The sequence below is a fragment of the Burkholderia vietnamiensis LMG 10929 genome (genome assembly GCF_000959445.1).
In the GTDB taxonomy this organism is placed as follows: domain Bacteria; phylum Pseudomonadota; class Gammaproteobacteria; order Burkholderiales; family Burkholderiaceae; genus Burkholderia; species Burkholderia vietnamiensis.
This window is the reverse complement of the sequence record NZ_CP009632.1, coordinates 794,272-850,469: the sequence shown is the minus strand read 5'-3', so window position 1 is coordinate 850,469 and position 56,198 is coordinate 794,272. Positions and strand designations below refer to the sequence as shown.

54 protein-coding genes (1 of these 54 running past the window's edge) are annotated in these 56,198 nt (G+C 69.0%); 33 read left to right on the top strand and 21 right to left on the bottom strand.

Translation table 11 applies throughout. The annotated features are described in order from the left end of the window. The 3 genes from AK36_RS28600 to AK36_RS28590 all read left to right on the top strand — a co-directional run. Window positions 1-587: the 3' portion of a zinc-dependent alcohol dehydrogenase family protein gene (locus AK36_RS28600; RefSeq protein WP_014726021.1), read on the top strand. Its footprint begins 454 nt before the window's first position; only the last 587 of its 1,041 coding nucleotides appear in the window; the start codon falls outside the window, past its left edge; it ends in the stop codon at window positions 585-587. 203 nt (window positions 588-790) lie between these two features. Further along, window positions 791-1,153, top strand: a complete 363-nt coding sequence (locus AK36_RS28595; RefSeq protein ID WP_034193941.1) for a hypothetical protein — start codon at window positions 791-793, stop codon at window positions 1,151-1,153. 953 nt (window positions 1,154-2,106) lie between these two features. Continuing rightward, on the top strand, window positions 2,107-2,592 hold the full coding sequence (locus tag AK36_RS28590; RefSeq protein WP_052691600.1) for a hypothetical protein: 486 nt from the start codon (window positions 2,107-2,109) through the stop codon (window positions 2,590-2,592). A 326-nt stretch (window positions 2,593-2,918) separates the two neighbouring features. Here the strand turns inward: AK36_RS28590 and AK36_RS28585 are convergent, their stop codons facing one another. Next, complete coding sequence (locus AK36_RS28585) at window positions 2,919-4,364, bottom strand: MBL fold metallo-hydrolase RNA specificity domain-containing protein (RefSeq protein ID WP_045579794.1); 1,446 nt, start codon at window positions 4,362-4,364, stop codon at window positions 2,919-2,921. Window positions 4,365-4,649: 285 nt separating this feature from the next. Here AK36_RS28585 and AK36_RS28580 point away from each other — a divergent pair, with 285 nt between their 5' ends. Next, a complete protein-coding gene (locus AK36_RS28580) occupies window positions 4,650-5,090 on the top strand; it encodes a hypothetical protein (protein WP_045579793.1) in 441 nt (146 codons plus the stop codon). Window positions 5,091-5,134: 44 nt separating this feature from the next. On the opposite strand, the gene AK36_RS28575 is transcribed toward AK36_RS28580, so the two are convergent. The 9 genes from AK36_RS28575 to AK36_RS28535 form a co-directional block, all read right to left on the bottom strand. Further along, window positions 5,135-6,637 carry an efflux transporter outer membrane subunit gene (locus tag AK36_RS28575; RefSeq protein ID WP_041494384.1) on the bottom strand — a complete coding sequence of 501 codons (1,503 nt, stop codon included), beginning with the start codon at window positions 6,635-6,637 and terminating at the stop codon, window positions 5,135-5,137. Beyond that, complete coding sequence (locus AK36_RS28570; protein ID WP_011880380.1) at window positions 6,615-7,700, bottom strand: HlyD family secretion protein; 1,086 nt, start codon at window positions 7,698-7,700, stop codon at window positions 6,615-6,617. Before AK36_RS28570 ends, AK36_RS28575 begins: the two co-directional genes overlap by 23 nt. Beyond that, window positions 7,697-8,401 carry an ABC transporter ATP-binding protein gene (locus AK36_RS28565; protein ID WP_172820474.1) on the bottom strand — a complete coding sequence of 235 codons (705 nt, stop codon included), beginning with the start codon at window positions 8,399-8,401 and terminating at the stop codon, window positions 7,697-7,699. Before AK36_RS28565 ends, AK36_RS28570 begins: the two co-directional genes overlap by 4 nt. Beyond that, window positions 8,398-9,534 (bottom strand): ABC transporter permease, encoded by a 1,137-nt coding sequence (locus tag AK36_RS28560; RefSeq protein ID WP_011880378.1) that lies wholly within the window; start codon window positions 9,532-9,534, stop codon window positions 8,398-8,400. Before AK36_RS28560 ends, AK36_RS28565 begins: the two co-directional genes overlap by 4 nt. Before the next feature lie 30 nt (window positions 9,535-9,564). Next, window positions 9,565-9,750, bottom strand: coding sequence for a DUF2964 family protein (locus tag AK36_RS28555; RefSeq protein WP_045579792.1), 186 nt, complete (start codon window positions 9,748-9,750; stop codon window positions 9,565-9,567). Between the two features lie 150 nt (window positions 9,751-9,900). Further along, a complete protein-coding gene (locus tag AK36_RS28550; RefSeq protein WP_011880376.1) occupies window positions 9,901-11,025 on the bottom strand; it encodes an ABC transporter permease in 1,125 nt (374 codons plus the stop codon). A gap of 2 nt (window positions 11,026-11,027) precedes the next feature. After that, complete coding sequence (gene rbbA, locus AK36_RS28545) at window positions 11,028-13,859, bottom strand: ribosome-associated ATPase/putative transporter RbbA (RefSeq protein WP_011880375.1); 2,832 nt, start codon at window positions 13,857-13,859, stop codon at window positions 11,028-11,030. Continuing rightward, the gene (locus AK36_RS28540) at window positions 13,856-14,929 is read right to left on the bottom strand and encodes an HlyD family secretion protein (protein ID WP_011880374.1); all 1,074 of its coding nucleotides are present in this window, start codon (window positions 14,927-14,929) and stop codon (window positions 13,856-13,858) included. The genes rbbA and AK36_RS28540 overlap by 4 nt, the downstream gene beginning before the upstream one ends. Further along, window positions 14,926-16,422, bottom strand: a complete 1,497-nt coding sequence (locus AK36_RS28535; protein ID WP_045579791.1) for an efflux transporter outer membrane subunit — start codon at window positions 16,420-16,422, stop codon at window positions 14,926-14,928. The genes AK36_RS28540 and AK36_RS28535 overlap by 4 nt, the downstream gene beginning before the upstream one ends. A gap of 404 nt (window positions 16,423-16,826) precedes the next feature. On the opposite strand from AK36_RS28535, the gene AK36_RS28530 reads away from it, so the two are divergent. From AK36_RS28530 to ftsH, 3 genes are all read left to right on the top strand, one after another. Next, a complete protein-coding gene (locus tag AK36_RS28530; protein WP_045579790.1) occupies window positions 16,827-17,474 on the top strand; it encodes a BON domain-containing protein in 648 nt (215 codons plus the stop codon). 71 nt (window positions 17,475-17,545) lie between these two features. Next, window positions 17,546-18,055 carry a BCAM0308 family protein gene (locus AK36_RS28525; protein WP_011880370.1) on the top strand — a complete coding sequence of 170 codons (510 nt, stop codon included), beginning with the start codon at window positions 17,546-17,548 and terminating at the stop codon, window positions 18,053-18,055. 33 nt (window positions 18,056-18,088) lie between these two features. Further along, complete coding sequence (gene ftsH, locus AK36_RS28520; RefSeq protein ID WP_011880369.1) at window positions 18,089-19,996, top strand: ATP-dependent zinc metalloprotease FtsH; 1,908 nt, start codon at window positions 18,089-18,091, stop codon at window positions 19,994-19,996. Window positions 19,997-20,084: 88 nt separating this feature from the next. Here ftsH and AK36_RS28515 read toward each other — a convergent pair whose 3' ends face one another. Further along, complete coding sequence (locus tag AK36_RS28515) at window positions 20,085-21,881, bottom strand: adenosylcobalamin-dependent ribonucleoside-diphosphate reductase (RefSeq protein WP_045579789.1); 1,797 nt, start codon at window positions 21,879-21,881, stop codon at window positions 20,085-20,087. A gap of 195 nt (window positions 21,882-22,076) precedes the next feature. Between AK36_RS28515 and AK36_RS28510 the strand changes: the two genes are divergently transcribed. The 3 genes from AK36_RS28510 to AK36_RS28500 all read left to right on the top strand — a co-directional run bounded on the left by AK36_RS28510 (window position 22,077) and on the right by AK36_RS28500 (window position 25,137). Further along, on the top strand, window positions 22,077-23,012 hold the full coding sequence (locus AK36_RS28510) for a 1-phosphofructokinase family hexose kinase (protein WP_034193930.1): 936 nt from the start codon (window positions 22,077-22,079) through the stop codon (window positions 23,010-23,012). A gap of 78 nt (window positions 23,013-23,090) precedes the next feature. Continuing rightward, complete coding sequence (locus AK36_RS28505) at window positions 23,091-23,888, top strand: polysaccharide deacetylase family protein (RefSeq protein ID WP_014726006.1); 798 nt, start codon at window positions 23,091-23,093, stop codon at window positions 23,886-23,888. Then, the gene (locus tag AK36_RS28500) at window positions 23,881-25,137 is read left to right on the top strand and encodes a putative glycoside hydrolase (RefSeq protein ID WP_045579788.1); all 1,257 of its coding nucleotides are present in this window, start codon (window positions 23,881-23,883) and stop codon (window positions 25,135-25,137) included. Before AK36_RS28505 ends, AK36_RS28500 begins: the two co-directional genes overlap by 8 nt. A gap of 222 nt (window positions 25,138-25,359) precedes the next feature. On the opposite strand, the gene AK36_RS28495 is transcribed toward AK36_RS28500, so the two are convergent. Together AK36_RS28495 and AK36_RS33540 are read right to left on the bottom strand one after the other, a co-directional pair. Further along, window positions 25,360-25,836: a lecithin retinol acyltransferase family protein gene (locus tag AK36_RS28495; protein WP_011880364.1), complete on the bottom strand. Its 477-nt coding sequence runs from the start codon at window positions 25,834-25,836 to the stop codon at window positions 25,360-25,362. A 41-nt stretch (window positions 25,837-25,877) separates the two neighbouring features. Next, window positions 25,878-26,276: a hypothetical protein gene (locus tag AK36_RS33540; RefSeq protein ID WP_131754552.1), complete on the bottom strand. Its 399-nt coding sequence runs from the start codon at window positions 26,274-26,276 to the stop codon at window positions 25,878-25,880. 24 nt (window positions 26,277-26,300) lie between these two features. On the opposite strand from AK36_RS33540, the gene AK36_RS28485 reads away from it, so the two are divergent. Further along, window positions 26,301-26,774: a hypothetical protein gene (locus AK36_RS28485; RefSeq protein WP_011880362.1), complete on the top strand. Its 474-nt coding sequence runs from the start codon at window positions 26,301-26,303 to the stop codon at window positions 26,772-26,774. A 119-nt stretch (window positions 26,775-26,893) separates the two neighbouring features. Beyond that, window positions 26,894-29,290: a serine hydrolase gene (locus AK36_RS28480; RefSeq protein ID WP_174479798.1), complete on the top strand. Its 2,397-nt coding sequence runs from the start codon at window positions 26,894-26,896 to the stop codon at window positions 29,288-29,290. 115 nt (window positions 29,291-29,405) lie between these two features. Here AK36_RS28480 and AK36_RS28475 read toward each other — a convergent pair whose 3' ends face one another. Then, the gene (locus tag AK36_RS28475) at window positions 29,406-29,879 is read right to left on the bottom strand and encodes a hypothetical protein (protein WP_011880360.1); all 474 of its coding nucleotides are present in this window, start codon (window positions 29,877-29,879) and stop codon (window positions 29,406-29,408) included. Between the two features lie 339 nt (window positions 29,880-30,218). Here AK36_RS28475 and AK36_RS28470 point away from each other — a divergent pair, with 339 nt between their 5' ends. Genes AK36_RS28470 through AK36_RS28450 form a run of 5 tightly spaced genes read left to right on the top strand, consistent with a single transcriptional unit; the run spans window position 30,219 to window position 33,948 of the window. Further along, window positions 30,219-30,635, top strand: a complete 417-nt coding sequence (locus AK36_RS28470; RefSeq protein WP_045579787.1) for a DUF1924 domain-containing protein — start codon at window positions 30,219-30,221, stop codon at window positions 30,633-30,635. Window positions 30,636-30,647: 12 nt separating this feature from the next. Next, window positions 30,648-31,157 (top strand): diheme cytochrome c, encoded by a 510-nt coding sequence (locus tag AK36_RS28465; protein WP_052691599.1) that lies wholly within the window; start codon window positions 30,648-30,650, stop codon window positions 31,155-31,157. After that, window positions 31,123-31,860 carry a cytochrome b/b6 domain-containing protein gene (locus AK36_RS28460; protein WP_045579786.1) on the top strand — a complete coding sequence of 246 codons (738 nt, stop codon included), beginning with the start codon at window positions 31,123-31,125 and terminating at the stop codon, window positions 31,858-31,860. Before AK36_RS28465 ends, AK36_RS28460 begins: the two co-directional genes overlap by 35 nt. A gap of 28 nt (window positions 31,861-31,888) precedes the next feature. Further along, window positions 31,889-32,554, top strand: a complete 666-nt coding sequence (locus AK36_RS28455; protein WP_045579785.1) for a response regulator — start codon at window positions 31,889-31,891, stop codon at window positions 32,552-32,554. Next, entirely contained in the window at window positions 32,551-33,948 is a 1,398-nt protein-coding gene (locus tag AK36_RS28450; RefSeq protein WP_045579784.1) for an ATP-binding protein, read from the top strand. The genes AK36_RS28455 and AK36_RS28450 overlap by 4 nt, the downstream gene beginning before the upstream one ends. 135 nt (window positions 33,949-34,083) lie before the next feature. Here AK36_RS28450 and AK36_RS28445 read toward each other — a convergent pair whose 3' ends face one another. Further along, window positions 34,084-34,518 (bottom strand): hypothetical protein, encoded by a 435-nt coding sequence (locus tag AK36_RS28445; protein WP_045579783.1) that lies wholly within the window; start codon window positions 34,516-34,518, stop codon window positions 34,084-34,086. 221 nt (window positions 34,519-34,739) lie between these two features. Here AK36_RS28445 and AK36_RS28440 point away from each other — a divergent pair, with 221 nt between their 5' ends. Both AK36_RS28440 and AK36_RS28435 read left to right on the top strand, forming a co-directional pair. Then, window positions 34,740-35,087 (top strand): carboxymuconolactone decarboxylase family protein, encoded by a 348-nt coding sequence (locus AK36_RS28440; RefSeq protein ID WP_011880354.1) that lies wholly within the window; start codon window positions 34,740-34,742, stop codon window positions 35,085-35,087. A gap of 63 nt (window positions 35,088-35,150) precedes the next feature. After that, complete coding sequence (locus AK36_RS28435; protein ID WP_080484365.1) at window positions 35,151-36,104, top strand: cation diffusion facilitator family transporter; 954 nt, start codon at window positions 35,151-35,153, stop codon at window positions 36,102-36,104. A gap of 44 nt (window positions 36,105-36,148) precedes the next feature. On the opposite strand, the gene AK36_RS28430 is transcribed toward AK36_RS28435, so the two are convergent. Then, a complete protein-coding gene (locus AK36_RS28430) occupies window positions 36,149-36,766 on the bottom strand; it encodes a VTT domain-containing protein (RefSeq protein ID WP_011880352.1) in 618 nt (205 codons plus the stop codon). A 217-nt stretch (window positions 36,767-36,983) separates the two neighbouring features. On the opposite strand from AK36_RS28430, the gene AK36_RS28425 reads away from it, so the two are divergent. Beyond that, window positions 36,984-39,275, top strand: coding sequence for a heavy metal translocating P-type ATPase (locus AK36_RS28425; protein ID WP_045579782.1), 2,292 nt, complete (start codon window positions 36,984-36,986; stop codon window positions 39,273-39,275). Between the two features lie 12 nt (window positions 39,276-39,287). On the opposite strand, the gene AK36_RS28420 is transcribed toward AK36_RS28425, so the two are convergent. The 4 genes from AK36_RS28420 to AK36_RS28405 all read right to left on the bottom strand — a co-directional run bounded on the left by AK36_RS28420 (window position 39,288) and on the right by AK36_RS28405 (window position 42,238). After that, window positions 39,288-40,238: a universal stress protein gene (locus tag AK36_RS28420; protein ID WP_011880350.1), complete on the bottom strand. Its 951-nt coding sequence runs from the start codon at window positions 40,236-40,238 to the stop codon at window positions 39,288-39,290. Between the two features lie 152 nt (window positions 40,239-40,390). After that, window positions 40,391-40,975 carry a hemerythrin domain-containing protein gene (locus AK36_RS28415; protein ID WP_011880349.1) on the bottom strand — a complete coding sequence of 195 codons (585 nt, stop codon included), beginning with the start codon at window positions 40,973-40,975 and terminating at the stop codon, window positions 40,391-40,393. A 283-nt stretch (window positions 40,976-41,258) separates the two neighbouring features. Further along, complete coding sequence (locus AK36_RS28410) at window positions 41,259-41,825, bottom strand: cytochrome b (RefSeq protein ID WP_045579781.1); 567 nt, start codon at window positions 41,823-41,825, stop codon at window positions 41,259-41,261. 38 nt (window positions 41,826-41,863) lie between these two features. Further along, window positions 41,864-42,238, bottom strand: coding sequence for a cytochrome b562 (locus AK36_RS28405; protein ID WP_011880347.1), 375 nt, complete (start codon window positions 42,236-42,238; stop codon window positions 41,864-41,866). Between the two features lie 163 nt (window positions 42,239-42,401). On the opposite strand from AK36_RS28405, the gene AK36_RS28400 reads away from it, so the two are divergent. The 8 genes from AK36_RS28400 (at window position 42,402) to AK36_RS28365 (ending at window position 51,079) form a co-directional block, all read left to right on the top strand. Beyond that, the gene (locus AK36_RS28400) at window positions 42,402-43,064 is read left to right on the top strand and encodes a response regulator transcription factor (RefSeq protein ID WP_011880346.1); all 663 of its coding nucleotides are present in this window, start codon (window positions 42,402-42,404) and stop codon (window positions 43,062-43,064) included. Further along, window positions 43,064-44,416 carry an ATP-binding protein gene (locus tag AK36_RS28395; protein ID WP_045579780.1) on the top strand — a complete coding sequence of 451 codons (1,353 nt, stop codon included), beginning with the start codon at window positions 43,064-43,066 and terminating at the stop codon, window positions 44,414-44,416. The genes AK36_RS28400 and AK36_RS28395 overlap by 1 nt, the downstream gene beginning before the upstream one ends. Window positions 44,417-44,834: 418 nt before the next feature. Further along, window positions 44,835-45,641 carry a transporter substrate-binding domain-containing protein gene (locus AK36_RS28390; RefSeq protein ID WP_011880344.1) on the top strand — a complete coding sequence of 269 codons (807 nt, stop codon included), beginning with the start codon at window positions 44,835-44,837 and terminating at the stop codon, window positions 45,639-45,641. 90 nt (window positions 45,642-45,731) lie between these two features. After that, the gene (locus AK36_RS28385) at window positions 45,732-46,418 is read left to right on the top strand and encodes an amino acid ABC transporter permease (protein ID WP_014725982.1); all 687 of its coding nucleotides are present in this window, start codon (window positions 45,732-45,734) and stop codon (window positions 46,416-46,418) included. Then, a complete protein-coding gene (locus AK36_RS28380; protein WP_045579779.1) occupies window positions 46,415-47,065 on the top strand; it encodes an amino acid ABC transporter permease in 651 nt (216 codons plus the stop codon). The genes AK36_RS28385 and AK36_RS28380 overlap by 4 nt, the downstream gene beginning before the upstream one ends. Continuing rightward, the gene (locus AK36_RS28375) at window positions 47,052-47,801 is read left to right on the top strand and encodes an amino acid ABC transporter ATP-binding protein (RefSeq protein WP_045579778.1); all 750 of its coding nucleotides are present in this window, start codon (window positions 47,052-47,054) and stop codon (window positions 47,799-47,801) included. Before AK36_RS28380 ends, AK36_RS28375 begins: the two co-directional genes overlap by 14 nt. Before the next feature lie 389 nt (window positions 47,802-48,190). Next, the gene (locus tag AK36_RS28370; protein ID WP_230459713.1) at window positions 48,191-49,714 is read left to right on the top strand and encodes a methyl-accepting chemotaxis protein; all 1,524 of its coding nucleotides are present in this window, start codon (window positions 48,191-48,193) and stop codon (window positions 49,712-49,714) included. A 351-nt stretch (window positions 49,715-50,065) separates the two neighbouring features. After that, entirely contained in the window at window positions 50,066-51,079 is a 1,014-nt protein-coding gene (locus tag AK36_RS28365) for a hypothetical protein (protein ID WP_045579776.1), read from the top strand. 446 nt (window positions 51,080-51,525) lie between these two features. On the opposite strand, the gene AK36_RS28360 is transcribed toward AK36_RS28365, so the two are convergent. Continuing rightward, window positions 51,526-52,380, bottom strand: a complete 855-nt coding sequence (locus tag AK36_RS28360) for a LysR family transcriptional regulator (RefSeq protein WP_011880338.1) — start codon at window positions 52,378-52,380, stop codon at window positions 51,526-51,528. 169 nt (window positions 52,381-52,549) lie between these two features. On the opposite strand from AK36_RS28360, the gene AK36_RS28355 reads away from it, so the two are divergent. The 5 genes from AK36_RS28355 to AK36_RS28340 all read left to right on the top strand — a co-directional run bounded on the left by AK36_RS28355 (window position 52,550) and on the right by AK36_RS28340 (window position 56,041). Then, the gene (locus AK36_RS28355; protein WP_011880337.1) at window positions 52,550-52,864 is read left to right on the top strand and encodes an EthD family reductase; all 315 of its coding nucleotides are present in this window, start codon (window positions 52,550-52,552) and stop codon (window positions 52,862-52,864) included. Between the two features lie 57 nt (window positions 52,865-52,921). Continuing rightward, on the top strand, window positions 52,922-53,620 hold the full coding sequence (locus tag AK36_RS28350) for an alpha/beta fold hydrolase (protein WP_196481224.1): 699 nt from the start codon (window positions 52,922-52,924) through the stop codon (window positions 53,618-53,620). A 12-nt stretch (window positions 53,621-53,632) separates the two neighbouring features. After that, window positions 53,633-53,935 (top strand): alpha/beta hydrolase family protein, encoded by a 303-nt coding sequence (locus AK36_RS34120; RefSeq protein ID WP_196480568.1) that lies wholly within the window; start codon window positions 53,633-53,635, stop codon window positions 53,933-53,935. After that, window positions 53,932-54,825, top strand: a complete 894-nt coding sequence (locus tag AK36_RS28345) for an NAD(P)-dependent oxidoreductase (protein ID WP_230938916.1) — start codon at window positions 53,932-53,934, stop codon at window positions 54,823-54,825. Before AK36_RS34120 ends, AK36_RS28345 begins: the two co-directional genes overlap by 4 nt. A gap of 304 nt (window positions 54,826-55,129) precedes the next feature. After that, window positions 55,130-56,041, top strand: coding sequence for a LysR family transcriptional regulator (locus tag AK36_RS28340; protein ID WP_011880333.1), 912 nt, complete (start codon window positions 55,130-55,132; stop codon window positions 56,039-56,041). The last annotated feature ends 157 nt before the right edge of the window (window positions 56,042-56,198 follow it).

Sequence of the window (56,198 nt, the reverse complement as noted above, 5' to 3'; positions counted from 1 at the left end):
CGACCGGCTTCGAGTGCGGCGTGCTGAACGGCAAGGTGCAGCCGGGCTGCTCGGTGGCGATCGTGGGCGCCGGGCCGATCGGGCTTGCCGCGCTGCTGACGGCGCAGTTCTATTCGCCGGGGCAGATCATCATGATCGACCCGGACAGCAACCGGCTCGACATCGCGCGGCGCTTCGGTGCGACCGACTGCGTCGACGGCCGCAGCGGCGACGCGGCGGCGGACGTGATGAAGCTGACCGACGGCATCGGCGTGGATTGCGCGATCGAGGCGGTCGGCATTCCGGCGACGTTCGAGCTGTGCACGTCGATCGTGGCGCCGGGCGGCGTCGTGGCGAACGTGGGCGTGCATGGCGTCAAGGCCGATCTGCATCTGGAGAAGCTGTGGGATCGCAACATCGCGATCACGACGCGGCTCGTTGATACGGTCAGCACGCCGATGCTGCTGAAAACGGTGCGGGCGGGGCGTCTCGATCCGGCGCAACTCATTACGCACCGGTTCGCGCTCGATGATGTCGAGGACGCTTACGACACGTTCGGGCGCGCGGCGCAAACGCATGCGTTGAAGGTGATTATTGAGGTTAGTTGAGGGTGGGGCTGGGTGCGATACGAGCCGGTGCTTGCGCCGGGTCGTAGGGCGGTATGCCGAAAGCGCTTGGACCGGACTAAACGGGCAGTGGCGGGTTGGCTGACTCAGTTCGGGCACTACCGGTCGTCCGATGTTTCCGCCAAGATCGTCTAGAACCGGCGTGACGGACGAAACTATGAAGTCGTTAAACAAGCTCCTGCAACATGTCACACGAATACCTTGTCATTTTCCAGTACCACGAGCCCGAACCGCGACAGCTATTCGACCGCGGAGTGATCGAAGACTACGAGTCGACGACTGGAGTCTTCATCAAAGCGGCGGCGGCAGAAGAAGCTTTGATTTGGTGCAGGGCAATCGCCCAGGAGCTTCTATGCCGCTGCAATGACGATAGGTCGTTGGATTGGACGCGCTTTGGATATTCGTGCTGGGTCGAGCCCAACCCGGGAATGTCGTCTTGGGGCCGTTGCTTGGGCTTTTTCCAGCACGTTCAGGTCGGTGAAATGCCGAACTTCGACGCAATGGGTACCGCCGCGTATATCGACTGGCAGGGCAACCAAGGCGATTAGATTGTCTAAAGTGGCGGCGGTCTAGCGCTGCCCCAATGACCGGTTTCGAGAAATCCGAAGGACCGCTCCGGGTCGACGCGGGCCGTCCGCCGGACCGGGCACGGTGCGACGGCGTCGTCGGTCACAGGTCGGCCAGGAACGGCCCTTCGACACAGGCTCCGCGATCGGTGACAATCTTGGCACGTCATACCTATTCCGCACACGAACATGAACCTACTTGGGCATCGCCGACTGCATCGACCAGCAACCTCGTCGGGAGGCGCCACCTGCACAGAGCGAACCTCTGCGGACTTTCTGATAGACGGACAGTCTTTGCTGGAAATGCTGGTTAAAAGTGCCGGTGGACATGCCGACTTCATGGGTTGTTTCGTGAGTGGTTACGCGAAGGAATGCGAACGCATGTCCGCTATGCTGCTCGACGTTCCGCCGGAGAGCGGAAAGCGCGTACTACTCTACATCTGCCCTGAGTGTGGCGACGTCGCGTGCGGTGCATATTCGACCCTTGTACGGCGTGAACGCGAATCCTACGTTTGGGAGAGCTTCGCCTACCAGACAAGTGAATCTGACTTGCAGATAGTTGAGGCGTTTGGACCGTTTTCTTTCGACGCATATAGGTATAAAGGCTCTGTACTCGCTGCGTCGGCGATTGACGGAACCGAGTAGCTCTGCGGCAACAGGCGGCCAGAATCGGCCGTTCGACAACGAAATCTGAATCGTCGACAATGCAAGCCCAAACCACAGCCACGCCCCCTCAAATCAAACCGATGGCACTGGCTTTCTAAACCAGGCATGGCGTTGGAACGATGAGCATCAGAAAGTGGATAGCGCATATTCGGACGGATGCAAAAAGCCGCGACGCATTCAACATGGTGACCTTGGAGGCGGCGCATCGCGCGCTGCCTCTTGGGGGCGCTGCGGCTTTGAACGCGCAGGGATTTGACGCGTAGGCGCGAATGAAGCTTAGAAAAAGTTGGCTCTTCGTTGCCATTCCTGCGGCGCTCTTTTTCCTGGTGTGGGGGCACGCGGGGCCTTGGGTCTTCCCCCGGCACTTTACGTTACGGGTAGTCGCTGGAGAAGGGCACCCTCTATCGGGAGCAGATGTCACGGTTTACCAAACGACATGGCAGACGCCGTGCATCCCGATGTTCGGATTGTCCGAGGCCTCCTGCAATCATTACCAATCGACTGTCTTCGATGGCACCCTCGATCGACATGGAGAAGCGCGTATCTGGGCGATTACGGCTGTGCCTTTCAAGGGCGAGCCTTATATCGCGTGCATTGAAGGCAAAGAGTACGAGGCTGATTTCGCGATTGCGGAGTGGCCAACCGACCCTGCCGTTTCGGTCGTAACGTTGGACTACAAGGGCATGCGACTTCTTCGCGAGCAGTGCTCGCCTTACACCAAGAAGCTGCCCACACCTGGGTGGTGGAACGACTAGGCTCGGCGGCTATAGCAGCCGCCGCCTCGCCTGTCCTTCCCTCGTCGTACGTTTTCTGTCACTGGTTCGCTCTAAACGCACACGGACTGGAAAACGCACATGACCAGCGAGGTCATCGACTGGAACTCGCGCCTGAATTCGCTCCGGCACCTGCTCATGCGCCGAGTGTCCGCTTGCGGGAGGTCTGACGGTCTCTTTAGGGTCGATCACCGCCAACGGCGACGAACAGTCGTATTGTCCGAGACTTAACCTGACGTTGACTGACCGGTCAGGTCTCGGCCTATACGCGTCATGCGTATGCGGCGCTTCACCGGCGCCACTAAGCGTCAGGACGAGCGTGCAGCAGGCTGCTGCGCGGCGTCGGCCGGTTCGGCTTCGGCTGCCTCTTGATGGAGACCATCCCCCTCATCCCCCTCATTCAAATCGACACACTGCTCATAAACCGGCACCTCACAAGTCCAGTGCAGCGTATCAGCGATGCGCCGACGCAGCGCATCCGCGGCAGCCGGCTCCCCATGCGTGACGAACGTTCGCACCGGCGCGCCCTGCATCGTGCCGAGCCATTTGAGCACGTCCTCGTAATCGCCATGAGCCGACAGCGTCGTGATCGACTCGATCTGCGCACGCACGCGCACGTATTCGCCGTGAATCTTCACCGTCGGCTCGTGCGCGGCCAGCGCCGCGCCGCGCGTGCCGGCGGCCTGATAGCCGACCAGCGCGATCGTGTTGCGCGGATCGGGCGCATAGCGGGCGAGGTGATGGAGCACGCGTCCGCCGGTCGCCATGCCGCTGCCGGCGATGATGACCATCGGCCCGTGGTGATCGGAGATCGCCTTTGACTGGTCGACGGAGCGGATCATCGTCGCCGCGTGGCCGAGCGCGTTCGCCTCTGAAACGGTCAGCCGGTGTTCGAGGATATGGTGGCGATAGATCTCCGTCACGTCGGTGGCCATCGGGCTGTCGAGGAACACCGGCACGCGCGCCATGCGGCCGGACGCCTTTAGCCGCGCGATGTAGTGCAGGATTTCCTGCGCGCGGCCGACGGTGAAGCAGGGCATCACGACCACCCCGCCGCGCCCGAAGGTCTTGTCGAACATCGCGGCGAGTTCGATCTCCGGGTCCGACGCCGGGTGCAGCCGGTCGCCGTACGTGGATTCGACCACCAGATAGTCGGCATGCGCGGGCGCCCGCGGCGGCTGCATGATCGGATCGTTGTAGCGGCCGAGGTCGCCCGAGAACGCGAGCACCTTGTGATCCCAGTGCATCACGACGCTCGCCGCGCCGAGGATGTGCCCGGCCGGCAGCAGCCGGAACGACACGCCGCCGCCGAGCGACGTGCATTCGTCGAACGCCACCGGCTTCAGTAGGTGCAGCGCGCGCTGCGCATCGTCGAGCGTATAGAGCGGCTGCGCCGGATGGTGCTTGGAATAGCCGTGGCGGTTCGCGAAGTCGGCTTCTTCCTCCTGCAGCCGCGCGCTGTCGCGCAGCATGATGTCGCACAGCTCGGCCGTGGCCGCCGTGCAGTACACGGGCCCGCGAAATCCTTCACGTGCAAGCACCGGAAGATAGCCGGTGTGATCGATGTGTGCATGCGTGAGCACGACGGCGTCGAGCGTGTCGGCCGCGAACGGCAGCGTCCGCCAGTTGCGCAGCCGCAAGTTCTTGGTGCCCTGGAACAGGCCGCAATCGACCAGGATGCGCCGGCTGCCGTGCTCGACCAGGTATTTCGAGCCGGTCACGGTTTCGGTCGCGCCGAGAAAAGTCAGTTTCATGAGATAGCCTCGCCGGGAATCGACGGATCGGTAAGGCGATTACAGCGCGAACGCGCAGGCAGCGCTTGACCGAAGTCAGCAATTGCAGGATTCCATGCCCCGCCGGCCGTACCGCCGGCGCCGCCCAATGAGGCTGCTCGCGCGGTTTGACTACGATCAATCGTCAGTCGCGTCGGCCCGCGCATGGCGGTCCGGCGCGCGGACGTGGTGTCATGATTCGATGATCCGCGCCTGCCGTGCGCGCGCTGCGCATCGGCATCGCAAGTCTCTCGGGATCGATCCATCATGACGCTGATCGCCAATCTGGACGGCGCCGCGCACCTGTACCGGTTGTGCTTCGTTCGTTCGCCATGGGCGTGGTTTACGTCCCTGCCGCTCAATCAGCAATGCGGCGAGAACTGGGCCGACGTGCCGTATCAGAACGCGGCGAAACCGCCGTACAGCGATTCGCGCGCGCAATTGCTGCGGGTCGCGTTCGACGCGCCCGGGCTGTTGCCGCCCGAAGCCGGGCGCCACGGCCACGCGTGGAGCGTCCAGCAGATCAACCGCGGCGCGGCGCCGTGGCTGCGCAGCGAGGATTTCGTCGATGCGACCACGCTCATGGTGCCGGCCGGCGCGACGCTCGCCGCATTCGTCGAAACGATCGACGCGGCCGGCGGCACCGTGTACGCGCCGCTCGGCTGGGCCGAACTGCCGCGCTGGGAACGGCCCGACATCGTCGCCTGAGCGCATCGCACCGTCGAGCAGCCGGCCCGCCCGCGCCATGTCCGTCAACCAGCTTCGCCCCAGCCGCCGCCGAGCGCGACGTAGAACGCCACCGTGTCCTGCAGGCGTTGCGCGAGCGCCTGAAGCCACGCGATGCGGGCCTGGTGATATTGCACGTCGGCGACCAGCAACGGCACGTAGCCGGTGATCCCCGCGTCGTAGCCGGCCTGCGTGAGCCGCAGCGCATCGCGCGCGGCGGCCATCGCGCGAGCCTGCGCATCGAGCGCCGCGGCGTCGTTCGCGAGCGCGCGCAGCGCGTCGGCCACCTGCGAGAACGCGGCCAGCACGACCTGCCGGTAGGACGCGTCGGCCTCGTCGTAGGCATCCTGGGCGGCGCGCCGCTGGTTCAGCAGCGTGCCGCCGTGAAACAGCGGTGCGGTGACGCCGGCGCCGACGCTCCAAGCACGGCCGGCCGGCGAGAACAGATTGGCCGCGACGCCGCTGTCGAAGCCGCCCGACGCGGACAGCGTCAGGTTCGGGTAGAGCGCGGCGGTGGCGACGCCCACCTGGGCGCTCGCCACGTGCAGTTCGGCTTCCGCCTGCTGGATGTCCGGACGGCGGCGCACCAGCGACGACGGCGCGGTATCGGGCAGGCTCGCCGGCAGTTCGATCGCGGCGAGCGACAGCTCCGGCGTCCGCCAGTCGGCCGGATATCGGCCGGCCAGCAGCGCGAGCAGATCGTCGGCTTGCGCGCGCTTCTGGTCGAGCGCCGGCAAGGTTGCCTGCAGCGTCGCCCGCTGCGACTCGAGCGTGAGCACCGCGACGTAGGCCGCCGCGCCGGCCGTCACCTGCGCGCGCGTCAGGCGAATCTGCTCGTCGACGAGACCGATCGTCTCGCGCGTGGCGGCGGCTTCGTCGCGATACGCGGCGCGCGCGATCATCGTGTTGACGACGTTGGCGCTCAGCATCAGATACGCGCCGGCCAGCGCGTGGCGCTGCGCGTCGACGCCGGCGGCCAGCGCCTCCACCTGGCGCCGTTCGCCGCCCCAAAGGTCGAGGGTGTAGCTGACGGTCGCCGACAGCGTGAACAGGTTGAAGATCGACGCCGGCAACGCCGGGCCGCGCGACGGCGTCGCGCGCTCGCGCGCCGCGCCGGCCTGCGCGTCGATCTGCGGGAAGAACACGCCCTGGCCGGCCCGCAACGCGTGCTCGCTGCGCCGCAGCGTCGCTTCGGCGAGCGCGAGCGTCGGGCTGCCGGTCAGCGCGGCGTCGACGCTCGCGTCGATGGCGTGGCTGCCGAAGCGCGTCCACCAGTCGCGCGTGAGCGGCGCGTCGGGCGACAACGCCTGCGTGCGGCCGTCGCCGGTCCACGGGCCGGACGCCGCGTGCGGATCGTCGGGCGCGACGAAGCGCTCGACGCGCGGCGCGGGCGGTGGCACGAAGTTCGGCCCGACCGTGCAGCCGCCCGCGAGCAGCGCGGCGAGCAGCCCGGCGGCCAAGCGCGCAGCGGTTCGGCGCCGCGACGTACGGCCGCCGCACGCGCGGTCATTTGCCGGCGACGTACACATCGACGATCTGCCCGGGGAACAGCCGCACGTTGCGGTTCGGCACGATACGGAAAATCAGCGGCAGCACGCGCACGTCGACGCGCTCGGTGCGCTGGTCAGACAATTCGATCTTCGGCGTCACGTACGGCTGCACGCGCACGAACTGCAGATCGGCCTCGACCGACGTGCCGCGCACGAACATGTGCGCCTTCAGCGCATGCAGGTCGGGCAGTTGCGGGATCAGGATCTCGTCGATGTAGCAGCGCACCTGCAGCCGGTCGACCGGCGCGCCGAGCACCGCGACCGGCGCGCTGGCCCGCGTGTAGGTGTCGTAGATCCCCTGCGGGCTCAGGTACGAGCCGAGCGCCGCGTTCATCGCCAGCACGATGCCGTCCGCCGGCGCGCGCAGCGTGTAGCGGGCCAGCAGCGCGGCGGCCGCATCGGCCGCGCGCCGCAGCGCGACGACCTGCGCACGCTGGTTGCGCACGTCGTAGCTCCATGCGCCGGCCTTGGTCAGACGATACTGGCGCGTCACGACGTCCAGGTTGGCGGCCGCGACGCGCACCGCGTTCGCGGCCGTATCGAGCGCGTCGCGGCTCACTGCTTTCGGATCGATGTCGTACGCGCGCCGCTGCTTGTCGTACTGATCCTGCGCGAGCTTGAGGCTCGCCTGCGCGGCCCGGGTCTGCGCACCGGCCACGTCGAGCACCTCGCGGCGCGGCTGCGCGTTCAGCTCGTCGAGCAGCGCAGCGGCCGCATCGGCCTGCGCGGCGAGCTGCGCGGCGCTCGCGCGCTGCACGGCGTCGTCGATCGTCAGCAGCACGTCGCCGGCCTTCACCGGATCGCCGTCGTGCACGTAGATGCGCGTCACCGCTCCCGACACGTCCGGATAGACGTTCACGTTCGCGCCGGCCGGCTGCTCGCTTTCGACGATGCCGTTCGCATAGACGCCCCGCGCGTACGGATTGGCGGCCGGCTTGAACACCGGCGGCTGCGGCGGCTCCTGGCGGCCGTAGAGCCACGCGGCGACGACGCTCGCCAGGAAGCCGAGCACGGCCGCGACGAACACGAGCCGGCGCTTCATCGCACGCCTCCGCGCTCGATGCCGGTCAGCTTGCCGTCTTCCATGCGCAGGATGCGATCCGCGTATTCGAAGATCCGCGCGTCGTGCGTGACGATCACGATGCAGCGCGTGTCGTTCAGCACCTCGTGCTTGACGAACTCCATGATCATGCGGCCGGTGTCGCCGTCGAGCGACGCGGTCGGCTCGTCGAGGATCAGCAGGTCGGGCTGGCTGACGATCGCGCGCGCGATCGCCACGCGCTGCTGCTCGCCGCCGGACAGCTTGACGGGCGGCAGCTGCGCGCGATTGGCGAGACCGACCACGCCCAGATAGGTGTGCGCGGCTTGGATCGCGTCGTCCCACGGCTGGCGCTTCAGGATCAACGGAATCGCGACGTTCTCGGCGGTGGTGAGCCGCGGGAACAGGTGATAGTCCTGGAACACGAAGCCGATCCGGTTGAGCCGGAACTCGGCGATCGCGTCGTTCGGCTGCGCCCACAGGTCGACGCCGTCGATCGACACCGAGCCGCCGTCCGGCCGCAGGATGCCGGAGATCACGCTGAGCAGCGTGGTCTTGCCGCTGCCGGATGGTCCGACGATCAGCAGCATCTCGCCGAAGTGCGCCTGCATCGACACGTCGCGCAGCGCCTGCGTGCGCGCTTCGCCTTCGCCGAACCATTTGTCGACGCCGCGCGCGTCGATCGCGATGCCGGCCATCGTCAGCCCCGGAAGATGTCGAAGGGCTCGATGCGCAGCACGCGCCGCACGCCGAGATAGCTCGAGATCGCCGCGATCACGACGACCATCCCGAACGCGAGCGACAGGTTGCCGTACGTGATGAGCGCCGCGTAGTCGGGGATGCGCAGCTTGGCGAGCGAGATCATCAGCACGCACAGCCCGACGCCGATGCCGTAGCCGGTCAGCGCGGTGAAGGTCGCCTGGAACAGGATCATCGCGACCAGCTCGCGGCTCTTCGCGCCGATCGCCTTCAGCGCGCCGAACTTGTCGAGGTTCTCGACGATGAACGCGTAGAAGGTCTGCCCGGAAATCGACAGGCCGATGATGAAGCTGATGATCGTCATCAGCATGATGTTGGTGCCGAGCCCGGTTTCGTACTTGTAGAAGCGCGAGATCTGCGCGATGAACTCGTCGCGCGTGTACGCGCGGTAGCCGAGCGACTTCACGACGGCCTGGATGTGCGCGATGTCCGCATCGGACTTCGGCTCGACGAGGATGTACGAGGTCGTGAAGCGCGGCGACGGGATGTAGCGGATCGCGCGTGCGTAGGTGGTGTAGAGCGTCGGCGTGCCGAACAGGCCGCTCGCGGCGACCTTCGCGATGCCGACGATCACGCCGCGATGATCGTTCAGCTCGAAATCGGTGCCGATGGTCGGGTTCTCCAGCTTCGCGAACTCCGGGTCCTGAATCGCGATGAAGCCGTTTTCCGCGTAGATGTCTTCGATGCGGCCCTGGAGCATCGTGGGCCGGCCGAGCAGGCTCGCGTCGTCGAGGCCGACCACCGTGACCGCCTGATACGCGCCCGAGCGCAGCTTCACGAGCGCGCCGCCGGAGTAGAGCGGAACCGCGTACTTGACGCCGTCGATGCTGCGCACGGCGTCGAGCACGTAGCCGGGCATGCCGATGCTGTTCGCGATCGTCTTGACGGCCGGGTCCATCACCCAGACCTTCGCGCCGATGTTGATCACCGACGCCGACGACTTGTTGAGAATGCCGGCGAACAGCGACGTCATCTCGATCATCAGCAGCACCGAGAACGTGATGCCGACGATCAGCGCGGTGAACTTCGCGCCGTCGTTGACGAGCAGCTTGAATGCGAGGCGCAGGATGCCGTTCATGGTGCCGGTGCGAAGCGCGCGGCCGTCCGGCTAGCGCTCGCTCGACGCCGGGCCCAGCTGGGCGACGAAGCCGACGATGCCCGACACCAGCGCGACGATCGCATACGGCGCGACCTGCTCGTCGATCAGCATCGCATGGACGACGCCGAGCAGCGATGCGAGCGCGATGAACACGCAGGACGTCGCCAGCGTGCTTCGATATTGCAGTCGAATCATGACGTTCTCCGGTTGAGCGGCGGCCGATGGTACGGCGGGGCCGCAGGCGATGGCGCCGCTGGTTGCGGCACATGGCGTCATGATCGCGTGCGGCGTCGCGTCGCAGTTGATCTGTGTCAACGGACCCGGGGGCGCCGCGCGCCGGACCCCTCAGGCCATCTGGCCGATCGTCTTGCGGAAGCGCGTCAGCGACAGCAGAAACAGCGCGCAGCCGATCGCGAACAGCGCCGCAAACTGCATCCACACCGCGTCGAGGCCGGCGCCGCGATAGAGGATGCGCTGCGCCAGCTCGACGAAATGGGTCGTCGGCGCGGCGAGCATGATGTCCTGCACCGCGAGCGGCATGCTCTCGCGCGGCGTGAGCCCGCCCGACAGCAGCTGCAGCGGCAGCAGCACGAGCACCAGCAGCATGCCGAACTGCGGCATGCTGCGCACCAGCGTCGCGAGAAAGATCCCCATCGACGTTGTCGCGAACAGGTGCAGCGCCATGCCGGCCACGAACAGCGGCACGGAGCCCGGAATCGGCACGTGCAGCGCGCCCTGCACGACGAAGCTCAGCGACGCGACGGCCGCCGCCGCGACCACGAGCCCCATCGACCACACCTTCGCGAGCATGATTTCCGCGGCGGTCACCGGCATCACGAGCAGATGCTCGATCGTGCCGTGCTCGCGTTCGCGGATCAGCGCGGCGCCGGTGAGGATCATCGACAGCATCGTGACGTTGTTGATCAGCTCCATCAGCGCGCCGAACCACACTTCGTCGAGGTTCGGGTTGAAGCGCATGCGCATCGCGAGATCGACCGGCGGCAGCGGCGAGCCGCGATAGCGCTGCACGAACGAGTCGATCTCGCCCGACACGATCTGCTGGACGTAGCCGCCGCCGGTGAAGGCCTGTGTCATGCGCGTCGCATCGACGTTGAGCTGGACCGTCGCATGGCGGCCGGCCAGCACGTCGCGCTGGAAGTCGGGCGGGATGTCGAGCGAGAACGTGTAGTCGCCGTTGTCGAGGCCGCGATCGGCTGCGGCCGCGCCGACGATCGGCGGCGGCGCGAACTGCGGCGGGAAGAACGCCGCTGCGATGCGCGCGGACAGCGGCGACGCATCCTCGTCGACGATCGCGATCGGCACCTTGTGCAGCGTCTCGGGGCGGGCGGTGGCGGCGACGTAGATCGACGCGCTGAACGTGTAGACGATCAGCGCGAGCAGGATCGGGTCGCGCGCGAGGCTCCAGAGTTCCTTCACTCCGAGCCGGAAGATGGCGTTCAGGCGTGACATGATCAGCGCTCCTGTTTGCGCAGCAGCATGCCGGTCATCACGAGGATGACGGGCACGGCCACGAGCATCGGCCAGAACTGCGACGACAGGTCGGACAGCCCGAGCGCCTTGTTGTACACGCCGCGGCTGATCGCGAGCATGTAGGTGGCCGGATAGATCGTGCCGATCCACTTGCCGCTGCCTTCCAGCGACGACAGCGGCGTGAGCAGCCCCGAGAACTGCACGACCGGTATCAGCGTACCGACGATCGTCATGAAGATCGCGGCGATCTGGCTGCGCGTGAAGGTCGACGCGAACAGGCCGATGCCGGTCGCCACCACGTTGAAGATCAGCACCGCGGCCGCCAGCGTCGCGAAACTGCCCTTGATCCGCACGCCGAACACGAGGTCGGCGAGCACCACCATCAGCAGGAAGTTCAGCATCGCCAGCATCACGTACGGCACCTGCTTGCCGATCAGGAATTCGGCGCGCGTGACGGGAGTCACGTACAGGTTCACGATCGACCCGAGCTCGCGTTCGCGCACCACGGCGAGCGCGGTGAGCATCGCGGGCAACATCAACAGCAGCATCGGCATGATCGCCGGAATCATCGCGGGCAAGCTCTTCACGTCGGGGTTGTAGCGATAGCGGACCGCGATGTCGACGGCCGGCGCGAGCGCCACGCCGAGGCGGCGCTTCGCCTGGTCGCGCAGCCAGTTCTCGTGCATGCCGGCCACGTAGCCGCGGATCGTCTCGGCGCGCATCGGCATCGCGCCGTCGACCCACGCGCCGATCTCGACGTGCCGTCCGCGCGCGACGTCGCGCGCGAAGTCGGGCGGAATCTCGATCGCGAGCGACAGCTCGCCGTTGCGCATGCGGCGCTCGATGTCGCGATCGTCCGCGAGCGGCGCGCGCGGCACGAAGTAGCGCGAGCCGGCGAGGTTCTGCGCGTAGTCCTGGCTCAGGATCGACTGGTCGCGGTCGAGCACCGCGAACGTCAGGTTGTCGACGTCGAGGCTGATGCCGATGCTGATCACGCACATCAGCACGAGCGAGCCGAACAGCGCGAGCGTCGCCCGCAGCGGGTCGCGGCGCAGCTCCAGCACCTCGCGCCACAGGTAGCTGCCGGCGCGCGCGGCGCTGAACCATGCGGTCCGCGCCGCGCCGCGGGCGGCCGCGGGCGTGGCCGACGGGGCAGTGGCGAGCCAGCCGGCGTCGGACGACGCATCGGCCGCTGCGGCCGCATCGCTCGGGCTGTCCTCACGCTGCGCATCGGTGAGATAGCCGATGAACGCATCCTCGAGCGATGCCGCGCCGCGCATGCGCACCAGTTCCGCCGGCGCGGCGCTCGCGAGCACGCGGCCCGCATGCATCAGCGAGATGCGGTCGCAGCGCGCGGCCTCGTTCATGAAGTGCGTCGAGATGAAGATCGTGACGCGATCGCGGCGCGCCAGCTCGATCATCAGCCGCCAGAAGTCGTCGCGCGCGACCGGGTCGACGCCCGAGGTCGGCTCGTCGAGGATCAGCAGCTCCGGCTTGTGCACCATCGCGACCGCGAGCGACAGCCGCTGCCGCATCCCGAGCGGCAGGCGCTCGGGCAGCACGTCGAGCACGCCGGCGAGCCCGAAGCGCGCGACCATCTCGTCGACCCGCGCGGGCACGTCGGCTTCCGGCACGCCGAACAGGCGCGCGTGCAGCACGAGGTTCTGCCGCACGGTCAGCTCGCCGTACAGCGAAAAGCCCTGCGACATGTAGCCGACGCGGCGGCGCGTGTCGATGTCGTTGGCGGCGACCGGCTGGCCGAACAGCGTCGCCGTGCCTTCGGACGCCGGCAGCAAGCCGGTGAGCATCTTCATCGTCGTCGACTTGCCGCAGCCGTTGGAGCCGAGAAACCCGAAGATTTCGCCGCGACGGATCTGCAGGCTCACGTGGTCCACCGCGACGAACTCGCCGAACCGCATCGTCAGCCCGTCGGCCTCGATCGCGTAGCCGGCGGTCGCGTCGGGCCGGAACGGTTCGATCTGCACCGGCTGGTGCCCCTTGCGGCGCTCGTCCGGCAGCAGCGCGATGAACGCGGCCTCCAGCGTGTCGCAGCCGGTGCGCGCGAGCAGGTCGGCGGGGCTGCCGGTGGCCAGCACGCGGCCGGCGTCCATCGCGATCAGCCAGTCGAAGCGGCGCGCCTCGTCCATGTAGGCGGTCGCGACCAGCACGCTCATGGCGGGCCGCGCGACGCGAATGCGCGCGATCAGATCCCAGAACTGCGCGCGCGACAGCGGATCGACGCCGGTCGTCGGCTCGTCGAGGATCAGCAGGTCGGGATCGTGGATCAGCGCGCAGCACAGGCCGAGCTTCTGCTTCATCCCGCCGGACAGCTTGCCGGCCGGGCGGTCGAGGAACGGATGCAGGCCGGTGCTGCGCGTCAGCGCGTCGATCCGGCGGCGCCGCTCGGCCGCGTCGTGGCCGAACAGGCGCGCGAAGAACTGCAGGTTCTCCTCGACCGACAGCGTCGCGTACAGGTTGCGGCCGAGGCCTTGCGGCATGTACGCGATGCGCCGGCATACGCGCGCGCGATCGCGGCGCGACGACAGATCGGCGTCGAGCGCGTGCACGTGCCCCTGCTGGATCGCGCGCGCGCCCGACACGAGTGCGAGCAGGCTCGACTTGCCGACGCCGTCCGGGCCTATCAGCCCGATCATGCGGCCGGCCGGGATCTCGAGCGTCACGTCGTCGAGCGCCGCCTTGCCGCCGTAGCGCAGCGACACGCCCGACAGCCGGGCGACCGGCGCCGGGCCGGCCGCGCCCGGCGCGCCGTCGGTCGCGCGGCTGTCGGTATCTGCGCGCGTCGTCGTGTTCACTGCGGCACCTTGATCGCGAGGCGCTCGGGCCACGCCGCGTGCGAATCGGTCTTCAGCCACGCGACGCCCGGCAGCCCGGTCTTCACCAGCTTCAGATGGCGCTGCAGCAAGTCGCGATCGATCCGCGCCTTGACGCGGAACATCAGCTTCTGCCGTTCGCTGGCCGTCTCGACCGTCTTCGGCGTGAACTGCGCGGTGCTCGACACGTACGACACGCGGGCCGGAATCACGTATTCCGGCGCCGCATCGAGGACGATCCGCACGTCGGCGCCGAGCGGCACGCGGCCGACCGCCGCTTCCGGCAGGAAGAACGTCATGTACACGTCGGACAGATCGACGACGTTGAGCACCTTGCCGCCGGCCGGCAGCACTTCGCCCGACTCGGCGATGCGGTACTGCACGCGGCCGTCGCGCGGCGAGGTCAGCTCGCTGTCCGCGATGTCGGCGCGCACGCGCGCGACGGTCGCCTGTGCGGCCGTCACCGCGGAGCGCGCGGCGACGAGCTGCGCCTGGGTCGCGTCGATCGCGGCCTGCGCGGCCTGCACCTGCGCGCGCGCGGCATTCACGGTGGCGCGCAGGCTGCCCGCGCGGGCGCGGTCGTCGTCGAGCTCCTGCAGCGACGAGGCGCCGTCGCGCGACAGCGTCTCTGAGCGCGCCAGCCGCCGCGTGGCTGCGTCGAGCTCGCTTTCGCGCTGCACGACGACGGCCTCTGCCGCCGCCTTGTCGCTGCGGCGCTGCGCGACCTGCGCGTCGACGCTCGCCGCGGTGTTCACGGCCTGCTGCGCGCGCGCCTGCGCTTCGTCGAGCTGCGCCTGCAGCACCACGACGTCCATCCGGGCGAGCGGCTGGCCGGCCTTCACGAAGTCGCCTTCGTCGACGAGCATCGCGGTCACGCGCCCGGGCAGCTTGGTCGCGACGTCGATTTCGGTCGCTTCGATGCGGCCGTTGCCGCTGACGAGCCCCGCATCGGTCTGGCCGTCGCGCCAGCGCGACCAGCCGTAATAGGCGACGCAGACGGCGAGCACGGCCGCACCGGCACCGATCAGAAGAGGGCGCGGGATGGTTTTCATTGTCTGTTTTCCGAGTCAGTCGAATGGATAGGCTGCTGCGCCGTCGGCGGCAGGCGCGGATCGTCGGGGCCGCCGCCCAGCGCGCCGTACAGCGCGACGCGGCTCGACAGCAGCGCGCGCCGCGTGACGACGAGCTGCTGCTCGGCGTTCATCAGGTCGCGCTGCGCGTCGAGCACTTCGAGGAAGCGCGTCGCGCCGCTGTCGTAGCGCAGCTTCGCGAGGCGCGCGCGCTCGGCCTGCGACGCCAGCGTCGCGCGTTCGATCGCGACCTGGTCGGCGAGCCAGTGGCGCGCGGCGAGCGCGTCGGAGACGTCGCGGAACGCGCCTTGCAGCGTTTTCTCGTAGCGGGCGAGCGCCTCGTCGCGCTGTGCGTTCGCGAGTGCGAGGTTCGAACGGTTGCGGCCGCCGTCGATGAGCGGCAGCGTGGCGCTGGGGATCAGCGACCACACGCCCGTTCCCGACGTCAGCAGGTCGTGCAGCGCCGAGCTGCCGGAGCCGATCGCGCTCGTCAACGCGATGCGCGGGAAGAACGCCGCGCGCGCCGCGCCGATGTTCGCGCGGCTCGCCTGCAGTTCGTGCTCGGCCGCGATCACGTCCGGACGGCGCTCGAGCAGCGACGAAGGCAGGCCGGGCGCGAGCGACGGCAGCACCGCGCCGTCGTCGAGCGCGAGCGGTGCGGCGCCCAGCTCGGGGGGCGCGCCGACCAGCAGCGCGAGCGCATCGGCCGCCGTGGCGCGCGCCTGCTGCAACTGGACGCCGAGCGACTCGGCCTGCTGCAGCAGGATCTCCGACTGCGTGAGGTCGAGGCGCGAGATCGCGCCGGCCGCGTAACGCAGCCGGAAGATCCGCAGCGATTCGCGGCGCGTGTCGATCGTCGCGCGCGTCAGCACGATCCGCTCGTCGATTTCGCACAGGGTCAGATATGCGTTCGCGACGCCGGTGACGACGCTCAGCGTCGTCGCCTGGCGGGCCGCGTCGCTCGCCAGATAGCGCTGCAGCGCGGCCGCCTTCAGGCTGCGCACGCGGCCCCAGAAATCGATCTCCCATTGGGTCTCGGCCAGTTGCACCTCGTAGAGCTGGCCGATCATGGGCGCCGGCGTCAGCAAGCCGCCCGGCGTGCGAAACCGCGCGTAGGCCGCACCGGCGCCGATCGTCGGCCACTGGTCCGCGCTGCGCACGCCGTAGACCGCGCGCGCCTCGTCGACGCGTGCCACGGCCGCGCGCAGGTCGCGGTTGTTCGTGAGCGCCTGCGCGATCAGCGCCTGAAGGCGCGTGTCGACGAAGTAGGCGTGCCAGTCGGGCGCCTGCGCGGCGGGCGACGCGGCGGCCGACGGATCGGGGAAGGCGGCGGGAATCGGTGCGGGCGGGCGCGTGTCGGCAGGCGCGAGCGACAGGCATCCCGACAGCAGTCCCAGGCCCGCCAACAGCACGGCGACACGCATGCGCCGCACGACGGTCGGGTGAAACGGAGCGGCAAGCGCGGCAGCGCGCATGGAAGGCCTCGACGAATGCAGGAATACGGGATGGCGGCGCCCTCGGGCGTCGCCGCTTCGGCCTCGTTTATATCCGACGATTACCGGGTTTCCCCTTGATCTGGGTCACTCGGGCCGGATTGCGTGTCGAGCGGCCCCTCGATTGACGCGCGCACCGAGACGTGGCCGCGATGCGGGCGCGTCGGCGCGGCCGGCTGTGCCGCCGCGGCGTCGTCCTTTTTGGCCGAGCGGGGCGATCGAAGCAGCGCGGGGCGGACGGCGGCGCACCGACGCGCGGCCGCCGCGAGCCGGCCGTTGCTTGATCCTCGTCAAGCCGTCGCGGCCGCCGTGCGCGATGCTGATCGCGATGGTGCACGGATCCGGTCGCAAACGTCGCGGCCGGCATGCGCCGACGGGAGACCGGCATGAAGTCCGACGCCGTACTGAAGCAGGATGTCGAGCAGGCGCTGTTCTGGAATCCGGCGATCGATGCGCGCCGGATCGACGTCGAGGTCCGCGACCGGATCGTGACGCTGCGCGGCAGCGTCGACAGCTGGGCGCAGAAGCTGGAAGCGCAGAAAACCGCTTTGCATGTCGCCGATGCGCGCGCGCTGGTGCTCGAACTGAGCGTCACGCCGCCGGAAAGCGCATGCGCCGACCACGAGCTGGCGATCGCCATCACGTTCGCGCTCGGCTGGCAGGAGGCGCTGCGCGATCACAAGATCGCGGTCGAGGTCGATCACGGCTGCGTGACGCTCGACGGCGAAGTCGACCATGCGTATCAGAGCCGCGCGGCGGAAGCGATGGTGAGCCGGATGACCGGCGTCGTCGGCGTGGCGAACCGCATCCGCGTGCGCGCCGACCAGACGGTGCCGGACGTCGGCGCGCGGATCGCCGACGCCCTCGCGCGTCGCGCGCGGCGCGAATCCTCCGGCATTTCGATCGACGCGAGCGACGGCGTCGTCACGCTGTCGGGCACCGTGGCGTCGCTGGCCGACAAGCGTGCCGTGTGCGGCGCGGCTGGCGCAGTGCGCGGCGTACGGCAGGTCGTGGACCGGCTGACCGTCGCCTGAGCGTTGCATGACCGGTGCGCGAGCGTCGCACGACCGTCGCGCCGGTGTTGTCCACTGTCAGGAGAAAGGCGATGAACCGTTCGAATGGCGGCTCCGGCCGCAACCCTCTGCGCCGCGACAAGCGGATGCAACCGCATACGAAGGACAGCTATCGCGAGCCGAAGCGGCCCAAAGGCGACCGGATCTGCGAGGGCTGCGGCGCGGTCTGCGACGCGGGCCGCTGGACCTGGTACGCGACGCCGCGCGATCGGCGCCAGCTCGAATGCCCGGCCTGCAAGCGCATGCGCGAAAACGTGCCGGCCGGCGAGCTGGTGCTGCACGGCGCGTATCTGCACGCGCATCGCGGGATGATCCTCGAGCTGCTGCAGCGTCAGGCCGACATGGAGACGAGCGAGCACGCGCTCGAGCGCATCATGGAGATCGAGCGATCCGCCGATTCGGTCACCGTGCGCACGACCGGCGCACACATGGTCAGGCGCCTAGCCGACGCGCTGCTGCATGCGCATCACGGCAGTCTCGCGATCAACTATCGCGACGGCGAAGACATGCTGCGTGCGCACTGGACGCGCGACGATGCGTGAACCGGTGCTGGGCCGCCCGGCAGGGTCTAGCCGATGAAAAAAACCTTCGACTACTCCGGCCTGCTGATTCCGATCGCGTTCGCGGTACTGATCGCGGTTCAACTGTTCGGGCGTCAGCCGGCGGCGACCGCGATCTCCTACAGCGATTTCCACCACCTCGTGGAAGCGCGGCTCGTCGACGATCTGGAGATCGGGCAGACGTCGATCTCCGGCACGCTGCGCATGCCGCAGGCGGGGGCGGCGCTGCCGGCCTCCGACGCGGCCGACGTGAAGGCGGCCGGCGCGCCGTGGCGCTTCACCACGAACCGCGTGAGCGACGACAATCTGGTTGCGGCGCTGACCGCGGCCGGGATTCGCTACCGCGGCGCGGCCGATACCGGCTGGATCGGCACGCTCGCGACCTGGATCTTTCCGTTGATCGGCTTCGTCGTGATCTGGACGTTCATGACGCGCCGGCCGGGCGGGATGCGCGACCTGAGCGGGATGGGCAAGAGCCGCGCGCGCGTGTACATGCAGAAGGAAACCGGCATCACGTTCGACGACATCGCGGGCATCGACGAGGCGAAGGCAGAGCTGCAGCAGATCGTCGCGTTTCTGCGCGATCCGGATCGCTATCAGCGGCTCGGCGGCAAGATTCCGAAGGGCGTGCTGATCGTCGGCGCGCCGGGCACCGGCAAGACGCTGCTCGCGCGCGCCGTCGCCGGCGAGGCGGCGGTGCCGTTCTTCACGATCAGCGGCTCGGCATTCGTCGAGATGTTCGTCGGCGTCGGCGCGGCGCGCGTGCGCGACCTGTTCGAACAGGCGCAGCAAACCGCGCCGTGCATCGTCTTCATCGACGAGCTCGATGCGCTCGGCAAGGCGCGCGGCGTCGGGCTGATGTCGGGCAACGACGAGCGCGAGCAGACGCTCAACCAGCTGCTCGTCGAGATGGACGGCTTCCAGGCCAACTCCGGCGTGATCATCATGGCCGCGACCAACCGGCCGGAGATTCTCGATCCCGCGCTGCTGCGCCCCGGCCGCTTCGACCGGCACATCGCGATCGACCGGCCCGACTTGAACGGCCGCAAGCAGATCCTGACCGTGCATACGAAGCGCGTGAAGGTCGCACCCGGCGTCGATCTCGCCGAGCTCGCGCAGCGCACGCCGGGCTTCGTCGGCGCCGATCTCGCGAACGTCGTCAACGAAGCCGCGCTGCATGCGGCCGAGCTCGGCAAGCCGGCGATCGACATGACCGATTTCGACGAGGCGATCGATCGCGCGATGACCGGCATGGAGCGCAAGAGCCGCGTGATGAACGAGCAGGAGAAGCGCACCATCGCGTACCACGAATCGGGGCACGCGCTCGTCGCGCAAAGCCGCGAGCATTGCGATCCGGTGAAGAAGGTGTCGATCATCCCGCGCGGGATCGCGGCGCTCGGCTACACGCAGCAGGTACCGACCGAAGATCGCTACGTGCTGCGCAGGAGCGAACTGCTCGACCGGCTCGACGTGCTGCTCGGCGGGCGCGTGGCCGAGGAAATCGCGTTCGGCGACGTGTCGACCGGCGCGCAGAACGATCTGGAGCGCGCCACCGCGCTCGCGCGCCACATGGTCATGCAGTACGGGATGAGCGAGCGGCTCGGCCTCGCGACGCTCGACGACGGTGCACTGCAGCACGGCGCGCCGGGCGTATGGACGCCGGGCGACGGCCACTGCAGCGAACACACGGCGCAGCTGATCGACGAGGAGGTGCGCGCGCTGCTCGAGGACGCGCACGCGCGCGTGACCGCGACGCTCGCCGCGCACCGCGATGCGCTCGAACGGATCGCGCGCAGCCTGCTGCAGCACGAATCGATCGACCACGACATGCTGGTCGCGCTGATCGCGGCGCCGGACGACGCCGGCCCGACGTCGGGCGCCGCATCGACCGATACTGAAAGCGTCAGCGGCACGTCCGCCTGACGGCCGGAGCGGGGCGGGGCGGCGTTCATCGCTATCGCGTCGCGTGTGGACCGCCGGCTGCCGTCCGCCGGCTGTCGCGCGGTTCGGTTCAACAACCGATGCAGACCGGCCCATCGCGGCGCGCTTGCGTCGCGTCGTCCATGACGACCGCCGCGAGCCGCGGGTCGGGCCGGAACACCGTGATGCCCTTCAGACCGTCGCGCCACGCCTGCACGAACAGCGCGTCGACCTGCGCGAGCGAACACCGGTCGGGCAGCGTCACCGTCTTCGAGATGCCGGCGTCCACGCAGGGCTGCAGCGCCGCGAGCATCGCGACGTGATCGGCCGGTGCGATCTCCGCCGCGGTCACGAAATAGTCGGGCAGCCGCTCGTGCTCGCCATGCAGCGCGCGAAACAGCCGGTAAGCGTGATTCTGCGCATGAAACTGGCGGACCTGACCGTCGGCCGTATGCACCATCCGGCGCTGGGTCCAGCCGACGGCCGGCTCGATCCCGTTCGAGCAGTTGTCGCAGAACGCGAGGCTCACGCTGCCGGCCGGCGCGAACGACAGCAGATGACTGTTGCGCAGCCCGTGCCGCGCGATCGCGTGCTGTACGTTCAGCGGCAGCAGCGTGCGGTGCGCGGGGCCGGTCAGATAGTCGGCCGGATCGTATGCCGGAAAGGCGCCGCGTTCGGCCGCCAGCGCCGCCGACGCGGCAAACGCATGTTCGCGCATCGACAGCACGATCGAGCGCGCGAAGGCGCGGGCGTCGGCGCTGTCGTAACGCAGCCGCAGCATCGTCAGCGCGTCGGCCAGCCCGGTTACGCCGACGCCGATGCGGCGCGTGCGCCGCGCCTCGCGCTGGTGCGCGGCGAGCGGCCATGCGGTCAGGTCCAGCACGTTGTCGAGCATGCGGACCTGGATGCGCACCGCGTCGGCGAGCGTCGCGAAGTCGAAGCGCGGCTTGCCTTCGACGCCGAACGGGTGCAGCACGAACCGCGACAGGTCGATCGGGCCGAGCACGCAGCTGCCGTACGCGGGCAGCGGCTGCTCGCCGCACGGGTTGGTCGCGTCGATCCGTTCGTGCTCGCGCAGCGGGTTCGCAGCGCGGATGGTGTCGACGAACAGCAGCCCCGGTTCGGCGCTGTCGCGCGCCGCGGCGACGATCTCGTGCCACAGCGTGCGTGCCGCGACCGTCGCGTAAACATGATTTCCGTCCGGCTGGCGTGGCGCCGCGATGGACGCCCGGTGCGGCGGCGCACGATGGACGAGCGCCCACGGCCGGTCGTGCAGGACCGCTTCCATGAAGGCGTCGGTGATGCCGACCGACACGTTGAAGGTCGGCCAGCGCGAACGTCCGCGCTTGGCCGCGACGAATGCCGCGAGGTCCGGATGATCGCAGCGCAGGACGGCCATCTGCGCGCCGCGGCGCGGGCCGGTGAACGGCAGCGCGCGGCACATCGCATCGAAGCGGTCGATCGCCGCGCATGCGCCGGCGTCCGACGCCGCGCGGCGCTCGTAGGCGTCGAGCGGCGGCACCGGCGAGAAGTCGTAGCCGATTCCGCCGCCCATCAGCAGCGTGCGCCGCGCGTCGCCGAGCGCGTGCGTGAGCGCCGCATCGACGGCCCGCGCGCGCGTGTCGGCCGGCATCGCGAGCGGATGGACGAAGCAGTTGACCATCGTGCCGCCCGTATCGGCGCCGGCGTTCGCGAGGATGCGGCCGGCGCCGATCGCGCCGCGCTGCAGGTTCTGGAAGAACGCACGCTCGCACTGCGCGCGCAGCTCGGGCGGCTCGGCGAGCGACAGCGCGCGCGCGACGCGCTGGAATACGGCCGCACGCGACGTCTCGCCGGGCTGCGCGTAGCGCTCGGCGAACACGGTGCTGCACAGCGGCTGCTCATCCATGGAGGGCTCGGCGGCGAAGAATGATTCACTGTAGGAGCCTGCACGCGTGCGTCGTTGATCGAGCGCAATCGTGTGCGGTTGCGGGATCGATTGACTGGCATCAACGCCGCGACCGTCGCCGCACGTATGGTGGAGCCACGGCCGGCGCGCGCACCGTCGCGGCGCGCGTGCCATCGACTGCACAAGACCCACACCATGACAGATATCGTTACCGTTACCCTGAACCCGGCCGTCGACGTCGCGACGTCGGTCGAGCACATCGTCGACACGCACAAGCTGCGCTGCGCGCGGCCGCGCCGCGACCCGGGCGGCGGCGGCATCAACGTCGCGCGGACCATCCACCGGCTCGGCGGCGACTGCGTCGCGCTGTACCTGGCCGGCGGCCCGACCGGCGACGTGCTGACGTTGTTGCTCGAGGCCGAGCGCCTGCCGAGCGTGCGCATCCGGATCGTCGGCGAGACGCGCGAGAACGTCTGCGTGACCGAGACCTCGACCGGGCGCGAATACCGCTTTTTGATGCCGGGGCCATCGGTGAGCGACGCCGAGTGGCGCGACTGCGCGGCCCGCCTCGACGCGATGCAGCCGGCGCCGCGCTATCTCGTGCTGAGCGGCAGTCTGCCGCCCGGCGCGCCCGACGATCTGTACGCGACGCTCGCACGGGCCGCGAAGGCGCGGGGCAGTCGCGTCGTCGTCGACGCGTCGGGCCGTGCGCTGGCCGCGGCGCTGGAGGAGGGCGTTCATCTCGTGAAGCCCAGTATCGGCGAGCTCAGCGCGCTGGCCGGCGAAGCGCTCGACGATGCGTCCGCGTGTCGGGTGGCGAGCGAACTCGTCGCGCGCGGCCAGGCCGAGATCGTCGCGTTGACGCTCGGCGCGCGCGGCGCGTGGGTCGTCACGCGCGATCGGTCGTTGCGTCTGCCCGGGCGGCCGGCAGCGGTATGCAGCACGGTCGGCGCAGGCGACAGTTTCGTCGGCGGCATGGTGTGGGCGCTGGCGCGCGGCGTGCCGCTCGACGACGCGTGCCGCTATGCGCTCGCCGCATCGGCTTCGTCGGTCGAGCATCCGGGCACCGCCCTGTGCACGCGCGCGGACGTCGAGCGCATCCACGACGAAATCGTTGCGCTCGCAAGCTGATCGGTGATCGTTGATCTGGCTCAGCGGCATGCGCGCCGCGATCGCGAACAATGGGGCAGCCCGTCTACGAGGACCGCCATGGCCTTGCGCATGCTCGTCTGTCTACTCCTGCTGTCGTGCGTGCCGCCGCTGTGGGCGGCGGACGACGCAGGCGCCGGTGCGCCGCAGCCGCAGCGCGTGCTGATCCTGGCCTACCACCGGTTCGCGACGACGCGCGTCGATTCGATGACGGTGCGCATCGACACGTTGCGCGACCAGTTGCAGGCAATCGACGCGAACGGCTACCGGATCGTGCCGCTCGCCGACGTCGTGCGCTGGCAGCGTGGCGATGCGGTTGCATTGCCCGCGCGTGCGGTCGCGATCACCGTCGACGACGGTCACCGCTCCGTCTACGACGTGCTGCGCCCGCTGCTCGCGGCGCATCCGATACCCGTCACGCTGTTCGTCTATCCGTCGGCGATCTCCAATGCCGGCTATGCGATGACGTGGGATCAGCTGCGCGCGCTCGGGCAATCCGCCGACGTCGCCATCGAGTCGCATACGTACTGGCATCCGAATTTCCATACCGAGCGGGCGCGGCAGACGCCGGCCGACTACCGGCGCTTCGTGTCGTTCCAGTTGCGGCGCTCGCGCGAGCGGCTCGAGGCCGAGATCGGCCGGCCCGTCACGCTGCTGGCCTGGCCGTTCGGCGTCCACGATGCGCAGACCGACGAGCAGGCGGCGGCCGAGGGCTACGTCGCCGCCTTCACGATCGATGCGCGCCCGGTCCGGCGCACCGATTCCGCGATGGCGCTGCCGCGCTATCTGATGACCGACGCGTGCGACACGCGCTGCATGAACGGACTGCTGAGAAGCGCCGGAGGAAGCCATGATTGAGCGCGTGATCGCGTGTCTGCTCGTATTGTTCGCCGCGGTCGCCGCGCAGGCGGCGCCGGTGTCGATCACCGTGGTCGATGCGACCAACGGTCATCCGCTGGCCGGCGCGATCGGCCATGCCGGCGGCGTGAACCGGACCGCGGATCGCGACGGCGCGTTTTCGCTGGAGCTCGATGCGGCAGGTACGCGCGTGAGCGTGCGCGCGCCCGGCTACGCGCGCGCCGAGCTCACGCTGGCGCCGACCGACGCGGCCCATACGATCCGGCTGGCGCCGGTGCGTCCGAAAGCGGTTTACCTGTCGGCGTACGGTGTCGCGGACCACACGTTGCGCGACGCCGCGCTCGCGCTGCAGGGCACGACCGCGATCAACGCGCTCGTCATCGACGTGAAGGGCGACAGCGGCGTCACGCCGTATCGCAGCGTCGCGCGCGACGTGTCCGGTGCGGCGAGTCATGCGGCGGGCGCGATCGTGCATCCGCCCGATCTGCCGGAGCTGCTGCGGACGTTCCATGCGCGCGGCCTTTACGTGATCGGGCGCATCGTCGTGTTCAAGGACGACGCGCTGGCGCGTGCGCATCCCGAATGGGCGGTGCGCGATGCGGCGGGGGAGATCTGGCAGGATCGCGAGCATCAGCGCTGGATCGATCCGACGTCGCGCGCGGCGTGGCAACACAATTACGACATCGCCGAAGAGGCGGCCCGGATGGGCTTCGACGAAATCCAGTTCGACTATCTGCGGTTTCCCGACGCGAACGGCCTGCGGTTCGCCGAGCCCAACACCGAGGCCAACCGGGTCGCGGCGATCACCGGTTTTCTGACCGGCGCGCGCGAGCGGCTGCGTCCGTACAACCTGTACCTGTCGGCCGACATTTTCGGCTACGTGTGCTGGAACAGCGACGACACCGCGATCGGGCAGCGGCTCGATGCACTGGGCACGGTGGTCGACTACGTGTCGCCGATGCTGTATCCGTCGGGCTTCACGTGGGGGCTGCCCGGCTGCCGCAAGCCGACCGAGCATGCCGGCGAGATCGTCGCGCGGTCGCTGGCCGAGGCGAAGCGCCGGACCGGGATGGACGGCGTGCGCTTCAGACCGTGGCTGCAGGCCTTTCGCGACTACGCGTTCGATCATCGGCCGTTCGACGCCGACGAGATCCGCGCGCAGGTCGATGCGGCCGACGCGGAGGGGACTGATGGGTGGATGCTGTGGAATCCGCGTAATCGCTATGATCCGGCGGCGTTGCCGCGGTGAGTGGGAGGTTGCGGCGGGTGGCCGGGGCGGCGCGAATCGGTGCCGCGATGGGACGGAGAGGCTATCCGTGAGCGATGCGCGACAATGCGGTCGTGATGGCGAACGGGTCGGTCGGCATCGGCGAGTCGAATTGCGAGCGGGCGGGTGAAGCGCTGTGCGGTCCGGCGCGACCGCCGGTGATGCGGCGGCAGTTGCTGGCAGGCCAGTAACGCGCCATGCCGTTTACCCCCGTCCACCCATCCCCGGATACAACCGCGCAGCCAGCACCCAGGCGATCAGCATCGCCGCGACCGCGAGGCCATGTGCCGGATTGCGCAGGCACGACGCCACCTGTTCGCTCCGGCCGACGCCGAACAGGCACCACAGGCAGAAATGCTCGCAGTTGTTCGTCAGCAGCCGGTAGCGGCATTCGCCGAGGCGCGACGCCGCGCGGCGCGCGGCCTGCATCCCGTCGTAGGGCGCATGCGCGTGGCGCACGACCGCGAGCGCGCGGCCGGCCCGGAAGCCGTCGAGCGTGACCACTTCGACCGGGCCGCCGCTCGGATCGCGCGACCAACCCGCGTAATGAATCACGTTGCCGTCGCCGATATAGATGCCGTGATGCAGATAGCCGGGTCGGCGCGTCACGAGGTGCGCACCGACCGGCGGTTCGCCATTGGAATCGGCGGCGTCGGCGTGCGCTGCGGTCGGATCGATCATCGCGAACTCCCAGTGCGGCGGCGGCGCGGACCAACCGTGCGTCAGCCGCTCGATGCATGGCGTACTGCCACGTCTTCAGTATTGGCGGCGACCCCGCGCGACACAATCAGCTCGGCCTGAGCTTGCTGTCCGACGTCGGGCGGCCGTGTCGGCAATTTCCGACGGCCTGCGCAGGATCGCCTGACAGCGCGCGCCGACACCATGCCGCCCGTCCGCCATTCACCCGCGGTACGCCGCTCGGCCGCGCGCCCCGACCGCCGCGACGCGATCGCGGTAACGCTTGCGCTTCGTCCGGTTTTGCGCGCCTCGACCGGAACGCCGTTGACTTGCATCAATGGGAAATCGACGTTCCGCGCGACGCTCACAGCATCGCCAAAGCGAACGCACGACGCCGTCGCACGCAGCACCGCGCCGCGATCGACGGGCGGCCGTGTAGCCACGCGTGCTCAATCAGGAGAGTGAAGATGCGGACCACCACCATCAAGATGCTGTTGGCAGCCTGCGTGCTGACGCTCGGCGCGAACGCGCTGGCCGACACCGCGAACGAGCCGATCTCGCGTAACGGCGTCGTGTACATCACCGGCGGCATCGGCAGCGACGAAGTCACCGCGTTTCGCGACGTCGCGCCGCGCTACAACCTGCGGATGACGTTCACGTCGAAGGCCGGCCACTATCTGTCCGACGTCGACGTGAAGCTGGCGTCCGGCAAGTCGGCGCTTCTCGACGTACGCACCGGCGGCCCGTTCCTGTTCGCTCGCGTGCCGCCGGGCAGGTACACGATCACCGCGCGCGACCGCGCGGTGCAGGAGGTCCGGCACGTGGTCGTGCCGGCGCGCGGCGGCGTCGAGGTCCGCTTTGCCTGGCGCGACCCCGAACGCGAAGGCGCGATGCGCCTCTGCACCGGCTGCCCGGCCCCGCAGCAGCAACCGGCGCGCTAGCCGCGCGGCGGGTCGGCGCCGACCCGAAGGTAGGCGTGCAGGACTCCCGGCCTCGGCTCGGCAGCGACGCGCTCGCATGCCGGCCTCGATCCATCCGCCGCCACGAAGGAGGCGATCCAGTGGAACGCGTTCGATCGGCACGATTGCGCCGTGCTGTCGCGCTGAGCGGCGCGTTGTTGCTCGCGTTCGGCCCACTCGGCTCATTCTGCCCATTCGGCGCGGCCGACGCGTGGGCGCAAGCCGACGCGCCCGCTGCGTCGCAGCAGGCGGCCGCGATCGACGCGGCAATCGCCGCGGAGATCGCGGACGGGCATCTCGCGGGCGCCGTGGTCGTGACCGGCGACGCGGACGGCGCGCGCGTGCGGGTCGCCCGCGGTGCGCGCGTGACGGGCGAGCAGGCCGAGCCGATGACGGCCGACACCGTGTTCGACCTCGCGTCGCTGACCAAGCCGTTGGCAACGGCCGTCGCGATCATGCAGCTCGCGGAGCGCGGCATGCTCGGCCTCGACATGCCGGCCGCGCACTACTGGCCGGCGTTCGGCACGAACGAGAAGGCCGGCATCACGATCCGCCAGTTGCTCGCGCACGTGTCGGGGCTGCCGGCCGGCGTGTCGTCGGCCCGCGCGCTGCGCAGCCGCGCGGCCGTGCTCGCCGACATCGTCGCGATGGCGCCGGTCGCGACGCCCGGCACGCGCGTCCGTTACAGCGACGTCAATTACGTGGTGCTCGGCGAGATCGTCCGGCGCGTGTCGCACCGACCACTCGACGCATGGTGCGCCGAGCACGTGTTCGGGCCGCTCGGGATGACGAGCGCCACGTTCCGCCCAGCCGCCCCGCTGAGCGCGCGCGTGGCGCCCACCGTCGTACGCGACGGCCGCCTGCTGCGAGGCCGCGTGCACGATCCGGTCGCGGCGGCGCTGGGCGGCGTGGCGGGCAATGCGGGCATGTTCGCGAGCGCGGACGATCTGGCGCGCTTCGCGCGCATGCTGCTGAACGGCGGCACGCTCGGTGCGACGCGGGTGCTGAGCGCGCGCAGCGTCGCCGAACTCGAAACACCGCTCCCGGCCGACACGCCAAGCGAGCTGCACACGCCCGGCTGGGCGGTCGGGCCGCCGCTCGTGGCGAACCGCTACCGGCTGCCGCCGGTCGGCGCGCTGCAACACCTCGGCTACACGGGCACGGCGCTATGGATCGATCCCGTGACGCGTCGCTTCGCGATCGTGCTGACGAGTCGTCTCTATCCGGACGAAACCGGCACCGCGATGCCGTTGCGCGCGCTCGTGGTCGGCATCGTATCGAGCGCGGCGGCGCCGGTCACGCCGGCGCAGATCGCCGCGCGCGTGCCGCCGATGGCGGACGCGCTCGCCGCAGCCGTCCGGCCGCCGCCATCGCGCGGGCCGGTGCTGGCCGGCATCGACGTGCTGGCCGCGAGCGGCTACGCGGCGGTGGCCGGCAAGCGCATCGCGCTCGTCACGAACCGCAGCGGCTTCGACCGGTTCGGCCGGCGCACGGCCGACCTGCTCGCGCACGCGCCGGGCGCACGGCTCGTTGCGCTGTTCGCGCCCGAGCACGGGCTCGGCACCGACGTGGACGACACGTTCGGCGACAGCGTCGATGCGGCGACCGGCGCGGTCGTTCACAGCCTGTACGGCGAGCGCCGCACGATCGCGCCCGCGCTGCTGGCCGACGTCGACGTGCTGGTGGTCGACCTGCAGGACGCGGGCGTGCGCTTCTTCACGTACCTGGCGACGCTCGGCTATGCGCTCGAAGCCGGCGCGGCCGCGCATCGTCCGGTGATCGTGCTCGACCGTCCCGATCCGCTCGGCGCCGACGCGTTCGGCGGGCCCGTCGCCGACGCGGGGCCGTCGACCTTCACGCGCTACTACGCGCTGCCGCTCGCGCCCGGCATGACGATCGGCGAACTGGCCCGGCTGTTCAACGACCGGCTGCAGATCGGCGCGACGCTCAGCGTGGTGCCGCTGGCGAACTACGCGCGCACGATGCGCTTCGACGACACGGGGCTCGGCTGGTTGCCGCCATCGCCGAACCTGCGCGATACGGCCGCGCTGTCGCTCTATCCGGAGACGGGGCTCGTGGAGGGCGCGGCGGTCAGTGTCGGGCGCGGCACCGCGACACCGTTCAGCGTGGTCGGCGCGCCGTGGATCGACGCGCGCAGCGTCGCGGACGATTTGCGCGCGATGCGGCTCGCCGCGACGTTCTCGCCGGTCCGCTTCGTGCCGACCGAGGGCCCCTATCGCGGCAGGCTCTGCGAAGGCGTGCGCATCGAACGGCTGCCGGGCGCGACGCGGCCCGGCGAGATCGGGCTGGCGCTCGCGCTGGCATTGCACCGCCGTTATCCGGCGCGGTTCCGGATCGATGCGATCCGCGCGTCGGTCGGCTCGCGCGAGGTGGCCGACATGCTGGAAGCGGGGCGCTCGCTCGACGACATCGAAGCGTTCGTCGCTGCGCAAAATGCCGCGTTCGCGCCCGAGCGGGCGGCGTTCCTGCTGTATTAAGCGCGGGTCGGCGTGCGGCGTCGGGTGTTCGGCCGGCTGCGCAACGGAACGGCGTCGCCGTGGCCGCCGCACGTCGCGGCGGCGCACCCTTGGCGCTGCCGACCCGGTCGGAAGCTCAGAACTGCTGGTCGTAGTTCAGGCGGACATGCTCGACATGCGTCGAGCCGTCTCGCGTAATCGCGAGGTCGATGTGATAGATGCCTTTCCAGCGTGCGTCGAACACGTGCCCGTACGTGACCGCATTGCCGTCCCGCGCCGGTTCGAGCTGCATCTGCTTCGGCTTCGTATGAAACGAGCTGGCTTCGCTGCGCGGGCCCTTCACTACGGCCGTGATGTGCGCGTTTTCGATGCGCTTGCCGGTCGACCGGTCGAACAGCGCGACGGTCAGCAGATACAGGTTCACGTTCGACGACGCGTCGGCGGCGCTGCCGCCCGCTGCGGCAGTCTGATTCGCCGGCACCACGCCGAAGTTGACGGCAATGTCGCCGGACGTCACGCTGCGCGTCAGGTCGTTCGCAGCGGCAGGCGCTACCTGTCCGACCAGCAATGCCAGCCACGCAAGCAGTACAACGAAAGGTCTCGATCGCATCGAAGTCTCCTCGGGGATTGGGCTGCCGCATCGGCCGTGCACGTGCGGAGCAAACGGTAGCGCGTCCATGCTGACGCGGAACGCGCGTGCCGGCTTGATGCAGGTCAAGCGCCACCACGCCATCGGGCCGGCGCGCCGCTCGTTTCGGTGCGCGAGCGGCCGCATCGCGTCCGACGCCGGCTCCAGTTCCGGCTTCGGCAGGTGTCGCAACGTTTGACGTGCGTCAAGGCGGCACGAGTGTATGACCGTCAGCTCGCCGCCGAACGGTGACACGCCGCTTCCTTAAGAATCCGGTAAGGAACGCGCCCGAAGATGAATGCATCGCTCAGGAGGATCACGATGCGTCTATCTGACTCGGTTCGCATGCTGCGCCGGTCCTGCGCGGCGGCCGCGATATGCATGGCCGCCGGCGCCGGCGCGCATGCCGAAACACCGGCCGCGTTGCTGGCCGGCTACACGGCGCAGGCGGGCACGGCCGCGGTGCCGTTGCGCGGACAACAGTTCTTCACGTCCCGCCACGGACGCGAATGGAGTTGCGCGAGCTGTCACGGTAGCTCGCCGACCGGTGCAGGGCGGCACGTCGTGACCGGCAAGACGATCGAGCCGCTCGCGCCCGCGTTCAACCCGGCGCGGTTCTCGGACGGCGCACGCTCCGAAAAATGGTTTCGCCGAAATTGCAAGGACGTCGTCGGGCGCGAATGCTCGGCTACCGAAAAGGCCGACATCCTCGCGTGGCTGATCACGTTGAAACCCTGAAGGGGAACGCAGATGAACCGTGTCGAACCGACGATCTCGTCGTGGCGCCCCGCGCTGCGGGCCGGCGTCGCCGCGGCGCTGCTGGTTTCGCTGCTGCCGCACACCGTCCTCGCCGAAGACGAAATGCGCGGCATGGCCGTGCCGCTGCTGCCCCGCTACAAGCAGGAGTGCGCGACCTGCCATGTCGCCTATCCGCCCGGCGCGCTGCCGGCCGAGTCGTGGCGTCGCATCCTCAACGGTCTCGAGCATCACTTCGGCACCGACGCGACGCTCGATGCGGCAACCGTCGCGCAACTGCAGACCTGGCTGAGCGCGCACGCGGCGACGGGCGCTGCGGCGCGGCGGCCGCCCGACGACCGGATCACGCGCTCGTCGTGGTTCATCTCGACCCACGACGAAGTACCGGCCGCGGTGTGGAACAGCCCGGCAGTGAAGCGGCCGTCCAATTGCGCCGCATGTCATATGCAGGCAGACAAGGGAAATTTCGATGAACGATTCGTCCGCATTCCAGGCGCCCGCTGAACCGGCCACGCCGCGCGCCGAACGCGTGCTGGTGTGGGACGCGCCGGTGCGCGCGTTTCACTGGCTGATGGTGATCGCATTTGCCGGCGCGTGGCTGAGCGCCGAAAGCGAACGATGGCGGCTGATGCACGTCGCGTTCGGCTACACGATGCTGGCGCTCGTCGCGTTTCGCGTCGTCTGGGGCGTGGCCGGCACGCGCCATGCGCGCTTCTCGTCGTTCGTGCGCTCGCCGGCGGCCGTGGGCCGCTATCTGCTGAGCCTCGTGAAAGGCCGGCCCGAACATCACGTCGGCCACAACCCGGCCGGCGCGATCGCGATCGTCGCGATGCTGGCGATGACGGCCGCGCTCGGCGCGAGCGGCTGGGCCGCGTACAACGGTAACGGCGAAGCGTTCGGCGAGCTGCATGAAGGCGTGGCGAACGCGATGCTCGTGCTGGTCGCCGTGCACGTCGGCGCGGTGTTCGTCAGCAGCATCGTGCACCGCGAGAATCTGGCCCGCGCGATGGTGACGGGTTACAAGCGCGGTGCGCCGGCCGACGGCATCCGGCGCGCGTGGTGGAGCGTCGCCGCGATCATGACGGCCGCGGCGATCGGCTGGTGGTGGACGCAATGGCACGCGGCGCCGCAACCCGCGCCGGGCGACGGCCCGGTCGCGGCCGACATCGGACGCCCCGCGCACGGCGCGGACCGCGACGACGATTGACGGCCGCCGGCTGAGTGAGTGCCCGATCGTGCGCATCCTGCTCGTGGAAGACGATGTCCTGCTCGGCGACGGCATCCGCGCCGGGTTGCGCCAGCAAGGGTTCCAGGTCGACTGGGTCCGCGACGGCGACGCGGCGCAGCGCGAGCTGCGCGCGCACGTTCATGCGGCCGCGGTGCTCGACCTCGGGTTGCCGCTCGTCGACGGCATGGACGTGCTGCAACGCATTCGCCGCGACGGCATTGCGCTGCCGATCCTCGTGCTGACCGCGCGCGACGCGGTGCCCGACCGCATCCGTGCGCTCGACGCGGGCGCCGACGACTACGTGATCAAGCCCATCGACCTGTACGAGCTCGGCGCACGCCTCCGCGCGCTGGTGCGGCGCGCGCACGGCCGGCCGACCGAACGGCTGCGCGCGCACGACGTCGAGCTGGAGCCCGCGTCGCGCACCGCGCGCCGCGCGGGCGTGGCCGTTGCGCTGTCGACGCGCGAGTTCGACCTGCTGCACATCCTGATGCTCAACGCCGGGCGGGTGCTGTCGCGCGAGCAGATCGAGCAGTATCTGTACAGCTGGGGGCAGGAAGTCGAGAGCAATGCGGTGGAGGTCCACATCCATCGGCTGCGCGCGAAGCTCGGCAGCGAAGTGATCTGCACCGTGCGCGGTGTGGGCTACGTGCTGATGCGGGACGCCGCATGAAGGCGCTGCTGCCCGCGCGCTCGCTGCACGGCCGGCTGCTGACGCTGGTGCCGGCCGTGGTGCTCGGCGTCTGGCTCGCGACGCTGATGCTGACGTGGCTCGATGCGCAGCGCGAGATCGACCGGCTGCTCGACGGTCACCTCGCGCAGGCCGCCGCGCTGCTGGTCGCGCAGCAGGCGCGCGGGCCGGACGACGACGACACCGCGATCGACGCGCCGCTGCTTCATCCGTACGGGCCGCGTGTGGCGTTCCAGGTATTCCACGACGGCCGGCTCGGCCTGCATTCGGAAAACGCGCCGTCGCAGCCGATGGTGGCGCCCGAGCTGACCGGGCAGGCTCGCGCGTCGGGATTCTGGACCGTCGCGATCGACGGCGATGCGTGGCGCGTCTTCGTCGTGCACGGCGTGCGCCACGATGTCCAGGTGTTCGTCGGCGAACGGATCGATTCGCGCAAGTCGATCCTCGGCGCGGTCATGCGCAGCGCGTTCTGGCCGATGGCGGCCGCGCTGCCGCTGCTGGTGCTGGCGATCGGCTGGGCCGTGCGCCGCGGCACGTCGCCGCTGCGCGATTTCGGCCGCGCGCTCGCCAGACGTAACCCGCAGGCGCTCGACACGATTCGGCTCGAGCGCACGCCGCTCGAAATGCAGCCGATGCTCGACGCGCTGAACCGCCTGTTCGAACGGATTCGCGCGGTGATGGACGCCGAGCGGCGCTTCACCGCCGATGCGGCGCACGAGCTGCGCACGCCGATCGCGGCCGTCAGCGCGCAGGCGCAAGTCGCGCTGGCCGAGCGCCACGACGCGCCGCGCCGGCATGCGCTGCGCGGCGTGCTCGAAGGCTGCGATCGAGCCGCGCGGCTCGTCGATCAGCTGTTGTTGCTGTCGCGTCTCGATGCGGGCGCGCTGGCCCAGCGCGCCTCGGTGGACCTGGCGGCGCTCGCGAAACGCGTGGTCGCGGAAGCCGCGCCGCGATCGATCGACATGCGGCAGCGGCTGGAGCTCGACGCGCGAGCGCCGTGCCTCGTCGGCGGCAACGAGCCGTTGCTCGAGTCGATGGTGCGCAATCTGGTGGACAACGCGATTCGCTACAGCCCGGCCGACGCGTGCATCACCGTGTCGGTCGCGCGATGCGACGGGCGCACGACGCTGCGCGTCGAGGACAGCGGCCCGGGCATCGGCGACGACGATCTGCGCCGGCTGGGCGAGCGGTTCTTTCGGCCGGCGGGAAGCCGGCCGGGCGGCAGCGGCCTGGGCTGGTCGATCGTGCGGCGCATCGCGGCCGCGCATGAAGCGGACCTCGAGGTCGGGCGTTCGGCGGCGTTGGGCGGGTTGTGCGTCGTCGTGTCTTGGCCGGCCGCCGATGCAGCCGATGCAGCCGGCACAGCCGCGCACTAGGCAATCATGTCCGTCGCGAATCACACCGCACAGCGTCGGCGCGTGACCGAAGGTCACCGCAGCGGCCTTTCGTGGCCGGCTCGGCGCGCGTGTCAGGCTGGCCTCGGTCCTCGCCCGGCGCACCGCGCCGCGCGGTCATTGGCCGGCAGCGCCGCTGGCGGGGCCGCCGGGCTGCCCCTGCATGTAGCCGGGGCCCATGCCGGACCCCATCCCCGAACCTGGCCCCATCCCGGACCCCATTCCCATCCCTTGGCCGCGATGCATGCCGCGCATCGGCGGCGCGTCGGGGAGCGTGATGCCGCGCGCCTTCGCACGCTTCTGCATCTGCGCGTGATGCTCGGCGCGGATCTTGTCGCGCTCGGCGTCCGACGCTGCCGCGAGCATCCGCGTCCGGTATTCGGTGCGCTCCGCCGGCGTCATCAGCTGACTGCCGTAGATCATGTGCCCCGATTCGACGCCGCCGCGTGCAGGCTGGCTCGGCTGGCTCGCCTGCGCGTGGGCCAGCCCGGCCGACATCGCGATCGCGACGCCGATCACGCAGTGTGCGGTGAAGGTATTCAAGCGAAACATGGCAGTCTCCCGACGGTTTGCATGCGTTCAACGGTACACGTGAGCGCAGCCTGTCCATTGCGGCAGATCAAGGGCCGTCCGGGAGCCGCTCATACCATCGAAACGTGTGCCGGCCGTCACGGCGATGTCGCTCCTGCGGTGCATCATCGTGCGTCGCGTGCAGCGACCGCGGCGCGACGCCGTGAGCCGGTCCGATTTCCCCAACGCGGAGGCGACCTGCCATGACCGATTCACTGAACTATCGTCAACGAACCGCCGAGATTACCGAGCAGATGCGCAAGCTGCGGCAGTCGCAGCCCGATCTGATGTCGGCGTTCGGCGCATTGGCGGCGGCCGGCACGCGCGACGGCGCGCTGACGAAGAAGACGCGCGAGCTGATCGCGCTGGGCATCGCGATATCATCGCGCTGCGACGACTGCATCGGCTTCCACGTGCAGGCGCTGATCAAGCTGAAGGCGACGCGCGAGGAAGTCGAGGAGGTGGCCGGCGTCGCCGTGTACATGGGCGGCGGCCCGTCGATGATGTACGCGGCCCATGCGCTGATTGCTTACGACCAGCTGGCCGCTTGAGCGCCGCTGTCGGGTGCTGCCAGCGACATTCGAATTTGCTAACCCTGTAACGTGAACTGAATCGTGATCCAGAACAACCCCGACGCCGTACCCGAAACTGTCGCCGAAGCGACGCCCGCCATGGCCGCCGCGGCTACCCGAAGCACCTGGGTGAGCGTCGCGGTGAACCTCACGCTGAGCATCGGCCAGGTGGTGATCGGCATCCTGTCGCGCTCGCAGGGCCTCGTCGCGGACGGCATTCATTCGCTGTCCGATCTGGTCGCGGATTTCGTCGTGCTGCTGGCCGGTCATCACAGCCGCAAGCCGGTCGATGAAAAGCATCCTTATGGCCATCAACGCTTCGAAACCGGCGCGTCGCTCGCGCTGGCCGCGATCCTGCTGGTGGTCGGCGGCGGGATGCTGTGGTCGGCGGTGCAGAAGCTCGAGCATCCGGAGGCGATCGAGCGCGTCCACGTCGCGGCACTGTGGGTGGCGCTCGTCGCGCTGGTCGCGAAGGAGAGCCTGTTTCGCTACATGCTCGCGGTCGCGACGCGCGTGAAGTCGAGCATGCTGGTGGCCAACGCGTGGCATGCGCGTTCGGACGCCGCGTCGTCGCTGGTGGTCGGATGCGGGATCGTGGGCAACCTGCTCGGCTATCCGCTGCTCGATCCGGTCGCCGCGCTGATCGTCGGCGGGATGATCGTGAAAATGGGCGCGACGTTCGGCTGGAACGCGTTGCACGATCTGATGGACCGCGCGGCCGACGCCGAGGACGTGCAGGCGATCCGCGCGACGCTGCTCGCCACGCCCGGCGTGCTCGACCTGCACGACCTGCGCACGCGCAAGACCGGCGATCTGATCCTGGTCGACGTGCATCTCGACATCGACGCCGATCTCACCGTGGCGCAAGGGCATGACATCGCGGTGGACGCGCGCGCGCGCGTGCTGCGCCATCATCGGGTGCTGAACGTGATGACGCACGTCGATCCGCGCAAGCGCGAAACGGCGCTCGAAGCCGCAGCGCTTCACCGAAATTAAGAGGGGACGGGCGGCGTATCGGCCAACGCACGCCCGCGCCGGCTTCAATCGGAGCGGCGCACGCGCTGGCCGCGCCGGAACGTCAATCGACGTTCGTGGACGAGCGCGTGCCAGTCGAGCTTCATCAACACGACGATGCATGCGAGCAGCACGAGCTGCGTGACGATGAAGTAGCCGCCGAGATAGCTGCCGCCGAGTTCGGACTCGGCGTCGAGCTGCGTGGACGCGAAGCGGCCGACGTGCGCCCAGATCGCATAGGTCGTCACGCGGCCGATGAAGAACGCCGCGGCGATGATCCTGAGCGGCAAGCCGGACAGCCCGTATGCGATGAACAGATAGTTCGACGGCAGCGGGCTCAGCGCATAGAGGAAGAACGCCCCGGCGGTGAGCGTGCCGTGCTTGCGCAGCCAGCGCGTCGCCACGGCGATGTTCTCGCGATCGGCGTCCCGCACCCAGCGCGAGCGCACCAGCGAGCGCGCGAAGGTCGCGAGGATCACGCGGCCGGTGGTGGCCGCGGCCGCCGCGACGACGGCGAACACGAACGGATTGCCGTCGGGCAGGTTGAAGCCCACCCACGACATCGCCATCCAGGTGGGCGGCGCGAATGCCGGCACGAGATTCAGCAGCAGAATCAGCAGGAACAGCACAGCCAGCGTCAGCACGATATCGGCTCCAGACCATCCGGTGTCACGTTTCGATTGTGCTGAAGAGACGGGCCGCGCCGTTGACTCACGTCAAGCAACGCACCGCGCGGGCACGCGCGTCGGGCTGACCCACGTCAACGGTCGAAGCGCGGCATTTTCTAGACTGATGCCACGCCGTCGTCAACGGCGCCCGACGCAACGCTCGGGCCCACGCGCGGCAACAGGAAAACTCGTCATGCCCCGAATGCGCTGGTCGCTCGATTTCACGTTGCTGGTTCTGTCTGCCGTCACGCTCGCCGCCGGCGGCGCGTGCGTCGCGTTCGGCCTGCCTGCGCTCGCGCGCCTCGTGTGGCTGCTCGGCGCGCTGCCCGTGCTGCTCGCGTTGACGGTCACCGTCGCCAAGGCGGTCGCGCGCCGGCAGCCCGGCATCGACGTGCTCGCGTGGCTCGCGATCGGGCTCGCGCTCGCGCTCGACGAGACGCTGACCGCCGCGGTCATCGCATTGATGCTCGCGAGCGGGCGGACGCTGGAGCAGCACGCGCAGCGCCGCGCGCAACGCGAGATGACCGCGCTGCTCGGCCGCGCGCCGCGGCAGGCGACGCGGTTCGAGCATGGCGAATGGCGGCCCGTCGCTCCGGGTGCGATCGTCCCCGGCGACCGGCTGCTGGTGCGCAGCGGCGAGTGCGTCGCGGTCGACGGCACACTCACCGGCGACGCGGAACTGGACGAATCGATGCTGACCGGCGAATCGTCCACGCAGCGGCGACGTTCGGGCGAAACCGCATGCAGCGGCGTGGTCAACGCCGGCGCGCCGTTCGAAATGGTGGCGCGCACGACCGCCGGCGACAGCACGTTTGCCGGCATCGTACGGATGGTCGAGCGCGCGCAGCGCGAGCGCAGCCCGTCCGTGCGCGTCGCGGATCGCTACGCGGCGGGCTTCGTCGTGATTGCGCTGCTCGTCGCGGGCGGCGCGTGGCTCGCGACCGGCGACGTCGGCCGCGCGCTCGCGGTGCTCGTCGTCGCGTCGCCGTGTCCGCTGATTCTCGCGGTGCCGGTCGCGATCGTGTCGGGCATGTCGCGCTGCTCGAAGCGCGGCGTGCTGGTCAAGGGCGGCGGCGCGCTGGAACGCCTCGCGCAAGCGACGATTCTGTTCTTCGACAAGACCGGCACGCTGACCGGCGGGCGCGCACGCATCGTCGCGATCGAATGCGGCGCGCAGGTCGCCGCCGCCGACGTGCTGCGCTTCGCGGCGTCGCTCGCACAGGCGTCGGCGCACGTGATTTCGGACGCGCTGACGGTTGCCGCACGGGAGCGCGGCGTCGGTCTGTCGGCGCCGTCGGCCGTACTGGAGACGCCCGGCGAAGGCGTGACGGGCAGCGTCGACGGTCACACGGTCACGATCGGCAAGTTTAGTTTCGTCGCGGCGTGCTCGACGCCGGCGCCGTGGAGCGATGCGTTCGTCGCGCGCGTCGGCGGCCAGGGCGGCGCGGCGGTATTCGTCGGCGTGGATGGCGCGATGATCGGCGCGATCGAGCTGGCCGACGAACTGCGGCTCGAGACGCCGCGCGCATTGCGGCTACTCAAGCGCGAAGGCGTCGAGCGCCTCGTGATGCTGACCGGCGACCGGCGCGATATCGCGCTGGCGGTCGGCGAACTGCTCGGCGTGACCGACGTGCGCGCCGAGCAAACGCCGACGGACAAGCTCGCCGCGATCCAGTCGGCTCGCAAGGACGGCGTGACGATCATGGTCGGCGACGGCGTGAACGACGCGCCGGCGCTCGCGGCCGCCGACGTCGGCATCGCGATGGGCGCGCGTGGCGCGGCCGCGTCGTCCGAGGCCGCCGACGTGGTGCTGCTGGTCGACCGGCTCGACCGCCTCGTGGACGCGATCCGCATTGCGCGCCGCGCGCGCCGCATCGCGCTCGAGAGCGTGGTGGCCGGCATGTCGTTGTCGGCGCTCGCGATGGCGGTCGCGGCGGCCGGATTACTGCCGCCGATTGCGGGCGCGGTGATTCAGGAGGTGATCGACGTCGTCGTGATCGTCAATGCGCTGCGCGTGTTGCTGGTCCGCGCGAAGCCGTCGGAGGCGCGGCCGAGCGGCCTCGACGTCGAGCAGCTCAAGCGCGAGCACGCCGCGTTGTCGCCGCTGCTCGACCAGTTGCGGGATCTCGCCGATCGCATCCCCGGCTTGCCGGCCGCGACCATCGCGAGCGAATCGGCGCGGCTGATCGGCGTGCTGGACGCGCGGCTGCTGCCGCACGAGCGCGCGGACGACCGCGACGTCTACGCGCGTCTCGCGCCGCTGCTCGGCGGCGAGGATCCGCTTGCGGCGATGAGCGGCGCGCACCGCGAGATCTTCCGGATGGTCAGGGCGCTCAGGCAGATGGTCGCCGATCTGCCGCGCGAACACGCCGACGCCGCGGGCGCTCAGGCGATCCAACGGACGCTGTACGGGCTTGAAGCGATCGTCCGCCTACATTGCGCGCAGGAGGAGGAGCTGTTCCACGCGGTGGGCGCGGACGTGTGACGCGCTAGCGCGCTACGCATGCGGCGCGTTCACGAGCAGGACCGGCGTCGGCGCGATCCGCGCGACGCGGCGCGCCACGCTGCCGAGCACCCAGCTCGTGACGCCGCGCCGTCCGTGGGTGCCCATCACGATCATGTCGGCATGCCAGCCGCTCGCGTCGTGCACGATCCGTTGCGATACGTCGTCGCCGGTGCGGTCGGTTTGAATCAGCTGCGACTGCGCGTGTCGGGCCGCGCCGTCGAACAGCGCGACGGCTTTTTGCAGTACGCGGCGGCCTTCGTCGATCGACGCCTGTTCCAGCGTCTCGACGGGAACGAAATCGCCCAGCGATACGGGCCGGTCCACGACGTGGATCACGCGGAATTCGGTGTCCGGCCGCGCGAATTTGAGGCCCGCGCGCAGTGCGTTGAGGGCGATCGCACTGCCGTCGACGGCGAACAGCATGCGCGCCGGCACATGCTCGGCGGCCGGCTGGAACCCTTCCGGGACGATCAGCAGCGGACAGCCGGCGAGGTGGCCGAGCGGGCCGGACACCGTGCCTTCGATCCACCGCAGCAGGCCGTGATGCTGACGCGCGCCGACGATCAGCAGATCGGCGCGCCACGCCTGCGCGGTTTCGGCCAGCGCATGGGCGATATCGGCGCCGTGCACGGACAGGTCGATGACTTCGCTGTCGATCGCGATGTCGTCGCGCCGCAATGCGCCGGTGGCGCGCGACAGCGCGTCGGCGGCGTCGTGCAGCAATTCGTCGCGCGCCGCTTCGAAGAACGCGGCCGATTTCGATCCACGCGGAACGAGTGTGCGCGGATTTTCCGCGACGCTGACCACGTGCACCGACGCATTCGGCGCAATGAGGTTACGCGCATACGCGAGCGCATGATCGGACGCGGCGGAGCCGTCGATCGCGATCAGCACCCGTTGGGGCGCGTGGTGGGGGTGGAGGGGTGAGTTGCTGGCGCTCATGAAGGTCTCCCGGTCCGGTGGCAACCGGCGATCGTGCATACGGCCATTGTTCGCACGCGAGGCGCGCGCGGCTTGACCTTCGTCAAGCGCGTTCATGTTCGCCGGGTAATGCGTGCCGCTGGCTTTCCAGCGGCCGAAGGGCGGCCGCGCTGCTAATCGGGCGCCCGATCGGGGATCGCCTGGACGATCATCGAAAACAGCCGGTCGAGATCCTCGTCGAGCGGCTGGCCGTCGAACGGATCGCGATTCGCGGCGAACGCCGCGTCGATCCCGACCCAGTCGTCGGGCGTCAACACGCGGGTGGCGGCCGGCAGGATCACGGTCTCTTCTAGACAGCGATGGTCCGCATGGAACTCCGCGTAATCGTCCATCAGCGCGCCGAGCGTATGCAGCGCGCTCGCGCCTTTCAACTCGTAGCGCGTCAGCGCGTGCTCGAGATTCCGCAGCTTCATGTCGCTCTTGTCGTGCTGCGCCTCAAGCTGGTCGAGCACGCTGTCGAACTCGCCGGTGCGCGCCCGCAACGGCGCGAACAGGTAGCGGTCTTCGTTCGGATGATGAATGCGCTGCGGGTATTCCCGGATGTAATAGAGCATCGCGCGGAACACGATCACGCCCGGCACCGGCTCACCCGCCACGAGCAGACGGACGAAGTGCCGCATGCCGTCGATCACGGTCGACAACTGCGCATGTTCGTGGCGGATGATGGCGACGGCGCTACGTGGCCCGGGCATCGACATTTCACACCCCACAGCGGTAACGGAATGACCGGCGTGCTCGCGGCTCGCTTCGGCTGCGCGCATGAAGCCCGGTTGCGATACGTCGATATTGATCGACCGCCGCCCGTCGTTGAAGGGTGTGGACACCGAGGCGTTGACGAAGATCAACGGTCGCGTGGAGCGTGTGGGTCTGCTGATCGCGTTCGGTCTGCCGCGTGGCTGCCGACACGTGCGGGCGACGCGCGACGCCGGTTTTCCGCCGGATTTCGAAGCGGTCCGGCCGCCGCGCATCGCAATGCCGGCGTCAGCCGATATCCTTCGCCTGCAGCGCGCGCCGGCCGGAACGGGCCGCCCACGGCAGGATGCGCGGCAGGACGTTTTCCGCATGGAGCACGCGGTGCGCCACGGCCGCGGCGACGTGCAGGCCGACCAGCGCGACGAGCGCGTAGGCGGCGAGTGCGTGCAGTTCGCCGAGCCAGTGCGACAGCTCGCGGTTCTTCGCGACCAGCGTCGGCAGCGAAAAGAGTCCGAAGCAGCTGGCCGGGTGCCCGGCCGCGTTCGTCTTCAGCCAGCCGAGCACCGGGATCGCCAGCATCAGCGCATACAGCAGCCCGTGGATGGCGCGTTCGGCCGAATGCCGCAGCGTGCCGGCGGGATTGACCGACGGCGGCAGCCGGTCGCGCGCGCGCAGCCGGTTGCCGAGACGCAGCGCCACGAGCAAGAGAATGGCGACGCCGATCGACTTGTGCAGGCCGACCAGGTCTTCGTTGTCGTCTAGCAGCAGGCCGACGATCAGGTTGCCGATCAGTGCGACGGCCAGCAGCCAATGGAGCAGGCTGATCGACAGCGGATAACGGGTAGCGGTCTTCATGACGGAATATCGTTCAGTGGCAAGCGGGTGCGGTCGGCTCAGCCGAGCAGGTCGTGGTAGTGCTTCTTCGTGTCGTTGATGCGGCGCAATGCCTGCTTGGCGGCCGGCAGATCGTTCGCCGCGATCGCGCGATCGACTTCGGTCAGTTCGCGCTGCAAGGTGCGCATGCCTTCGTCGTAGGTCGACTGGTCGCTGCGATAGCGCTGGCGGCTCGCCTGTTGCGCGTCGCTTTCGAGCCGGGTGACGTAGCCGCGCATCTCGGCGGTCGTCCGGCTGTTCAGCGCGCGTTGCATTGTCTGCTTCATGTCGCGCATCAGCGGCTTGATCTCGCCCGCCTGCGCGGGCGCGGCGGTCACGACGAGCAGCGCGGCGAGCGCGGCGCAGAAGCGGAATCGGAATGCGGGCGTCTTCATGGGCGTTTCGGGTCGGCAGTATCGGTGAGCGCGACGATAGGGCGCCGACGTTAACGGATTCTTAAGGCCCGATTTCGGCCGCGACCCGCTTGATGCGCGGGCACGCCTGCGGTTATCGTGCCGCAACGGACGCGAGGTCCGGATCAAAGAGGAGTTGCGAATCATGCGGGTATTGCTCGTGGAGGACGACAAGCTGATCGGCAGCGGCGTGGAGGACGGGCTGAGCGAGGCCGGCATGACGGTCGACTGGGCGCACGACGGCCGGCATGCGCAACTGGCGCTCGAAACCACGCCGTACGACCTCGTCGTGCTGGATCTGGGCTTGCCGCGCATGTCCGGCGTCGAGCTGCTCGCGTGGCTTCGCAAGCGTCGCGACCATACGCCGGTGCTGGTGATGACCGCGCGCGACACGGTGGCCGATCGCGTGAGCGGCCTGAGCGCGGGCGCCGACGATTATCTCGGCAAGCCGTTCGACCTGACCGAGCTGGTCGCGCGCTGCCGTGCGCTCGTGCGGCGTTCGCAGGGGCGCAGCACCGACACGATCGAATACGGCGACCTGTCGGTCGATCCCGCGTTGATGACGGCCACCCGCGGCGCCGAGCGAATCGCGCTGACGTCGCGCGAATGCGCGTTGCTGGTCGAACTGCTGTCGAACCAGGGCCGCCCGCTGTCGCGCGCGCAGCTGCAGGACAGCCTGTACGGCTGGAACGAGGAGATCGAGAGCAATGCGATCGAGGTGCACGTTTCGAACCTGCGCAAGAAGCTCGGCGCCGACCTGATCCGCACGATCCGCGGCGTGGGCTACGTGGTGGAGAAGGCGTCGTGATGCGTTCGATCCGGCAACGGCTGACCTTGCTCGTGCTGTCGGGCGTGGTGGTGGTGTGGGCCTATTCGCTCGTGTCGAGCTATCGTCAGGCGATTCACGAAGCGGACGAATGGTACGAAACGCGCGTCGAGCAGATCGCCCGGACCTTCGCGGTGCTCGACGCGCGCGACCTGCCGCGCTTCGCCGAGATCGTGCTCGCCGGCCGCGACGACGACGACGGCGACAACGATGCCGCGCCGCCGATGCTGTACCAGGTCAGCGATGCCGACGGGCGCGTCCTCGCGGCCAGTCCGGGTCTCGCGGCGCTCGACGTGCCGGCGTCTGCGGCTGCTGCATCCGGCGCGGCCGAGTCGGGCAATCCGAAGTGGCACGCGTACGTGCTGACCGATGCCGCGCGCGGCCGGACGGTGCGCATCTTCGAGCAGCGCACGCGCCGCTCGGACCTGTCCGCCGAAGTCGCGCGGCGCGTGGCGCGGCCGCTGGCGTTCGCGCTGCCGGTGCTGGCGGTGTTGATCTGGTTCGCGATCGGCCGCAGCCTGACGCCGCTGCGCACGCTGTCCGACGCGATCGAAGCGCGCTCGGCCGACAACCTCGACGCAATCGGCACGCGCGGCATTCCCGATGAAGTGCGTCCGCTGGTCGCCGCGCTCAATACGTTGCTGCAACGCCTGCGCGACTCGCTCGTTCGCGAGCGCGCGTTCACCAGCGACGCGGCGCACGAGCTGAAGACGCCGCTCGCCGCCATCAAGGTCCAGGCGCAGGTAGCGCTCACCGCGCGCGATCCGGAGCGCCAGCGGCGCGCGATGCAGCGGGTCGTCGAGGGCGTCGACCGCAGCACGCATCTGGCCGATCAGTTGCTCGCGCTGGCGCGGCTCGACGAGACGGTTCCGCTGGACGGCGCGGACGTTGATCTTCGTCAATTGATCGCCGCATGCGTGAACGATCATCAGGCGCGCGCCGAGCGCAAGGAGATGTCCGTGACGTCGCGGGTCGATGGCCGCGTCGTCATGCACGCGCCGCCCACGCTGCTTCGCGTGCTGCTCGACAACCTCGTCGATAACGCGATCAAGTACGGCCGCGAGCATGGGCACGTCGAAATCGCATCTTGGCAGGACGCCGACGCGGTCACGCTACAGGTGTGCGACGACGGCCCCGGCGTGCCGACCGAGGATCTGGCGCGCTTGCAGGACCGGTTCTTTCGCGGTGCCGATCATGACGCGAGCGGCAGCGGCCTGGGGCTGTCGATCGTCGCGCGGATCGTGGCCAAGCTCGGCGGGCGTCTGACCTACGTCGACGGGCTGAACGGCGGCGGATTCGGCGTGCGGGTGACCTTGCCGGTGCAGGGTCGATAGGTATCCCGAGCGCGCATCGGCCGCGGTATTTCGGGCGGGATGCGCGCGGCCGGCCGCGCACGGCGCGCGTAATGCCGCCCGCTCGCCGTCGCGTTCCGGGCCGGTCGGTCCAACCGACGCGCCGCGCCGCGCACACCCATGGCCATCGACGTTCGATCCGCATGCAACCCGATCCCCATCGTCGCGCCGCGCGTGAACCAGCCGGTTAATTTGGTGCGCTCGCGCGCGCTGCGAATGGGCAACGGCCGCGTGCCGCGTCGGGCGATGCACCGAAATGAGGAATGCAGATCGCCGGCGCGTGCGTCCGATGCCGACGCGACAGCCGATTCACCACGATGGCCCGCTTCTTGCTGGTGTGGTGCCGGCCGCGCAATCGTTGCGCACCGCCCGACGACATACCAGACGAGGATGATTGACCGTGAGCCTGACGATTCGACCGTTTTCCCGACGCACGTGGCTGGCTGCGTTGCTCGCTGCCTCCGTGACGGCGCTGTTCGCCGCAGCCCCGGCCCAGGCCGACGCGCTCGACACCATCGCCAAGAGCGGCACGCTGCGCGTCGCGGTGCCTGAAGACTATCCGCCGTTCGGCTCGGTCGGCACCGACATGCAGCCGCAAGGCTACGACATCGACATGGCCGGCCTGCTCGCGCGCGCGCTCGGCGTGAAGCTGGCGCTCGTGCCGGTGAACAGCGCGAACCGGATTCCGTACCTGACGACCAACAAGGTCGACATGGTGATCTCGTCGCTCGGCAAGACCCCGGAGCGCGAGAAGGTCATCGACTTCTCGAGCGCCTACGCGCCGTATTTCCAGGGCGTGTTCGGGCCGGCCGACGTGAAGGTGAGCACGCCGGCCGATCTCACCGGCAAGACGGTGGGCGCCACGCGCGGCGCGCTCGAGGAGATCGCGCTGACGCAACTCGCGCCGAACGCGACCATCAAGCGCTTCGAGGACAACAACGCGACGATCCAGGCGTTCCTGTCCGGGCAGGTGCAGCTGATCGCGGCCGGCAACATCGTGGCCGCGGCGATTCTCGCGAAGAATCCGCCGCGCCGGCCCGAGGTCAAGTTCGTGATCAAGAATTCGCCGTGCTTCGTCGGCGTCAACAAGAACGAACCGCGCCTGCTCGCGAAGATCGACGACGCCATCGCGCATGCAAAGCAGGACGGCACGCTCGGCGCGATGTCGAAGAAGTGGCTCGGCCAGCCGCTGCCGGCCGGGCTGTGACCGGCCGCCGCCCCGCCTGATCCGCCGCCGCGGCGCGCCCGGCGGCCGCCGCAGCGGCTTGCATCGTCAAACCTGAATCCATCGACCGTCATGAGCTACCAGCTTCAATTCGGCGAGCTTGCCGACTACGCCGGCGTGTTCGCGAGCGGCGCCGCGACCACGCTCGCGCTGACCGCGGTCGCGACCGTGCTCGGCGTGGCGATCGGCATACTCGGCGCGGCCGCCTACAGCGTCGACGCGCGCGCGGCCGTGCGACTGCGGCCGCTGATCGGCGCGTACGTCGAGGCGATCCGCAATACGCCGTTCGTCGTCCAGCTGTTCTTCATCTTCTTCGGCCTGCCGGCGCTCGGCGTGCATATCGGCGAATACGCGGCCGCGATCCTCGCGATGACGCTCAATCTCGGCGCGTATTCGGTCGAGATCGTGCGCGCGGGCGTCGCCGCGGTGCCGAACGGACACGTCGAAGCCGCGTCCGCGCTCGCGATGTCGCGCGCACAGATGCTGCGTCACGTCGTGCTGCCGCAGGCGCTCGCGAAGGTGTTCCCGGCGCTGTCGAGCCAGATCGTGATCACGATGCTCGGTTCGGCGGTCGTGTCGCAGATCTCGGTGGCCGATCTGACCTACGCGGCCGGCTACATCCAGTCGCGCAACTTCCGCGCATTCGAGACGTATTTCGTCATCACCGCCGCATATCTGGCGATGGCGCTGCTGCTGCGCGGCGCGCTCGGATCGATGGGGCGGCGGTTGTTCTCGCGCCGCGTGCGAGGTGCGCGATGATCGAATTCTCGTTCGGGCAGATTCTCGCGAACCTGCTGCTCGCCGCGCGCTGGACGGTCGTGCTGTCGATCGTGTCGTTCCTGTCCGGTGGCATCGTCGGCCTCGCGGTGCTCGTGATGCGCGTGTCGGGCTCGACGCTGCTGCGCGGCTGCGCGAAGGTCTACATCGAGGTGTTCCAGGGCACGCCGCTGCTGATGCAGCTGTTCATCGTGTTCTTCGGTCTGCCGCTGCTGGGCTTCGACGTGCCGCCGTGGGTCGCCGCGACCGCGGGGCTCACGTTCTTCACGAGCGCGTATCTGGCCGAAATCTGGCGCGGCTGCGTCGAGGCGGTGCCGAAAGGGCAGTGGGAAGCGTCGGCGAGCCTCGCGATGAGCTACGTCGAGCAGTTGCGGCACGTGATCCTGCCGCAGGCCGCGCGCATCGCGGTCGCGCCGACGGTCGGCTTCGGCGTGCAGGCCGTGAAGGATACGGCGCTCGTGTCGATCATTGGCTTCACCGAGCTGACCAAGGCAGGCATCGCGATCTCGAACGCGACGTTCCGGCCGTTCGTCGTGTACGGGCTCGTCGCGCTGATCTATTTCGCACTCTGTTATCCGCTCACGCGTTATGCGCGCACGTTGCAAAGGAGATGGCATGCCGCTCGTTGAAACCCGCGGTGTCGAGAAGTACTTCGGCACCCATCATGTGCTCAAGGGCATCGATTTTTCCGTCGAGCGCGGGCAGGTCGTGTCGATCATCGGCCGCAGCGGCTCGGGCAAGAGCACGCTGCTGCGCACGCTCAACGGGCTCGAGCGCATCGACGCGGGCAGCATCTCGATCGACGGCGAATGCGTCGACGCGCGGCACTCGGAGTTGCGTGCGCTGCGGCTCAAGGTCGGCATGGTGTTCCAGCAGTACAACCTGTTTCCGCACCTGAGCGCCGGCCAGAACGTGATGCTGGCGCAGACGGTCGTGAAGCGCGCGCATCGGCAGCAGGCGCGCGCGGTCGCCGAACTGATGCTCGAGCGCGTCGGCCTCGGCGACAAGTTCGACGCGTTTCCCGACCAGCTGTCGGGCGGCCAGCAGCAACGCGTCGCGATCGCGCGGGCGCTCGCGATGAAGCCGAGCGTGCTGCTGTGCGACGAGATCACGTCCGCGCTCGATCCCGAGCTGGTGGGCGAGGTGCTCGGCGTCGTCGAGCAGCTGGCGCGCGAGCACATGACGCTGATCATGGTCACGCACGAGATGAACTTCGCGCGTGCGGTCAGCGACAGGATCGTGTTCATGCATCAGGGGCGAGTGTGGGAGAGCGGGAGCGCCGATGACATCTTCGAGCGTCCGCAGACGGTCGAGTTGGGGCGCTTCCTCGGCAGCGTGCGCAGTACGGAGGCCGCTGCGCGCTGAGCATGCATGCCGGCGCGGTCATCACGTCGTCGTGCGGATCGTCGCTGCGCGATTTCGCGTTCCGAAAAAAATCGTGTTGTTGTAGGATTGGTCGGATGAATGTCATCGCGTGACCTGCGCCACGCCGTCACCCACGCAAGTGCGAGCAATGAACCGGCTCGCGCTGCTGCTACCACGCCAAATTCACCCCATTAATCGCGGCTTCAGGAAACGTCCATTACGGGCTCCGCACTAATTCGCGCGCCGCTTTGGTCGTTATCGAGGCATCGGTCCCGCACGTGCCGCTTCGATCGGCTTCACACGCATGCGCCGCATGCAACGGTTTCGTGCTCAACGTTCGCCTCTTCATGATCAGAAATTTAAGCATTCGCGTCCGGCTGGCGCTCGCAATGGGCTTTCTCGGGGTGTTGCTCGTCATCGGCGGCTTCATCGGCGTCATCGGCGTCGCGATCAGCAACGACGATGTGAAGACGCTCTATTCGGAACGGCTGGCGTCGTCGGAGGCGCTCGGGCAGGCCAACGTCGCGCTGTCGAGAACGCGTCTGTGGCTGTATCGCATCGCGCTCGATCCGGACAGCCCCGACGTCGCGCAAGAGAGCGCCACGGCCCGCGAGCTGCTCGCCGCGTCGAAGAAGGCATGGGACACCTATCGTGGGCTGCGGCTTTCCGGCCCTGAGGAAGCGCGTCGCGCAGCCGACGCGAATACGAAGTTCAACGCGCTCGTCGAGCACGGCCTCGAACCGATGTTCACCGCGATCGCCGCGCACGATCCGGCGAACATCCCGAACGTGTGGCGGCACATTCCGCCGTCGCTGTTCATCGACGCATCGGATTCGATGGATGCGCTCGGCCGGATCCAGATGAGCGCGTCGCGCGTGACGTTCGATGCCGCGCAGGCCCGCTTTCACTGGTTCGTCGGCTTCGCGATCGCGGGCATCGCGGTCGCGCTGGGCGCGGCGGCGTTCACGTGGTGGTCGCTGCAGAACGCGATCGGCGTGCCGCTGGCGCGTGCGCTCGGTCACTTCAGCGCAATCGCCGAGGGTGACCTGACGACGCGGATCGACGTCGAATCGTCAGATGAAATGGGCCAATTGATGAGCGGCCTGCAGACGATGCAGAGCAAGCTGCTGCAGACCATCCGGATCGTGCGCGAAGGCTCCCGGTCCATCGAGACGTCCGCGCATGAGATCACGGCCGGCAACCTGGACCTGTCGCAGCGCACGGAGGAGCAGGCCGCGTCGCTGGAAGAAACGGCTGCATCGATGGAGCAGCTCACGTCGACCGTGCGCCAGAACGCCGACAACGCGAAGCAGGCGAACGAGGTGGTGCACAACGCGGCAATGCTGACCGAAGAGGGCAATCAGGCGACGCAGGAAGTGGTCGGCACGATGCGCGGCTTGTCCGACGCGTCCGGCAAGATCGCTGAAATCACCTCGGTCATCGAAGGCATCGCATTCCAGACCAACATCCTGTCGCTGAACGCGGCCGTCGAAGCGGCGCGAGCCGGCGAGCAGGGCCGCGGATTCGCGGTCGTCGCGGGCGAGGTGCGCTCGCTCGCGCAGCGCAGCGCCACCGCGTCGCGCGAGATCAAGGAGTTGATCAACGATTCGCTGCGGCGCGTCGAGACGGGCGCGCGCCAGGTCGACCGTGCGACCGACCGGATGTCGGAGATCCTTGCGTCGGTGCAGCGCGTGCAGGTGTTGATGGGCGAGATCGCAGCTGCATCCGACGAGCAGTCGAAAGGCATCGAGCAGGTGAATCAGGCGGTGACGCAGATGGATCAGGTCACGCAGCAGAACGCGGCGCTGGTTCAGCAGGCGTCGTCGTCGGCGCTGTCGCTGAAGGAGCAGGCCGAGCAGCTCGCGGCGACCGTCTCGGTATTTCGGATCGGCTCGGCGCAGGGCGACGCCTGAGCGTTTGCCGGCGCGGCGCGGAACGTAGCGGAACGTAGCGAGCCGCGGCCGTCGATCATTTCGTATGACCAAAGTCGAGCGCTTCGCGCGGCGCTAGGCAGTTCGCGATCCGGCGCGTTGACGCTGTGCGCCGAGTGCCCGGCAGGAAGGCCGGACGCCACGTTCGGCGACACGCGCCGATAGACCGCGCGGCCCTCACTATCACCACTACCGCGCCTGCGTTCATCGCAGGCGCGCTGCTATTCGCGCTCCTACGTGCATCTCCGGGCTGGTCCTCACGGCCCGGCGCCACCTATAATCGCCAGCGACTTGTCCACGAAACCGCGGTGCCCAACGTGAGGGGGTGTCGAAATGGGACGATATCGTCGCGTCTGCTTGCGCTTCGTTGTCACGAGTTCGATCGCCGGTTTCGCATTGCTGGCGTCTCCACTGCATGCACGGGCCGCCGACGGCGCGCCGGACTTGCCTGCCGCCCCCAAGCCAGCTGACCGGACGATCGACGTCTACGCGGTGTATGGCGACGGCCGCGCGACCGAGGGCGGCGATATGCACTGGCGCGCCTACGAAGTCGGTTTCGGCGACGTGTTGAACGACTACCTGTCGGTCTATGTCGCGTACCTGAACGAAGGGCATCCGCTCGACCATCACCGCGACGGCTTCGCGGCGCTCGGCTCGTTTCGGTGGCCACTCGCCAATCGGTGGGTGCTCGAACTGTCGGCGGGGCCGTACTTCAGCATGGACACCACGCACGTCGACAACGAGGCGCGCAACGACAAGCGATGGGGCGTGCGCGCGTCGGCGGCGATGCGCTATTACGTCGTTGCCGATCGCTTCTTCGTCAAGGTGCAATACAACCACGTGCAGATGCTCGGCGGCTTCAATTCCGACGCGCTGCTGTTCGGCATCGGCTCCGACTTCGGCGGCCAGTTGCATCCGGCGGTATCCGACGGCAAGACGCAGGTCGCGGTATGGGCAGGCACGTCGCAGACAAACCGTCCGCAAGTGCCGATGGAAAAGGGCTACATGGTCGAAGTCCGCCGGCCGTTCGGCACGGCGTGGGCCTATTCGGCGAGCTTCGTCTACGAAGGCAACAATGGCGTCGCGGGCCGGCGCGGCGTGGCCGCGCAATTCTGGTACGTCGCGCCGGTCGGCAGCAAATGGACGCTGTCGGCCGGCGTCGGCCCGTATCTGTCACGCGATCGCGACGAAGCGTCGAGCCAGACGCGGCTCAATGCGTTGCTCAGCGCGCAGGTAAGTTATCAGGTGGCCGAGGATTGGGCGGCGAGCCTGCGCTTCAACCGTGTCGCGACCCGCAATGACAAGGACCAGGACATGTTCATGGTCGGCGTGGCGCACAAGTTCTGAGGCTCGGCGCGCGTGCGTCCGCAGCACGTCGGCCGATGTCGCAAGGGCATCGGTGAATGGGTTCGGGGTGCTATTGGGGAGATTGCGGGAGGCGTGGACGGTGGATATTCGCGTTCTTGACGTCGGCCGTGGCGCTGCGGATGTGGTCGTGAGCAAGGCGACGCGCACCCGTACCGGTTGAATGCTTTACCGATCGCCGTTCCGTGGATTGGTCCAGAACAGGACGACGATTGCGCGGCACAACAAACCAAACTAATGGGTGATTGAGTCAGGCATGAAGCGTCGTTCTATACGCGTCGAAGCCGACACGTAAAGGACCGCCGCGCTGCGGATAGGTGGGTGCCGTCGCGTCCGTTTGGCCGCGAATGTTTAGTGGTATGCGGTGAATTATCGGGCTCGACGTCAGATTGCCGCGTGAGCCTTTCACGGCTGCCGGTCGTTGCGATTCATTCGCTCCCAATATGCTTGACCGCGAGATCGACGAACGCGCGCAAGCGATGCAGCCGCCTGAGATCGCGGTGGTAGCCCATCCAGATATCGCGTTGCGGCGGCTCGTCGCGTAACTCGAGCCTGCGAATGGTCGCGAGCTGATCGCCGACCGGCCGCGGCAATACGGCAATGCCCAAACCGCGGCCGCACATCTGGGCCTGGACATTCCGGTTATTCGATTGCAATACCACGCCCGCGTTCGGAAAGCGCGCTTTCAGCCAGTCGATGTCGGGGAAGCTGCCGGTCGACGTATCCATCGCGATCAGGCGGTGGCCGGCGCCGTCGCCTTCGACCGGATCGGCATGCGCGGCCGCCACGTAGACACCGTAGCGCATCCGCGTCAGCCGGCGCTGCACGATGTCCTGCCCGGTGAATGGAACGATCCGGAACGCGACGTCCGCTTCACGCTGGGCGAGATTGAACAGGCGCGTGCCGGTCAGCACGTCGATTTCAACCAGCGGATAGTCGCGCGAATACTCGGCGATCACGGGCGGCAACACGTACGCGCCGAACCAGTCGGACGACGATATCTTCAGCGTGCCTTCGAGCTTCTGCTGCTCGCCGGTCAGCCGGCGCTCCATCGTCAGCGCGCTTTCTTCCATCTGCTCGGCGAGCGGCAGGATGGCGACGCCTTCCTCTGTTAGAACGAAGCCATCCGCGGTTCGCTGAAACAGCACTTGCCCCATCGACGTCTCCAGCGCGCGCAGGCGCCGCCCGATCGTCGGGTGACTCAGCGCCAGCGCGCGTGCCGCCGCGCCCAGCGTGCCCATACGCGCAATCGCGAGGAAGATCCGCACGTCGCTCCACTCCATATCGATGTACCAACAAAAGTGAACGGATGCTGTTCATTATATTGAATTGCCGTACGAAACTGAATTTGACAGACTGCGATCCACCGCATGTCGTCGCGATCGACTGCGGCTTCGGCCGGGCCGCCGCACGTCGGGCGGCGGGCACTAACCACGCAGAACGGAGCGCGTCATGTCATGCAGCACCACCGCCACGGTGTATGTCACCTACGACGGCACGCCGGCCCAGCGCTTCCACCGGCGCTACTACGTTGAACGTCATCTGCCGCTCGTGATGCACGCATGGCGGCGCTACGGTCTCGAGCGTGCGACCGCTTTCTTTCCGGCGCCGACGCATGTCGGCACGCTGGCGATCTGCGAATGCATTTTTCGCGACGATGCTGCGATCGACGCCGCGTTCGGCTCGCCGGAGGCCGCGCTGGTCATGGCCGACGTTGCGGCCTTTACCGACATTGCACCGACGCGCCTGCGCGTAGCGCGGCGCTGACCGGCTGACTGCGCGACGCGCGCGCGAGCGGCGGACATCAACGACAGGAACACGACCATGTCCTTCTGGAAACATGCAGCCCCGCGCACCGTACGACGCGGCCATCTGTGGATTGCCGGCGACCGCATCGAACGAGGCGGGCAGACCGACCAATGCGGGCCGCTCTTCGTCGAATGGGAGACGCCGGTCGAGGTGACTCGCCCGTGGCCGATCGTGCTGCTGCATGGCGGCGGCTTTCAAGGCACCGAATGGTTCGACACGCCGGACGGCCGGCCCGGCTGGGCGCAGCGTCTCGTGGAAGCTGGCTATGCCGTGCTCGTCGCCGACCGCCCCGGACACGGACGCTCGCCGTTCCACGTCGACACGATGGGACCGATGGGGCCGCCGTTCTCGTACGAACACGGCCGCCACATCTACTTCCCGCGCGAATACGAAGACCGGCACACGCAATGGCCGTTTGCCGCGGACAACGAAGCGGCAATGGACGCTTTCATCGCCGGATACGGCCCGCTTCCCGCTGACCTCGCGTTCTCGCAGGACATGGAGGCCGACCGGATCGCGAAGCTGCTCGACCGCGTCGGGCCGGCGATCCTGCTGACGCACTCGGCGTCGGGGCCGGTCGGCTGGCTGGTTGCCGATCGCCGGCCCGGCCTGGTGAAAGCGATCGTCGCCGTCGAGCCGATGGGGCGGCCGTTTGCGGAGATTCCGAACATCGGGACGCTGACCTGGGGGCTCGCCGCGGCGCCGCTCGGCTGAGAGCCGCCCGTCGTGTCGCCCGACGCGCTGCGCGCGGCTGCGCCCGGTACGCACCGGCTGCCGGCGCTGGCCGGCTTGCCGATCGTCGCCGTCACGGCCGAGGCTTCCGCGTTCGCCGCGGCCAGTGCGCCAGCCGTCGCGCAACTCAACGCCGCCGGCAGCCGGGCTGAAGTGCTGCATCTGCCCGACCATCGGGTGTTCGGCAACGGTCACGGGCTCATCTACGAGAAGAACTCCGATGAGGCGCTGGCGCCGGTGTTGAGCTGGCTCGTCGAACATACCGAGGCAGCCGAGCCGCTGCACAGCACCTCGTGAACGCGCGCTTGCGCAAGGAGAGTCGAATGGAAATCGGCATCATCGGGATGGGTTCCATGGGGCGCGAGATGGCCCGCAATCTGGTCGCCGCCGGCCATGCGGTGACGGCGTGGAATCGGTCGGGCGGCGCCGTCGACGGCGTGCGCATGGTCGACGCGCCGGTGCATGCGCTGCAGGCCGACATCGCGTTGACGATGCTGTCCGACGACGCGGCGATCCGCGCCGTGCTGCTCGACGCGAAGCTGTTGCAGCAGGCGCGGCCGGGCCTCGTGCATGTGGTCGCATCGACAATCTCGGTCGCGTTCGCGCACGAGCTCGTCGCGCTTCATCGCTCGGCGGGCGTCGCTTATGTGGCTGCGCCGGTGCTCGGGCGACCCGACATCGCGGCGAAGGGCGAGCTGAACGTGCTGGCCGCAGGCGCCCCGGCGGCGCTCGCGCGCGTCATGCCGGCGCTCGACGCCATCGGCAAGCAGGTATGGGACATGGGCGAAGCGCCGCCCGCCGCTTATGCCGCGAAACTCGCGTGCAACATGATGATCACGATGGCGATCGAAGCGATGGCCGAAGCGGTCGTGCTCACCGAGGCGAACGGGCTTTCTCGCACGCGGTTCTTCGAGTTGATCCTCGGCACGCTGTTCGGCAGCCGTCCGTATCGGACCTATTCGCGCAATATCGTCGAGAACGCGTATCGGCCCGGCTTCAAGGCGTCGCTCGGATTGAAGGATCTGCGCCTCGCGGGCGACGCCGCCGCGCAGGCGGGTCGCACGTTGCCGATGCTCGCGGTGGTGCGGGATCGAATGGCGGAAGCCGTCGAGGCGGGCATGGGCGATTGCGATTGGTCGGTGTTTGCGGGGTTGACGGTCGAGGCGGGTGGGTTTCGGGTGGGGTGAGCGGGTGGCGGCGAAGTGGGGCGAGGCTGTCCGCACGTGCCGCGCCTCGCGACGACGAACACGGCATCGAAACATGCGTGCCACCGCGGACGACGACTCGCACAGCGTCGGCTCCTTGCGCGGTGGTCTCGCCGCCACCGAATCGACCGCATTGGTCACGCGATCTCGCGCCGGTCCAGATAGCGAATTCTGTTGGAGGGCCCCCATACCCCGCCAAAACCCACCCCCCGCCCGCCCGAGTTAAAATCGCCCCCCAAGCCTTCCCCCGGCCCCGAGCCCCACGCTTTTCCGACCCGACACCCGCATGGAATTCCGTCAGCTACGCTACTTCCTCGCGGTGGCCGAGTATCTGCATTTCACCGAGGCCGCCGAGTTTCTCGGCATCGCGCAGCCGCCGCTGAGTCAGCAGATCCTGAAGCTCGAGCGCGAGATCGGCACACGCCTGTTCATCCGCCATCCGCGGCGCGTCGAACTGACCGACGCCGGCCGCCTGTTCCGCGAGCGCGCGAAGCACATCGTCGAAGAAGCCGAGCTCGCGCTCGCCGAAGCGCAGAACGCCGGGCGCGGCCTGAGCGGCCGGCTCGTGCTGGGCTTCGCCGGCTCGATCGTGTTCCATCCATTCGTCGCGTCGCTGATGCAACGCTTCCGGCGCGACTATCCGGACGTCCTGATCCACTGCGAAGAGAGCAACAGCCCGGCGCTGATCGACAAGGTGCTCGAGGCGCGCGTCGATGCCGCGTTGGTGCGCCTGCCGCTCGATTGCCGCGGCCTGGCCGTGCAGCCGCTGGTCGAAGAGCGCTTTCTGGCCGTGCTGCCGTCCGGCCACCGCCATGGCGCGGAGCCGGTGCTCGCGCTGCACGCGCTGTCCGACGACCCGCTGGTGTTGTTCCCGCGCGCGATCGGCCCCGCGTTGTACGACGCGATCGTCGGCGCGTGCTGGGCAGCCGGCTTCACGCCGACCGTCGAAATGGAGTCGCCGCAGATCCCCGCGTCGGTGAACCTCGTCGCGGCCGGCTTCGGCGTGACGCTGATCCCCGAGTCGGTGCGCCAGGCGCCGACGGATCGCGTCACCTACCACGGCTTGCAGGGCGAGCCGCTGCGCTCGCCGATCGTGCTCGTTCACCGCCCGCGCGAAAAATCGCCGGTGATTCAGAATCTCGTGCGCGCCGTCCGCACGCTCGCGCGCGAAACGGCCGACAGCGCCGCGACGCCGTGAAAGCCATGAGCGCCGGCGCCCACGGGCGCCGCTAGCGGCGTCGGCCCGTCGGATTCGACGCGGCACGCCGCGCGGAAGCCGCAATCCGCAGGCAAACCGCTCGCAAACCACCCGCATTCCACCCGCATTCCACCCGCATTCCACCCCGCACCACGCC

Bases quoted from the DNA above. Each gene is read 5' to 3' on its own strand.
- AK36_RS28585 (WP_045579794.1), bottom strand. From the start codon at position 4,364: ATGAAACTGACTTTTCTCGGCGCGACCGAAACCGTGACCGGCTCGAAA.
- AK36_RS28375 (WP_045579778.1), top strand. From the start codon at position 47,052: ATGCCGCTCGTTGAAACCCGCGGTGTCGAGAAGTACTTCGGCACCCAT.
- AK36_RS28580 (WP_045579793.1), top strand. From the start codon at position 4,650: ATGACGCTGATCGCCAATCTGGACGGCGCCGCGCACCTGTACCGGTTG.
- AK36_RS28360 (WP_011880338.1), bottom strand. From the start codon at position 52,380: ATGGAGTGGAGCGACGTGCGGATCTTCCTCGCGATTGCGCGTATGGGC.
- AK36_RS28590 (WP_052691600.1), top strand. From the start codon at position 2,107: ATGAAGCTTAGAAAAAGTTGGCTCTTCGTTGCCATTCCTGCGGCGCTC.
- AK36_RS28450 (WP_045579784.1), top strand. From the start codon at position 32,551: ATGAAGGCGCTGCTGCCCGCGCGCTCGCTGCACGGCCGGCTGCTGACG.
- AK36_RS28415 (WP_011880349.1), bottom strand. From the start codon at position 40,975: ATGTCGATGCCCGGGCCACGTAGCGCCGTCGCCATCATCCGCCACGAA.
- AK36_RS28365 (WP_045579776.1), top strand. From the start codon at position 50,066: ATGGGACGATATCGTCGCGTCTGCTTGCGCTTCGTTGTCACGAGTTCG.
- AK36_RS28395 (WP_045579780.1), top strand. From the start codon at position 43,064: ATGCGTTCGATCCGGCAACGGCTGACCTTGCTCGTGCTGTCGGGCGTG.
- AK36_RS28505 (WP_014726006.1), top strand. From the start codon at position 23,091: ATGGCCTTGCGCATGCTCGTCTGTCTACTCCTGCTGTCGTGCGTGCCG.
- AK36_RS28460 (WP_045579786.1), top strand. From the start codon at position 31,123: ATGAACGATTCGTCCGCATTCCAGGCGCCCGCTGAACCGGCCACGCCG.
- AK36_RS28350 (WP_196481224.1), top strand. From the start codon at position 52,922: ATGTCCTTCTGGAAACATGCAGCCCCGCGCACCGTACGACGCGGCCAT.
- AK36_RS28525 (WP_011880370.1), top strand. From the start codon at position 17,546: ATGAACCGTTCGAATGGCGGCTCCGGCCGCAACCCTCTGCGCCGCGAC.
- AK36_RS28410 (WP_045579781.1), bottom strand. From the start codon at position 41,825: ATGAAGACCGCTACCCGTTATCCGCTGTCGATCAGCCTGCTCCATTGG.
- AK36_RS28595 (WP_034193941.1), top strand. From the start codon at position 791: ATGTCACACGAATACCTTGTCATTTTCCAGTACCACGAGCCCGAACCG.
- AK36_RS28495 (WP_011880364.1), bottom strand. From the start codon at position 25,836: ATGATCGATCCGACCGCAGCGCACGCCGACGCCGCCGATTCCAATGGC.
- AK36_RS28515 (WP_045579789.1), bottom strand. From the start codon at position 21,881: ATGGATGAGCAGCCGCTGTGCAGCACCGTGTTCGCCGAGCGCTACGCG.
- AK36_RS28445 (WP_045579783.1), bottom strand. From the start codon at position 34,518: ATGTTTCGCTTGAATACCTTCACCGCACACTGCGTGATCGGCGTCGCG.
- AK36_RS28400 (WP_011880346.1), top strand. From the start codon at position 42,402: ATGCGGGTATTGCTCGTGGAGGACGACAAGCTGATCGGCAGCGGCGTG.
- AK36_RS28485 (WP_011880362.1), top strand. From the start codon at position 26,301: ATGCGGACCACCACCATCAAGATGCTGTTGGCAGCCTGCGTGCTGACG.
- AK36_RS28465 (WP_052691599.1), top strand. From the start codon at position 30,648: ATGAACCGTGTCGAACCGACGATCTCGTCGTGGCGCCCCGCGCTGCGG.
- AK36_RS28530 (WP_045579790.1), top strand. From the start codon at position 16,827: ATGAAGTCCGACGCCGTACTGAAGCAGGATGTCGAGCAGGCGCTGTTC.
- AK36_RS28420 (WP_011880350.1), bottom strand. From the start codon at position 40,238: ATGAGCGCCAGCAACTCACCCCTCCACCCCCACCACGCGCCCCAACGG.
- AK36_RS28475 (WP_011880360.1), bottom strand. From the start codon at position 29,879: ATGCGATCGAGACCTTTCGTTGTACTGCTTGCGTGGCTGGCATTGCTG.
- AK36_RS28550 (WP_011880376.1), bottom strand. From the start codon at position 11,025: ATGTCACGCCTGAACGCCATCTTCCGGCTCGGAGTGAAGGAACTCTGG.
- AK36_RS28540 (WP_011880374.1), bottom strand. From the start codon at position 14,929: ATGAAAACCATCCCGCGCCCTCTTCTGATCGGTGCCGGTGCGGCCGTG.
- AK36_RS28370 (WP_230459713.1), top strand. From the start codon at position 48,191: ATGGGCTTTCTCGGGGTGTTGCTCGTCATCGGCGGCTTCATCGGCGTC.
- AK36_RS28425 (WP_045579782.1), top strand. From the start codon at position 36,984: ATGCCCCGAATGCGCTGGTCGCTCGATTTCACGTTGCTGGTTCTGTCT.
- AK36_RS28355 (WP_011880337.1), top strand. From the start codon at position 52,550: ATGTCATGCAGCACCACCGCCACGGTGTATGTCACCTACGACGGCACG.
- AK36_RS28555 (WP_045579792.1), bottom strand. From the start codon at position 9,750: ATGATTCGACTGCAATATCGAAGCACGCTGGCGACGTCCTGCGTGTTC.
- AK36_RS28500 (WP_045579788.1), top strand. From the start codon at position 23,881: ATGATTGAGCGCGTGATCGCGTGTCTGCTCGTATTGTTCGCCGCGGTC.
- ftsH (WP_011880369.1), top strand. From the start codon at position 18,089: ATGAAAAAAACCTTCGACTACTCCGGCCTGCTGATTCCGATCGCGTTC.
- AK36_RS28440 (WP_011880354.1), top strand. From the start codon at position 34,740: ATGACCGATTCACTGAACTATCGTCAACGAACCGCCGAGATTACCGAG.
- AK36_RS28535 (WP_045579791.1), bottom strand. From the start codon at position 16,422: ATGCGCGCTGCCGCGCTTGCCGCTCCGTTTCACCCGACCGTCGTGCGG.
- AK36_RS28575 (WP_041494384.1), bottom strand. From the start codon at position 6,637: ATGTGTACGTCGCCGGCAAATGACCGCGCGTGCGGCGGCCGTACGTCG.
- AK36_RS28470 (WP_045579787.1), top strand. From the start codon at position 30,219: ATGCGTCTATCTGACTCGGTTCGCATGCTGCGCCGGTCCTGCGCGGCG.
- AK36_RS28385 (WP_014725982.1), top strand. From the start codon at position 45,732: ATGAGCTACCAGCTTCAATTCGGCGAGCTTGCCGACTACGCCGGCGTG.
- AK36_RS28570 (WP_011880380.1), bottom strand. From the start codon at position 7,700: ATGAAGCGCCGGCTCGTGTTCGTCGCGGCCGTGCTCGGCTTCCTGGCG.
- AK36_RS28380 (WP_045579779.1), top strand. From the start codon at position 46,415: ATGATCGAATTCTCGTTCGGGCAGATTCTCGCGAACCTGCTGCTCGCC.
- AK36_RS28560 (WP_011880378.1), bottom strand. From the start codon at position 9,534: ATGAACGGCATCCTGCGCCTCGCATTCAAGCTGCTCGTCAACGACGGC.
- AK36_RS28510 (WP_034193930.1), top strand. From the start codon at position 22,077: ATGACAGATATCGTTACCGTTACCCTGAACCCGGCCGTCGACGTCGCG.
- AK36_RS28340 (WP_011880333.1), top strand. From the start codon at position 55,130: ATGGAATTCCGTCAGCTACGCTACTTCCTCGCGGTGGCCGAGTATCTG.
- AK36_RS28405 (WP_011880347.1), bottom strand. From the start codon at position 42,238: ATGAAGACGCCCGCATTCCGATTCCGCTTCTGCGCCGCGCTCGCCGCG.